At 68.0% G+C, this 53,185-nt stretch carries 59 protein-coding genes, 1 tRNA gene and 7 pseudogenes (2 of these 67 only partly in view); 26 read left to right on the top strand and 41 right to left on the bottom strand.

Annotated elements, in window-relative coordinates; translation table 11 throughout:
• From P1N55_RS06110 to P1N55_RS06005, 22 genes and pseudogenes are all read right to left on the bottom strand, one after another.
• Window positions 1–153: the beginning of a 30S ribosomal protein S5 gene (locus tag P1N55_RS06110; RefSeq protein ID WP_276278059.1), read on the bottom strand. Its footprint begins 486 nt before the window's first position; only the first 153 of its 639 coding nucleotides appear in the window; its start codon is at window positions 151–153; its stop codon lies off the left edge, out of view.
• Window positions 150–713, bottom strand: coding sequence for a 50S ribosomal protein L18 (locus tag P1N55_RS06105; protein WP_276278058.1), 564 nt, complete (start codon window positions 711–713; stop codon window positions 150–152). Before P1N55_RS06105 ends, P1N55_RS06110 begins: the two co-directional genes overlap by 4 nt.
• On the bottom strand, window positions 713–1,162 hold the full coding sequence (locus P1N55_RS06100) for a 50S ribosomal protein L19e (protein WP_276278057.1): 450 nt from the start codon (window positions 1,160–1,162) through the stop codon (window positions 713–715). Before P1N55_RS06100 ends, P1N55_RS06105 begins: the two co-directional genes overlap by 1 nt.
• Window positions 1,162–1,873, bottom strand: a pseudogene (locus P1N55_RS06095) (50S ribosomal protein L32e). Before P1N55_RS06095 ends, P1N55_RS06100 begins: the two are co-directional and overlap by 1 nt.
• Window positions 1,873–2,409: a 50S ribosomal protein L6 gene (locus P1N55_RS06090; RefSeq protein ID WP_276278056.1), complete on the bottom strand. Its 537-nt coding sequence runs from the start codon at window positions 2,407–2,409 to the stop codon at window positions 1,873–1,875. Before P1N55_RS06090 ends, P1N55_RS06095 begins: the two are co-directional and overlap by 1 nt.
• A 2-nt stretch (window positions 2,410–2,411) precedes the next feature.
• Window positions 2,412–2,804: a 30S ribosomal protein S8 gene (locus P1N55_RS06085; RefSeq protein WP_276278055.1), complete on the bottom strand. Its 393-nt coding sequence runs from the start codon at window positions 2,802–2,804 to the stop codon at window positions 2,412–2,414.
• Window positions 2,805–2,806: 2 nt separating this feature from the next.
• On the bottom strand, window positions 2,807–2,983 hold the full coding sequence (locus P1N55_RS06080) for a 30S ribosomal protein S14 (RefSeq protein ID WP_276278054.1): 177 nt from the start codon (window positions 2,981–2,983) through the stop codon (window positions 2,807–2,809).
• The gene (locus P1N55_RS06075; RefSeq protein WP_276278053.1) at window positions 2,980–3,513 is read right to left on the bottom strand and encodes a 50S ribosomal protein L5; all 534 of its coding nucleotides are present in this window, start codon (window positions 3,511–3,513) and stop codon (window positions 2,980–2,982) included. Before P1N55_RS06075 ends, P1N55_RS06080 begins: the two co-directional genes overlap by 4 nt.
• Window positions 3,510–4,229 carry a 30S ribosomal protein S4e gene (locus P1N55_RS06070; RefSeq protein ID WP_276278052.1) on the bottom strand — a complete coding sequence of 240 codons (720 nt, stop codon included), beginning with the start codon at window positions 4,227–4,229 and terminating at the stop codon, window positions 3,510–3,512. The genes P1N55_RS06075 and P1N55_RS06070 overlap by 4 nt, the downstream gene beginning before the upstream one ends.
• Complete coding sequence (rplX, locus tag P1N55_RS06065) at window positions 4,226–4,588, bottom strand: 50S ribosomal protein L24 (protein ID WP_276278051.1); 363 nt, start codon at window positions 4,586–4,588, stop codon at window positions 4,226–4,228. The genes P1N55_RS06070 and rplX overlap by 4 nt, the downstream gene beginning before the upstream one ends.
• Window positions 4,589–4,592: 4 nt before the next feature.
• Window positions 4,593–4,991 carry a 50S ribosomal protein L14 gene (locus P1N55_RS06060; RefSeq protein WP_276278050.1) on the bottom strand — a complete coding sequence of 133 codons (399 nt, stop codon included), beginning with the start codon at window positions 4,989–4,991 and terminating at the stop codon, window positions 4,593–4,595.
• A complete protein-coding gene (locus P1N55_RS06055; protein WP_276278049.1) occupies window positions 4,991–5,329 on the bottom strand; it encodes a 30S ribosomal protein S17 in 339 nt (112 codons plus the stop codon). The genes P1N55_RS06060 and P1N55_RS06055 overlap by 1 nt, the downstream gene beginning before the upstream one ends.
• On the bottom strand, window positions 5,320–5,607 hold the full coding sequence (locus P1N55_RS06050; protein ID WP_276278048.1) for a ribonuclease P protein component 1: 288 nt from the start codon (window positions 5,605–5,607) through the stop codon (window positions 5,320–5,322). Before P1N55_RS06050 ends, P1N55_RS06055 begins: the two co-directional genes overlap by 10 nt.
• On the bottom strand, window positions 5,607–5,822 hold the full coding sequence (gene rpmC / locus P1N55_RS06045) for a 50S ribosomal protein L29 (protein WP_276278047.1): 216 nt from the start codon (window positions 5,820–5,822) through the stop codon (window positions 5,607–5,609). Before rpmC ends, P1N55_RS06050 begins: the two co-directional genes overlap by 1 nt.
• Window positions 5,819–6,736 carry a 30S ribosomal protein S3 gene (locus tag P1N55_RS06040; protein ID WP_276278046.1) on the bottom strand — a complete coding sequence of 306 codons (918 nt, stop codon included), beginning with the start codon at window positions 6,734–6,736 and terminating at the stop codon, window positions 5,819–5,821. The genes rpmC and P1N55_RS06040 overlap by 4 nt, the downstream gene beginning before the upstream one ends.
• Window positions 6,736–7,197: a 50S ribosomal protein L22 gene (locus tag P1N55_RS06035; protein ID WP_276278045.1), complete on the bottom strand. Its 462-nt coding sequence runs from the start codon at window positions 7,195–7,197 to the stop codon at window positions 6,736–6,738. The genes P1N55_RS06040 and P1N55_RS06035 overlap by 1 nt, the downstream gene beginning before the upstream one ends.
• Before the next feature lie 2 nt (window positions 7,198–7,199).
• Window positions 7,200–7,622 (bottom strand): 30S ribosomal protein S19, encoded by a 423-nt coding sequence (locus tag P1N55_RS06030; RefSeq protein WP_276278044.1) that lies wholly within the window; start codon window positions 7,620–7,622, stop codon window positions 7,200–7,202.
• The gene (locus tag P1N55_RS06025; RefSeq protein WP_276278043.1) at window positions 7,619–8,341 is read right to left on the bottom strand and encodes a 50S ribosomal protein L2; all 723 of its coding nucleotides are present in this window, start codon (window positions 8,339–8,341) and stop codon (window positions 7,619–7,621) included. Before P1N55_RS06025 ends, P1N55_RS06030 begins: the two co-directional genes overlap by 4 nt.
• A gap of 2 nt (window positions 8,342–8,343) precedes the next feature.
• On the bottom strand, window positions 8,344–8,601 hold the full coding sequence (locus tag P1N55_RS06020) for a 50S ribosomal protein L23 (protein WP_276278042.1): 258 nt from the start codon (window positions 8,599–8,601) through the stop codon (window positions 8,344–8,346).
• On the bottom strand, window positions 8,598–9,338 hold the full coding sequence (gene rpl4p / locus P1N55_RS06015) for a 50S ribosomal protein L4 (RefSeq protein ID WP_276278041.1): 741 nt from the start codon (window positions 9,336–9,338) through the stop codon (window positions 8,598–8,600). The genes P1N55_RS06020 and rpl4p overlap by 4 nt, the downstream gene beginning before the upstream one ends.
• 3 nt (window positions 9,339–9,341) lie before the next feature.
• Window positions 9,342–10,357, bottom strand: a pseudogene (rpl3p, locus tag P1N55_RS06010) (50S ribosomal protein L3).
• Between the two features lie 4 nt (window positions 10,358–10,361).
• Window positions 10,362–11,207, bottom strand: a complete 846-nt coding sequence (locus tag P1N55_RS06005) for an RNA methyltransferase (RefSeq protein WP_276278040.1) — start codon at window positions 11,205–11,207, stop codon at window positions 10,362–10,364.
• 288 nt (window positions 11,208–11,495) lie between these two features.
• On the opposite strand from P1N55_RS06005, the gene P1N55_RS06000 reads away from it, so the two are divergent.
• Window positions 11,496–11,566: transfer RNA gene (locus P1N55_RS06000), tRNA-Gly, on the top strand.
• Window positions 11,567–11,967: 401 nt separating this feature from the next.
• On the opposite strand, the gene P1N55_RS05995 is transcribed toward P1N55_RS06000, so the two are convergent.
• Window positions 11,968–13,047 (bottom strand): PAS domain-containing sensor histidine kinase, encoded by a 1,080-nt coding sequence (locus tag P1N55_RS05995; RefSeq protein WP_276278039.1) that lies wholly within the window; start codon window positions 13,045–13,047, stop codon window positions 11,968–11,970.
• A gap of 191 nt (window positions 13,048–13,238) precedes the next feature.
• Here P1N55_RS05995 and P1N55_RS05990 point away from each other — a divergent pair, with 191 nt between their 5' ends.
• The 4 genes and pseudogenes from P1N55_RS05990 (at window position 13,239) to P1N55_RS05975 (ending at window position 15,530) form a co-directional block, all read left to right on the top strand.
• Window positions 13,239–13,610 carry a hypothetical protein gene (locus P1N55_RS05990; protein ID WP_276278038.1) on the top strand — a complete coding sequence of 124 codons (372 nt, stop codon included), beginning with the start codon at window positions 13,239–13,241 and terminating at the stop codon, window positions 13,608–13,610.
• A gap of 88 nt (window positions 13,611–13,698) precedes the next feature.
• Entirely contained in the window at window positions 13,699–14,019 is a 321-nt protein-coding gene (locus P1N55_RS05985) for an MTH1187 family thiamine-binding protein (RefSeq protein ID WP_276278037.1), read from the top strand.
• Window positions 14,020–14,113: 94 nt separating this feature from the next.
• Window positions 14,114–15,045: pseudogene (gene mch, locus P1N55_RS05980) on the top strand (methenyltetrahydromethanopterin cyclohydrolase).
• A 2-nt stretch (window positions 15,046–15,047) separates the two neighbouring features.
• Window positions 15,048–15,530, top strand: coding sequence for a hypothetical protein (locus P1N55_RS05975; protein ID WP_276278036.1), 483 nt, complete (start codon window positions 15,048–15,050; stop codon window positions 15,528–15,530).
• Here P1N55_RS05975 and P1N55_RS05970 read toward each other — a convergent pair.
• The 4 genes from P1N55_RS05970 to P1N55_RS05955 form a co-directional block, all read right to left on the bottom strand.
• Window positions 15,524–16,138: an NAD(P)-dependent oxidoreductase gene (locus P1N55_RS05970; protein ID WP_276278035.1), complete on the bottom strand. Its 615-nt coding sequence runs from the start codon at window positions 16,136–16,138 to the stop codon at window positions 15,524–15,526. The genes P1N55_RS05975 and P1N55_RS05970 overlap by 7 nt on opposite strands.
• A 56-nt stretch (window positions 16,139–16,194) precedes the next feature.
• Window positions 16,195–17,829 (bottom strand): GTPBP1 family GTP-binding protein, encoded by a 1,635-nt coding sequence (locus P1N55_RS05965; protein ID WP_276278034.1) that lies wholly within the window; start codon window positions 17,827–17,829, stop codon window positions 16,195–16,197.
• 215 nt (window positions 17,830–18,044) lie between these two features.
• Window positions 18,045–18,734 carry a phosphoglycolate phosphatase gene (locus P1N55_RS05960; RefSeq protein WP_276278033.1) on the bottom strand — a complete coding sequence of 230 codons (690 nt, stop codon included), beginning with the start codon at window positions 18,732–18,734 and terminating at the stop codon, window positions 18,045–18,047.
• A 37-nt stretch (window positions 18,735–18,771) separates the two neighbouring features.
• Window positions 18,772–19,335 carry a J domain-containing protein gene (locus P1N55_RS05955; RefSeq protein ID WP_276278032.1) on the bottom strand — a complete coding sequence of 188 codons (564 nt, stop codon included), beginning with the start codon at window positions 19,333–19,335 and terminating at the stop codon, window positions 18,772–18,774.
• Window positions 19,336–19,421: 86 nt separating this feature from the next.
• Here P1N55_RS05955 and P1N55_RS05950 point away from each other — a divergent pair, with 86 nt between their 5' ends.
• Window positions 19,422–19,628 carry a hypothetical protein gene (locus P1N55_RS05950; RefSeq protein ID WP_276278031.1) on the top strand — a complete coding sequence of 69 codons (207 nt, stop codon included), beginning with the start codon at window positions 19,422–19,424 and terminating at the stop codon, window positions 19,626–19,628.
• Here the strand turns inward: P1N55_RS05950 and pyrF are convergent, their stop codons facing one another.
• Window positions 19,629–20,441 (bottom strand): orotidine-5'-phosphate decarboxylase, encoded by an 813-nt coding sequence (gene pyrF / locus P1N55_RS05945; protein ID WP_276278030.1) that lies wholly within the window; start codon window positions 20,439–20,441, stop codon window positions 19,629–19,631.
• 109 nt (window positions 20,442–20,550) lie between these two features.
• Between pyrF and P1N55_RS05940 the strand changes: the two genes are divergently transcribed.
• On the top strand, window positions 20,551–21,030 hold the full coding sequence (locus P1N55_RS05940; RefSeq protein WP_276278029.1) for a hypothetical protein: 480 nt from the start codon (window positions 20,551–20,553) through the stop codon (window positions 21,028–21,030).
• Here the strand turns inward: P1N55_RS05940 and P1N55_RS05935 are convergent.
• Together P1N55_RS05935 and P1N55_RS05930 are read right to left on the bottom strand one after the other, a co-directional pair.
• Window positions 21,027–21,383: a hypothetical protein gene (locus tag P1N55_RS05935; protein ID WP_276278028.1), complete on the bottom strand. Its 357-nt coding sequence runs from the start codon at window positions 21,381–21,383 to the stop codon at window positions 21,027–21,029. The two genes, P1N55_RS05940 and P1N55_RS05935, sit on opposite strands and share 4 nt — an antisense overlap.
• Window positions 21,383–21,823, bottom strand: coding sequence for a DUF2240 family protein (locus P1N55_RS05930; RefSeq protein WP_276278027.1), 441 nt, complete (start codon window positions 21,821–21,823; stop codon window positions 21,383–21,385). Before P1N55_RS05930 ends, P1N55_RS05935 begins: the two co-directional genes overlap by 1 nt.
• A gap of 100 nt (window positions 21,824–21,923) precedes the next feature.
• Here P1N55_RS05930 and P1N55_RS05925 point away from each other — a divergent pair, with 100 nt between their 5' ends.
• From P1N55_RS05925 to ppk1, 3 genes are all read left to right on the top strand, one after another.
• Window positions 21,924–22,292, top strand: a complete 369-nt coding sequence (locus P1N55_RS05925; RefSeq protein WP_276278026.1) for a 30S ribosomal protein S8e — start codon at window positions 21,924–21,926, stop codon at window positions 22,290–22,292.
• Between the two features lie 178 nt (window positions 22,293–22,470).
• Complete coding sequence (locus P1N55_RS05920) at window positions 22,471–23,175, top strand: metallophosphoesterase family protein (protein ID WP_276278025.1); 705 nt, start codon at window positions 22,471–22,473, stop codon at window positions 23,173–23,175.
• 1 nt (window position 23,176) lies between these two features.
• Window positions 23,177–25,606 carry a polyphosphate kinase 1 gene (gene ppk1 / locus P1N55_RS05915; RefSeq protein ID WP_276278024.1) on the top strand — a complete coding sequence of 810 codons (2,430 nt, stop codon included), beginning with the start codon at window positions 23,177–23,179 and terminating at the stop codon, window positions 25,604–25,606.
• A 24-nt stretch (window positions 25,607–25,630) separates the two neighbouring features.
• Here ppk1 and P1N55_RS05910 read toward each other — a convergent pair whose 3' ends face one another.
• The 3 genes and pseudogenes from P1N55_RS05910 to P1N55_RS05900 form a co-directional block, all read right to left on the bottom strand.
• Window positions 25,631–26,629 (bottom strand): phosphate uptake regulator PhoU, encoded by a 999-nt coding sequence (locus P1N55_RS05910; RefSeq protein WP_276278023.1) that lies wholly within the window; start codon window positions 26,627–26,629, stop codon window positions 25,631–25,633.
• A gap of 369 nt (window positions 26,630–26,998) precedes the next feature.
• A pseudogene (locus P1N55_RS05905) lies at window positions 26,999–27,846 on the bottom strand (TatD family hydrolase).
• 43 nt (window positions 27,847–27,889) lie between these two features.
• Window positions 27,890–28,357 (bottom strand): NYN domain-containing protein, encoded by a 468-nt coding sequence (locus tag P1N55_RS05900; protein WP_276278022.1) that lies wholly within the window; start codon window positions 28,355–28,357, stop codon window positions 27,890–27,892.
• A 364-nt stretch (window positions 28,358–28,721) separates the two neighbouring features.
• Here P1N55_RS05900 and gcvT point away from each other — a divergent pair.
• The 5 genes and pseudogenes from gcvT (at window position 28,722) to P1N55_RS05875 (ending at window position 37,325) form a co-directional block, all read left to right on the top strand.
• Window positions 28,722–29,812, top strand: a pseudogene (gene gcvT / locus P1N55_RS05895) (glycine cleavage system aminomethyltransferase GcvT).
• Window positions 29,809–30,192, top strand: coding sequence for a glycine cleavage system protein GcvH (gcvH, locus tag P1N55_RS05890; RefSeq protein ID WP_276278021.1), 384 nt, complete (start codon window positions 29,809–29,811; stop codon window positions 30,190–30,192). The pseudogene gcvT and the gene gcvH overlap by 4 nt, the downstream one beginning before the upstream one ends.
• 85 nt (window positions 30,193–30,277) lie before the next feature.
• Window positions 30,278–31,618, top strand: coding sequence for an aminomethyl-transferring glycine dehydrogenase subunit GcvPA (gene gcvPA, locus P1N55_RS05885; RefSeq protein WP_276278019.1), 1,341 nt, complete (start codon window positions 30,278–30,280; stop codon window positions 31,616–31,618).
• Complete coding sequence (gcvPB, locus tag P1N55_RS05880; protein WP_276278018.1) at window positions 31,618–33,075, top strand: aminomethyl-transferring glycine dehydrogenase subunit GcvPB; 1,458 nt, start codon at window positions 31,618–31,620, stop codon at window positions 33,073–33,075. The genes gcvPA and gcvPB overlap by 1 nt, the downstream gene beginning before the upstream one ends.
• A 53-nt stretch (window positions 33,076–33,128) precedes the next feature.
• Window positions 33,129–37,325, top strand: a complete 4,197-nt coding sequence (locus P1N55_RS05875; RefSeq protein WP_276278017.1) for a PAS domain S-box protein — start codon at window positions 33,129–33,131, stop codon at window positions 37,323–37,325.
• On the opposite strand, the gene P1N55_RS05870 is transcribed toward P1N55_RS05875, so the two are convergent.
• The 3 genes from P1N55_RS05870 to P1N55_RS05860 form a co-directional block, all read right to left on the bottom strand.
• Entirely contained in the window at window positions 37,322–37,690 is a 369-nt protein-coding gene (locus P1N55_RS05870; protein WP_276278016.1) for a response regulator, read from the bottom strand. The two genes, P1N55_RS05875 and P1N55_RS05870, sit on opposite strands and share 4 nt — an antisense overlap.
• 38 nt (window positions 37,691–37,728) lie before the next feature.
• Window positions 37,729–37,932: a DUF7511 domain-containing protein gene (locus tag P1N55_RS05865; RefSeq protein ID WP_276278015.1), complete on the bottom strand. Its 204-nt coding sequence runs from the start codon at window positions 37,930–37,932 to the stop codon at window positions 37,729–37,731.
• A gap of 68 nt (window positions 37,933–38,000) precedes the next feature.
• Complete coding sequence (locus tag P1N55_RS05860) at window positions 38,001–38,171, bottom strand: DUF7838 family putative zinc beta-ribbon protein (protein WP_276278014.1); 171 nt, start codon at window positions 38,169–38,171, stop codon at window positions 38,001–38,003.
• 91 nt (window positions 38,172–38,262) lie between these two features.
• Between P1N55_RS05860 and msrA the strand changes: the two genes are divergently transcribed.
• The 7 genes and pseudogenes from msrA (at window position 38,263) to P1N55_RS05825 (ending at window position 42,841) form a co-directional block, all read left to right on the top strand.
• Window positions 38,263–38,931: a peptide-methionine (S)-S-oxide reductase MsrA gene (gene msrA / locus P1N55_RS05855; RefSeq protein WP_276278013.1), complete on the top strand. Its 669-nt coding sequence runs from the start codon at window positions 38,263–38,265 to the stop codon at window positions 38,929–38,931.
• A 56-nt stretch (window positions 38,932–38,987) separates the two neighbouring features.
• Window positions 38,988–39,524 (top strand): cob(I)yrinic acid a,c-diamide adenosyltransferase, encoded by a 537-nt coding sequence (locus tag P1N55_RS05850; RefSeq protein ID WP_276278012.1) that lies wholly within the window; start codon window positions 38,988–38,990, stop codon window positions 39,522–39,524.
• Between the two features lie 71 nt (window positions 39,525–39,595).
• Window positions 39,596–39,826, top strand: a complete 231-nt coding sequence (locus tag P1N55_RS05845) for an antitoxin VapB family protein (RefSeq protein ID WP_276278683.1) — start codon at window positions 39,596–39,598, stop codon at window positions 39,824–39,826.
• Complete coding sequence (locus P1N55_RS05840) at window positions 39,823–40,215, top strand: PIN domain-containing protein (RefSeq protein ID WP_276278011.1); 393 nt, start codon at window positions 39,823–39,825, stop codon at window positions 40,213–40,215. Before P1N55_RS05845 ends, P1N55_RS05840 begins: the two co-directional genes overlap by 4 nt.
• A 146-nt stretch (window positions 40,216–40,361) precedes the next feature.
• Window positions 40,362–40,535, top strand: a pseudogene (locus P1N55_RS05835) (HVO_2922 family protein); the annotation flags it as partial.
• Between the two features lie 54 nt (window positions 40,536–40,589).
• Entirely contained in the window at window positions 40,590–41,561 is a 972-nt protein-coding gene (mvaD, locus tag P1N55_RS05830) for a phosphomevalonate decarboxylase MvaD (protein ID WP_276278009.1), read from the top strand.
• An 86-nt stretch (window positions 41,562–41,647) separates the two neighbouring features.
• On the top strand, window positions 41,648–42,841 hold the full coding sequence (locus P1N55_RS05825) for an NAD(P)/FAD-dependent oxidoreductase (RefSeq protein WP_276278008.1): 1,194 nt from the start codon (window positions 41,648–41,650) through the stop codon (window positions 42,839–42,841).
• Between the two features lie 5 nt (window positions 42,842–42,846).
• On the opposite strand, the gene P1N55_RS05820 is transcribed toward P1N55_RS05825, so the two are convergent.
• Together P1N55_RS05820 and P1N55_RS05815 are read right to left on the bottom strand one after the other, a co-directional pair.
• A complete protein-coding gene (locus P1N55_RS05820) occupies window positions 42,847–43,731 on the bottom strand; it encodes a chemotaxis protein CheW (protein WP_276278007.1) in 885 nt (294 codons plus the stop codon).
• Window positions 43,728–44,624: a ParA family protein gene (locus P1N55_RS05815; protein ID WP_276278006.1), complete on the bottom strand. Its 897-nt coding sequence runs from the start codon at window positions 44,622–44,624 to the stop codon at window positions 43,728–43,730. Before P1N55_RS05815 ends, P1N55_RS05820 begins: the two co-directional genes overlap by 4 nt.
• Window positions 44,625–44,796: 172 nt before the next feature.
• Between P1N55_RS05815 and P1N55_RS05810 the strand changes: the two genes are divergently transcribed.
• Both P1N55_RS05810 and P1N55_RS05805 read left to right on the top strand, forming a co-directional pair.
• Window positions 44,797–45,297, top strand: a complete 501-nt coding sequence (locus tag P1N55_RS05810) for a FlaD/FlaE family flagellar protein (RefSeq protein ID WP_276278005.1) — start codon at window positions 44,797–44,799, stop codon at window positions 45,295–45,297.
• 82 nt (window positions 45,298–45,379) lie between these two features.
• Window positions 45,380–46,444 carry a rod shape-determining protein gene (locus P1N55_RS05805; RefSeq protein ID WP_276278004.1) on the top strand — a complete coding sequence of 355 codons (1,065 nt, stop codon included), beginning with the start codon at window positions 45,380–45,382 and terminating at the stop codon, window positions 46,442–46,444.
• Here P1N55_RS05805 and P1N55_RS05800 read toward each other — a convergent pair.
• Window positions 46,441–46,653 carry a hypothetical protein gene (locus tag P1N55_RS05800; RefSeq protein WP_276278003.1) on the bottom strand — a complete coding sequence of 71 codons (213 nt, stop codon included), beginning with the start codon at window positions 46,651–46,653 and terminating at the stop codon, window positions 46,441–46,443. The two genes, P1N55_RS05805 and P1N55_RS05800, sit on opposite strands and share 4 nt — an antisense overlap.
• A gap of 259 nt (window positions 46,654–46,912) precedes the next feature.
• Between P1N55_RS05800 and P1N55_RS05795 the strand changes: the two genes are divergently transcribed.
• Together P1N55_RS05795 and P1N55_RS05790 are read left to right on the top strand one after the other, a co-directional pair.
• Entirely contained in the window at window positions 46,913–48,814 is a 1,902-nt protein-coding gene (locus tag P1N55_RS05795) for a restriction endonuclease (protein ID WP_276278002.1), read from the top strand.
• Between the two features lie 337 nt (window positions 48,815–49,151).
• On the top strand, window positions 49,152–51,317 hold the full coding sequence (locus tag P1N55_RS05790) for a glycoside hydrolase family 32 protein (protein WP_276278001.1): 2,166 nt from the start codon (window positions 49,152–49,154) through the stop codon (window positions 51,315–51,317).
• 7 nt (window positions 51,318–51,324) lie between these two features.
• Here the strand turns inward: P1N55_RS05790 and P1N55_RS05785 are convergent, their stop codons facing one another.
• Together P1N55_RS05785 and P1N55_RS05780 are read right to left on the bottom strand one after the other, a co-directional pair.
• Window positions 51,325–52,248 carry an FtsZ/tubulin family protein gene (locus P1N55_RS05785; protein WP_276278000.1) on the bottom strand — a complete coding sequence of 308 codons (924 nt, stop codon included), beginning with the start codon at window positions 52,246–52,248 and terminating at the stop codon, window positions 51,325–51,327.
• Window positions 52,249–52,370: 122 nt separating this feature from the next.
• A pseudogene (locus P1N55_RS05780) lies at window positions 52,371–53,185 on the bottom strand (glycoside hydrolase family 68 protein) (it continues 506 nt past the right edge of the window).

Raw genomic sequence — 53,185 nt, 5'->3', positions numbered from 1 at the left:
CTCGTCTTCCAGGTCGGGAACGAGCTGGTCGACGACTTCCGATTCTTTCAGGGGAAGCCCCGAGTTGAGAGCGTCCTGCATGGAGTCGATCTCGCCCTCGGCGACCTGCTTGCCGAGGCGTGTGCGGGGTTCCCAGCCGTTGTCAGCGCTCATAGTTCGATGTCACCTTCCAGTAGCGTCTCCCGGACCTCGTCGAAGTGTTCCGGGAGGTCCGTTGCGTCGAAGTCCCCACTGTACAGCGGTTCGTCCAGCTGCTCGGCGTACTCGGCGATGTGGCCACCGCGCGTGCGCTGCCAGTCGGCGAGCACGTCGTCGTTGTGGGGGATGTCCAGGCCGGCGTCGATGGCGCCTTCCTGTATTGCGAAAACTTTGCTTCCGGGTGTCGGGGAGTTGAGGCCGATGTCGAGCACCGCTTCCTCGACGCCCGCGTCCAGCGCGCGAAGCCCCGCGAGCAGGCCGGTGAGGTAGGCCGCGGGCATGTTGCCCGTCGGCGCCTCCCAGCCGTACTCTTCGAGGTCGCCCGACTGTGCGGACGCGAGCGTTCGATCGCCCTCGGGCCCGAGGGTCACCAGCTGCGCCCTGACGTGCTTGTTGCTCTTTCGAGCAACGAGGCGGGGCTTGCCGGATTTCAGCAGGCGCAACCGCTGATGGTAATCGGTTCGGGCCTCGCGGCGTCGCCGCATCGGCACCTTGTATCGTGGTCCTGTCGCCATTATTCGTCACCGTAGTTTGCTTCGATGTAACGTTCGAGGTCCGCCACGCTGTCGAACTCGCCACCGCCAGCCATGTCGTAGAGCTCGCGGTACTCGGATTTCGACAGCGTGCCGTCGTCGCGCAGGTCGCGCAGCGTCGAGCGCTGGGCGCGGATGCGCGACGTCCAGTCCGCCTTCTCGTTGTTCCGGGCGCCGGCCTTGCCCTTGCGGGAGCCGGCTCCCTTCTGGTGGCCGTAGGAACGCTTCTGTGCCCGTTCGCGTGCGCGGCCACGGGAGTTGCCCTTCGCGTCTTTCGCCGTGATGGCGCCCTCGTCGACCAGTTCGCGGATGTCATCGCGGGTGATCGCGTCTGCGATGTCACCCTGGCGCTCGGGGTCGAACCACAGTCGGTTCTTCCCGACGTCGAGGATGTCCGCGGCGAGTCGCTTCTGTGCTTTCAGGTTCGTCATCACTCACTCACCTCCACTTCGACGTAGGTGGGGTTGAGGACGCGGATGCCCTTGGCCTCCGCCTCCTCCTCGATGCGCTCGCGCTTGCGAGCGCCGACCTTCGAGGCGATACGGACGGCCTCGCGGTCCCCGTCGACGCCCTCGAGGTCGGCCACGTTGTGGACGCGGACCTCCTCGAAGCCCGAGGGGTGCTTGCCGCGGACGGCCGTCGGCGAACGGAAGCCCGCCTCGACGGTGTCGCCCTTGCCCTTGATGCCGCGGCGCTGCTTCGACAGCTGGCCGCGGGGGCGGCGCCACGAGGTCGAGACGCGCTTTCTTGTGGTGGTCCTGCCGGTTGAACTTCGGCTTGCCGACCCGGTGGCGCTGGGCCAGGAGCCGGGCTTCCTCGTCGTCCAAGTCCGGCGTCTTGTCGGCGAGCCCGCGGGGCTGGAGTTCCGTCTCCACGTCCTCGGCGGGTTCCTCCGCTTCGGTCTCGTCTTCGACCTCGGCCTCGGCCTCCTCGGCGACCTCGAGGCCGCCGACGTCGGCCTTGATGCGGGCGGCGAGCGCGTTACCGATGCCCTCCGCCTCGGCCAGTTCGGACTGCTCTGCGCGGCGGACGTCGTCGACCGTCTCGAAGCCGGCCTCGCGCAGCGCGTCGGCCTTCGCGTCACCGACGCCGCTGATCTCGGTGAGGTCCTCGAACTCGTCGTTGGATTCGTCGTCTGCCATCAGGCGTCACCTCGGTTGGGTTTCTGGGTGATGTACACCCCGTCCTGGAACACCCGGACGTCCTTGTCGTTGACGCGGGTGAGCTGTTCGATGTCCGCGGCGGTCTGGCCGACGGCCTCGATGTCCGAGCCCGTCAGGGTGAGTTCCTCGCCGTCGATCTGGACCTCGGTGTCGCCGTGGATCGTCGTGCGACGGGCGGCCTTCTCGCCGAGGAAGTTCTCGATGACGACTTCGTCACCCTCGACGTTGACCTGCATGGGGAAGTGAGAGTAGAAGACTTCCATCTCGTACTCCCAGCCCTCGGTCACGCCGTGGAACATGTTCTCGATGTGGCTCTCGAAGGTACCCATCGTCGACATCGTCTTGGCGTCGTCCTCTTCCGAGGAGATGACGACCGCGCCGTCTTCGACGGAGACGTCGATGTCGGGGTACCAGAGCCGACGTGTGACTGTGCCGTTGGGACCGTCGACGGTGACGTCGAGGTGGTCCATCTCGGCGGACACGTCCTCCGGAATCTGCAGTTCTACTCGTGGCATTGTTAGTACACGTACGCGATGACCTGGCCACCGACGCCCTCTTCGCGGGCCTCGTAGTGGCTCATGATGCCGTGGCTGGTCGTGACGACGAGCGTCCCGTAGTCACGGGCGGGGAGGTAGCGCTTCTCCCACTTCTCGAACTCGTCGGCGCCCGCCGAATAGCGGGGCTTGACCGGGCCACACTCGTTGATGGCACCTTTCAGTTCGACCTCGAACTCGCCGGCTTTGCCGTCGTCGACGAAGGTGAACCCGTCGATGTACCCGCGGTCGTAGAAGACCTCGAGGACGGCGCCGATTTCGTTCGAGGCGGGCGATACCGTCTGCTCCAGATGCCCGACGCTCTCGGCGTTGTTGATGGCCGACAGCGCGTTGGCGAATGGGTCGTTTCCTGTCATTGTTAGCTGTACTTCTTGAAGCCCATTCCCCGCGAGATCTCGCGGAAGCACTGGCGACACAGCCAGATGTCGTACTTGCCGACGAGTCCCTGCTGGCGCCCGCAGCGCTGGCAGGACTCGAGCTGGCCGGTCCGCTCTGCCTCTGTGTCGGGCTCGTCCTGGGTTTCACTTTCGCTCATTCGCTCACCTCCACGTCGAAGGTCGACTCGACGAACGCGACGGCGTCCGACGGGTTGAGTCGATGGTTCGAGGGAATCGATCGCGAGGCCTTGTCACGCTTGGCGACGCGGTAGCCGGGGCGGACGAGGTTGACCGTCACGTCCAGCCCGTAGATTCCGATGTTCGGGTCGTACTCCTGGCTCGGGAACTCCGTGTGTTCCTCGACGCCGAAGCTGAAGTTGCCGGTGTCGTCGAACTGCGACGACGTGAGGTCGGCAAGCGGCAGCGCGGTCTCGAGGAACTCGGCGGCGACGTCGTCACGCAGCGTGACCTTCGCGCCGATGGGGTCGCCCTCGCGGATGTCGAACTCGCCGACGGTCCGCTTTGCCTTCGTCCGGACGGGGGTCTGACCCGTGATCTCGCCGAGGATGTCCTCGGCGTTGGCCAGGTCGCGGCCACCGTGGCCGATGCCCATGTGGACGACGACCTTCTCGATGCGCGGTTCGCGCATCTCGTGGAAGTCGGCGCCTGATTCGGTCTCCGAGCTCATTCGTCGTCACCCTCCTTGTCGTCGCCCGTGAAGTTCTCGTCGATGACGACGACGTACTCCTCGATGGTCTCGAAGCCGTCGCCGTCCTCCTGGGCGACCAGGACGTTGTTCTGTGCGGAGCCGGGCGTGACCTGGATCTCGTCGACGGTGCCGATCTCGCCGGCGTGGGAGCCCTCGACGGCCGTCACCAGCGCACCCTCCTCGTACTCGAAGTGGGCGACGACGTCGCCGGACTCGTTGTCGACGACGATGGAGTCGCCGCCGGAGTAGGCGTCGCCGTCCTCGACGACGAGCGTCTCGCCGTCGTGGAGGCCCAGCTGGATGTCGCCACCGGCGACCTGCGTCTTGGTGACGATCTTGCCCAGCTTGGACTCGGCGGCGTCGGCCTCGATGGCCGTCAGCGCCAGTCGACCGCCCTCGCCGGGGAAGACCCGGTAGTACTCCTCGCGCTCGGTAAAGGCCAGGATGTCGAACATCCCGACGGGGCGCTCCTCGTCGGAGACGGCCGTGCCGTTGATGAGCACGTTGTCGTTGTTGAGCGCGTAGCGCGCTTCCTTGCGGTTGTCGACGTAGCCGAGCACGTCCCGCAGGACGATGAGCAGGGGGACCCCCGACTCGCCGTGCGGGCCGGCGCCGGCCTTGACCGTGAACGTGGCTGTCTTGCGCTCTACGGGCCAGCTGTTTGGCACCGAGAGGCGTTTCTGGTGGTTACTCATGCGGAATCATCCTCCGATTCGAGACGCACGACTCGCTTCGAGTCCTCGGTGTCCAGGTCGGTGACCCGCACGTTAGAGGAATCGAGCGGCCGGGGGACCTCTTCGCCGTCCGTCTTCTCGAGGGTCACGCCCTCGACGTGGATGACGGCCTTCTTGAGGTCGACCTCGAGGACTTCGCCCTCTTCGCCGGCGTCGTCGCCGCGAAGCACTTCCACCGTGTCACCGGCGTTGACGCGGACGTTGCGCTGGCCGTACTCCTCGCGGAGTTCGTCCGAGAGCGTCGCCCGCACCTGCTTGTGCTTCTCGTGCAGCGAGGCGCGTCGTTGATTCGTTCGCTGTTTGTGTGGTTGCTCTGTCATGGTTCTATACGATCATCGTCGCGGCGGACGCGACACTTCCGAACCGCTCTGCGACTTCCCGAGCGATGGGCCCCTTGAGTTCGGTCCCGCGGGGGTCCTCGTTCTCGTCGACGATGACGGCCGCGTTGTCTTCGAACTTGACGCGGGTGCCGTCGGGTCGGCGGATGGGCTTTCGCTGGCGGACGACGACGGCCTCGAGCACCTGGCGACGCATCTCGGGCGTCCCCTTGGTGACCGACACCGTGATCTTATCGCCCAGGCCAGCCTTCGGGTGACGGTTCTTCGTCCCCGAGTAACCGTGGACGGAGATGACCTTGAGCTCGCGTGCACCCGTGTTGTCGGCACACGTGATGAGCGAGCCCTTCTCTAGGCCCTGCGTGACGTCGGCGCCGAGCGCCTCCATCAGGCATCACCGTCCTGTTCGTCCGCGACCACGCCGACGACGACGTGGCTCTTTGTCTTCGAGAGCGGTCGACACTCTGCTACTGTGACCGTGTCGCCGACTTCGAGCTCGAGACATTCGGGTGCGTGGGCCGGAATCCGGCTCCGCCGCTTCATGTAGCGGTCGTATTTGGGCACCTTCACGTCGTACTCGCGCTCGACGACGACGGTCTTCTGCATGTCGGTGGAGACGACCTCGCCGTTCAGCGTCTGGCCGCGCACGGAGAGTGCTCCGTGGAACGGACAGTGCTGGTCGGCACAGGTCTCCTCCGGTTCCTGTACGTTCAGTCCTAGCGCCATTGTGAATCTCCTGTGTTCTCTGTGCGTCGAGCGGGACGGGCGACGATGCGCTCGCCCTGGACCCGGACTGTCTCACCGGTCTCCAGTTCGAACGCGAACGTCGCATTGTCCTTCGGCACGTGCCACACCCGGTCTGCCCCCTCGATGGCCAGCGTCTGGGTCGTCTCGCCGACGACCCGGCCGCCGATGCCGACGACGTCCGGGCTGGACGCCGCGACGACCTCGACGTCGAGGCCGACGAGTTCGTGCCGCGGGAGCGTCTCGGGTGTCAGTGGCATTATTCGTCCTCCTGCAGGTCGCCTTCTTCCCGCTGGATCGTCTTGATGCGGGCGACGGCTCGTCGCAGCTCGCTGATGCGGCCCGGGTTGTCCGGGGCGCCACCCGCCGCCTGCACGGCGCGGGCGTTCAGCAGTTCGGTCTTGAGGTCCTCGAGCTCCGCCTCGCGTTCGGCGGGGGTCATGTCGCGGACCTCCTGGACGTGGAGGACGGTCATTCGTCGTCACCCTCCTCGTCGTCTGCCTCGTCCATCTCGTCCATCAGTTCCTCCGCCTCCGCGGCGGTGTCCTCGTCGAGTTCCTCGTCGACGGCGGCCTCGAGCTCGTCGACGTCGACGTCCTCGACGTCCTCGTCGGTGGGGACCTCGACGTCTTCCTCGATGACCTCTTCGTCGACGGCCGCGGCGGCCTCGTCGGGTTCGACGCCGTCGTCGGGTTCGCCGCCGACCTCGGTCGTCTCGGCGTCCTCGGGTTCGCCCTCGAGGAGCTCCTCGACGCTCTCGCCGTCGGTGTCGGCGACGTAGTCCTCGACCTCGACGTCGTCGTAGATCTCGAAGTCGTCGGGCAGCTCGGCGTTGGGCGGGATGATCTTGACCCGGACACCGATGGTGCCCAGCTTCATCACCGCGACGCCGACGCCGCTGTCGACGATCTCCTCGGCGGGTTCGCCGTTGTGCTTGATGTAGCCGCGGTTGAACTTCTCGACGCGCGAGCGGGCGCCCGTGACCTTCCCGGAGAGGACGATCTCGGCACCCAGCGCGCCGGCCTCCATGATGCGGTCGATGGTGGTGTGGCCCGCCTTGCGGAAGTACCAGCCACGCTCGAGGGCGTTTGCCAGTCGGTCCGCGACGATGCGGGCGTTGAGGTCCGGTTCGTCCACTTCCTGGACGTCGATCTGCGGGTCGTCGAGGTCGAACCGCTCCTCGAGTTCCGTCGTGATCTTCCGGATGTTCTTCCCGCCCTTGCCGATGACCATCCCTGGCTTCTCGGCTTTGAGGACGATCTGGGTCCCCATCGGCGTCTTGGCGACGTCCATGCCGCCGTAGCCGGCGCGACCGAGTTCGTCCGCGAAGAACTCGTCGATCTGGGTCCGCTGGAGGCCGTCCTCGATGAACTGGAGTTCGTCGGCCATTATTCCTCGACCTCCTCTAGGATGAGTTCGACGTCGACCAGCGGCGTGTTCCAGGCGGAGGCCCGGCCCATCGCGCGCGGTTTGCGACCCTGCTGTTCGCCGACCTTGTGGGCGGCGACGTGCATGATCTCCATGGATTCACCGTCGAATCCCTGGTGGTCGGCGTTGCCGACGGCGTTCTCGAGCAGGTCGATGAAGGCCTCGCTGGCCTTCTGTGGGTAGCGTCCGGCGTCCCACCCGTCGACCTTGCTCTTGTGGCCGACGCCCGAGTTGTGCTGCTTGAACGCGACCGGCTGGTCGCCCTCGATGACTGCTTCGAGGAACTCGACGGCCTCGCCGGCCGTCTTGCCCTTGATCTCCCGGGCGATGGCCTTGCTGTGCTTGTGGCTCATCTGCCGTTCCCGAAGCATCGCTTTCGCGGTGGTCTCCGGGTCGGCGTCGACTGAGTAGCTGATTCCCATAGTTATTTGAGCGGTACGAACTTCGAGGAGCGGGTCGCCCCGATACCGGCCTGCCCGTGTTCGACCGAGGTACGGGTGAGCTGGAACTCACCGAGGTAGTGCCCGAGCATCTCCGGCTCGACCTTGACGCGCTCGAAGTCCTGGCCGTTGTGGACGGCGAAGGTCAGCCCGACCATCACCGGGAGCACCGGCATGTCGCGCAGGTGCGTCCGGATAGGATTGTTGGCTGTCGCCTCCTCTTCGGCGTCGCGTGCCTTCTCCAGGAGCTTGTGTTTCTCCTCGGTCAGGCCGCGTGTGATACTTCGCCGCTGGCGTGCGGGGAGCAGTTCCGCGACTTCGTCGAGCTCCATGTCCTGCAGCTCGTCGAGCGTGTGGCCGCGGAAGGAGAACTCTCCTTCGTGGCCGATTTGATACTCTGAACTCATTCGTTACCACCTCGGCCGGTCCGCTTCGAGGCGATGTCCCCGACCTTGCGACCCGGCGGTGTGTTGCGCGAGACGGACTTGGGCTTGCCGGGGTGCTGTCGGCCGCCACCACCGAAGGGGTGGTCGACGGCGTTCATCGCGACACCACGGACGTTCGGCCACTTCGTCCCGCGGGCTTTCATCTTGTGGTACTTGTTCCCGGCCTTGACCATCGGCTTGTCAGTCCGACCGCCACCGGCGACGACGCCGATGGTGGCGCGGCACTGCGGGTCGAGCCGCTTCATCTCCCCGGAGGGGAGCTTCACGACCGCGACGTTGCGGTCGTGGGTGAGCAGCGTGGCGTTGACGCCCGACGCGCGGGCGAACTTGCCGCCGTCACCGGGGCTGCCTTCGACGTTACAGACCGGGACCCCCTCGGGGATCTCCGCGAGCGGGAGCGTGTTCCCGGGGGCGATCTCGGCGCTGACGCCGACCTGCAGTTCGTCGCCCACGCCGACGCCTTCCGGCGCCAGCACGAGTCGACGATCGCCGTCCTCGAACTCGACGGCGGCGACCGGCGCCGAGCGGGCGGGGTCGTGTTCGATGTCGACCACCGTACCGGCGACGACGTCGCCGTCCTCGACCTTGCGGTGCGCCAGGTCTGCCTTGTAGCGGTGCGACGGCGCCCGGAACGTGGGCGACCCGCGGCCGCGTCGTTGTCCTTGGATTCGTCGTCCCATCGTTAGAACACCCCGATTCTGGAGGCGACTTCCTGCGCGTCGTCGTCCTCGGAGAGGCGGACGACGGCTTTCTTGAGGCCGTCCATCGTGTTCTGCGTGTTCACGTCGTCGACGGTGACCTCGTACTGTTGCTCGACGGCGTCGGCGACCTCGGCCTTCGTGGCCCCGTCGGCGACGACGAACTGGAGCTTGTTCTGGAAGTCCATGTCGTTCATGGCCTTCTCCGTGACGTACGGGTACTTGATGACGTCGACGCTCATCGGTCGGCCACCTCCACGGCGGCGGACTTCGTGAACACGGTGAGGCGACCGGGCTGGCCGCCGGGCGCGAGGTCCTCCGCGTTGACCTCGCGAGCGGTGGCGACGTCGGCACCGGCGAGGTTGCGGGCGGCCCGCGACGGTTCCTCGCTGGTGACAAAGAGGATCGAGGAGGGCCGGCGGTACTTGCGCCCGCGGGCCTTCCCCTGTCCGGCCTTGATCTTGGTCTCGTCGGCGCGCTCGATGTCGGCGTGGATGCCCAGCGCCTCCAGGACGTCGACGACCTCCTGCGTCTTCACGAGGTCCTCGAAGTCGTCGGTGACGACGACGGGCACCTCGTCGCGGTCGAACTCGTGACCGCGTTCGGCGACGAGTTCGGCGTCGGTCGTCGCGGCCAGCGCCGATCGGACGGCCAGCTGGCGTTCCTTGTCGTTGATGTCCTTCGAGCGGTCCGTCTCGGCTTTCGGTGGGTGGGCGCGTCGGCCCTTCACCGTCTGCGGGACGCGGCGGCCACGGCCGTTCTGCTTTGGCACGTGGGCCTGCCCGCGACCGCTACCGAACGACTCGGCCGGCGTGCGGAGGCCGGCGTACTCGTCGGCGCCGTAGTCCTGTTTGCGGTTTGCCTGGGCGGCGCGAACTGCCTTGGCGACGAGGTCGGCCCGAACCGGCGTCTCGAAGACGTCCGGAAGGGTGATCTCGCCGTCGGCCTCGCCGTCCAGGTCGTATAGTGTTGCCTGCATGGGTTATCCCTGGTTCGACTCCGTAGAGACGTAGCGCACCTCGGGGTCGAGGCGCGGCTGGTCGTTCGGACGCACCGCGGGCCGGAAGCGCACGAGACGCTTGTCCGGACCGGGAACCGAGCCCTTCACGAGCGTGAACGGGCCGTCGACCTCGCCGTAGTTGACGAAGCCGCCGTCGACGGTGGCGTCGTCGCCCTCGCCGATGTCGACGAGGCGCTTGTTCAGCTCGGTGCGCTGGTGGTAGCCCGTCTGCCCCTGCTGGGGAACAGTCGAGCGCACACGCGATGGGTTCCACGGGCCGAGGTTGCCGATGCGTCGGCGCCAGCCCTGGCGGGCGTGCTTGCCCTTTCGCTTTTGGACGCCCCATCGCTTGACGGGGCCCTGGGTGCCTTTCCCCTTCGTGACGCCGGCCACGTCGGCGTACTCGCCGGCGCGGAAGACGTCGTTCATGGCGTGCTCGCCGCCCTCGGCGACGAGGTCCAGCGCGTAGTCGAGGCGGTCATCCAGGGAGCCGCCGCCGACGCGAGTCTCCATCACGTCGGGCTTTTTCTTCGGGACGCTCGGGACGGCGTCGGGGACGGTGTGCGTGATGAGACGCACGTCTCCCAGGTTGCCGGCCGCGAGTGCGTCGCGGATCTGTTCCTCTGCAGCGTCCGGGTCGTGGTCCTCCGGCAGGTTCAGGGTCCGGTCGAGGTCCGCGTGGAACTCGTCGGTCCAGACCTCCGTCAGCGGACGCTTGCCGTATGGCGTGTCTTCGTAGGCACGCAGGGCGACGGCGCGCATCGGCGGCGTCTCGACGACCGTCACCGGGACGGTCTCCTCCATCCCCTCGCGGGGGGAGTTGGGTTCGTCGTTGACGAGCACGACGTGTGTCATGCCCGCCTTGTAGCCGGCGAACCCCTGGACGCCCGGCTGGCCGTCGTCAGAGGGCCACTGTTGAAGCGAGGCGTCTCGCTCGTCGAGCGCTTGCGCGGGCCAAAGCCCAGCGAGCCTTTGCGTGGTCTGCTTGGTTGTGGCATTCGTTTACTCCGTGAGGGTTAGACAGGCGAGGGAGGCGAACATCGCTTCTTCAGTTCGCACGACCTCGCTGCCCTGGTTCGGAACCGTATTCAGCCAGAGGTCGAACCCTGCGGGCTCGTCTCCTGTCCGGTCGCTTGCGACGGAGTCCGGGTCCACGTCGAGTATCGCCGGCAACCCGCGCTCGGGTGCGCCGAAGGCGACTGTCATACCGCCCTCGGAGTCACGCCGACTGACCACCTGGGCCAGTCGGCGCGTCGACACCGGCTCACCGTACCGCGATGACGCGATAGTGAGTCCGGCGTCGGCACGCGAGAGCGCCGTATCGAGGTCCGCGGCGTCCACGTCGTACCCGGCTACGGGTGCGTCGACGAGTTTCGCCCGGACCGGCCGTCGCGAAGAGACCCTGACGGTCACGCGCTCCCCCTCGCCCGCGTCCATTCCGTCTGGAACGGGGAGGGAGATCGGGTGTTGCAGTCCGCAATTGACCCGAACGCGCCCATCAGCTCCGACCTCGGTCACGATTCCCTGTCTTAACGACCCCGAACCCTCGGATCCGGAGCCGGTCTGTGAACGCACGCGGAGCGGCGGCAGGACGCCGACGTACTCCAGTTCGTCCCGCTTATCCCACATCTCCTTTCGGAGGTGCGGGGGCGTCGCGGCGTACCGCAGCACGGTTTCGACGAACCCGTCTTCGAACTTCCCCTCGCCCGCTGGGTCGGGGAACACTGTCAGCCGATCTGCCCGGAAGACCGTGGCCGCACGGGCCACGTATCCGAGCTTGCGAGTTGCCTCGCGTCTGTCCTCGGCTTCCCGTGTGAGGGAAGACGGCACGAGTACGCTGGTCGTCATGCCGTGACGCTTCCACGTCGCGCCACTAGACTGTGCCGATATGTCCCCCCTCCTCGCTTAAAAAGACCCCGCTTCACGCGCGCGGTGCGACGCGTTCACATGGGTCGTCAGGGTCCGCTGGGCGTGAATCGCTCACACGGGGTTTGCCGCTTTCGAAACGTTGGGGACTGTATACGAACCACACGGTTGCAACCCGTTTACACCCGGTGTGAATGCCCTCGTGTCCCACGATTTGCCCTGGAAAACGGAAGGCTTACTGTCACCCTCGCCAGGTTTGATTGCAACAGGGCGCTGGTAGTGTAGTGGTATCACGTGACCTTGCCATGGTCACAACCTGGGTTCAAATCCCAGCCAGCGCACTTCTACGACGAACCATCCTGACGAGCGTCGCGTAGCGCGTGCTCGTCATTCGTGAGTCGCAAACTCGCACTGGGATTTGAGCCCTGCAAGGAACGCGCAGCGAACTCGTGAGCGAGCATTTCTTGCTCCGGTTCAAACCCCAGCCAGCGCACTTCTCTTCAGTTAACTTCCGAGCGACGCGTTTCATCGCGTCGCGTCCCGACTGCCGTGTCGTCGCTCTGGATTTGAATCACGGAAATCCGAGCGGAGCGAGGATTTGTCTCGGGTTCAATTCCCGCCCAGCGCACTTCTGGCGACGCTTATCGACGAGCGAAGCGGGTGGTGTATCGAGGCGGATCGGTCCCGGATTCGAACCTTCTCAGTCGCAACGCTCCCTGGCAGGCCCGAGCGTGGTCGATGCCTACGATTCTGGGCGGCTCGCCGGGTCCTCGAGCCGTCGCGGGAGGCACATCGTCACGGCCGAACCTCGTGGTTCCCGGTCTGACACGCTGATATCGCCGTTCGACCGTTGGACGATCCAGTACACCATCCACATCCCGAGTCCGATGCCGTGGGCGAGTCCACGGGGTGGTCGTCCCTCGACCAGAATCTTCCGTTCGGTCTCGGGAATCCCAGGCCCGTCGTCGCGAACCTCCAGTTCGACCGTCGAGTCCTGAATCCTCACGTCCACCTCGATGGATGGGGACCCTCGGTCGTGGTGAACGACAGCGTTCTGGACGAGTTCGACTACCGCATCGGAGAGACGCGGCGACGCTTCGACGGCGACTGGCCGGGGCGACGTCACCGAGATGGCTGCGTCACGGGCCATCGAGGACACCTCGCTCAATGCTTCCTCCAGGAGGAGGTCGATGCGGATTGGCTTTACAGGGGACTCCTCGAGTATGATCTCCGTTCTCTGGTGGGCTTTCTGGCTCGTTTCCAAGAGGTCCTCCGAGGAGTCGACGATCTGGGTTGCACCGTTCGCGACCGGCGGTTCCGCGGTCGCCGCTACGTACTCGGCCTGCCCCACGATCACATTCACGATGTTGCGAACGTTGTGTCGAAAGACCCGGTCGACGACCCGGAGGTGCTTCGACCGCGCCATCCGGTCGGTGATGTCTCTCGACACGCCGATTATCTGGACCACCCTATCGTCCTCGATGACGGGGGTCAGTTTCGTGTGCCATCTGACCTGGCCGTGTTCGTGCACGAGGGTCTCCTCGTAGACAATCGTGTCACGCCGTTCCACGCACTCCAGGTAGTTGGCCGTGACCTCCGCGCCCATCTCCTCACCCAGGTACTCCTCGGGGTGGAGGCCGCCATATTCTGCGACCGTCATGCCGGTAATCGCTTCGTGGGCAGCGTTGTTCCACTGGAACCTGAACGAGACCTCCCCCTGGTCCCGTTCGACCGAGAAGATGAACACCGCGTCGTCGACCCTCGAAAGCACCGACTCGAGGTCGTCGCCGGCTATCGGTGCCGCGGCATCTTCGGGGCCCACCCCACTGGACGGCGTCTCTTCCTCTCCGTCCCCGCCCGAACTATCCCATCTGATTTGTAGTATCGATCTCGTAGGTGCATAATTATACGGGTCGGTCCGGGCACCGAAGTCCGAGTGGGATTCACTCGGCGAACGCCCTCCTTGCACCCAGCGGGCAGTATAAACCGTCGCTGGACCTATCGGTCCGGTAGATGGTCCTCGCAATCGGTCACTTCGCTCTCGGCGCGACGCTCACCACGGTGCTCGTCGTCCTCTTCGGGGCTCGCGTCCCGTTCCCGCGGACGGTCGTTCTCCTGGGCGGCAGCCTGGCGATGATCCCCGACCTCCAGCAGATTGCCCCGGTCGCCGGCCCGACGCTTTCGGCCTTTCACGACTCGTGGGTCGCCGATTTGTTCTGGTTCCACCGGACGCTCGACGTCCTCGACCCGGGTGACTCGGCACTCGTCGCCGGCGCGCTGGTCGCCGTGTTCGTCGTGGTGACCGCCGTCTCGGAGTACTGGGACTACCGCCCGCCGGCCGCCGTCAGGGACGTCACCGATGGCGTCCCGGGTACCGACGACTGAGAGTCGCGGTAACGTGCGCGCGAGACGAAACGTGAACCGCCACTACGGACGACCACCACTTTTGCCAGTCTGGCCGGTACGTCCCACTATGACCTGCATCGGGTTCCTCTCGGTCGCACCGGTCGTCGAAGAGAGCATGGCGCCGTACGTCGCCGACGCCGTCGCGGCGCTGGAGGCCTTCGACGTCGCGTACGAGACGACGCCGATGGGAACGATTATCGAGGCCGACGACAGCGAGGAACTGTTCGCGGCCGCCCACGCCGCCCACGAGGCGGTCGGTGCGCGGGCCGACCGGGTCGAGACGTTCCTGAAGATCGACGACAAGCGCGGCGTCGACCAGCGGGCCAGCGAGAAAGTCGACGCCGTCGAGGCGGAACTGGGCCGCGAGGCCCGGCGCTCGGGCGAGTGAGGCGGCTGGCGCCCCCGTCGACCCGGGACCGGCCGTCATCCTGGCGACTCCCCAGAAGCGAAGTTGTTTATCCGTCGCTCCCGACCCCGGCGACATGGACAGTCTCAACCGCATGGCCACGGAACTCGTCGACGAGGCCATCGACTTCGCGGACGAACTCACCATCGACGTCCACGCGCTGGAGGGCGACGCGGCCGTCCTCGACTTCGGGGTCGAGGTGCCGGGGCCGTCGAGGCCGGCATGCTGCTCGCGGAGATTCAGACCGCTGGACTGGCGACGATCCAGACGACGATGGACGGCGTCGCGGGCGCCCCGCTGCCCCACGTCGAACTGTCGACCGACCACCCCGCGCTCGCCCTGCTGTGCTCACAGAAGGGCGGGTGGGAGCTCAGCACCGACGATTTCGAGGGCCTGGGGAGCGGCCCCGCCCGCGCGCTCGTCGCCGAGGAGGACGTCTACCAGCGCGTCGGCTACCGCGAGGCGGCCGACTTCGCCGTCCTCGCCGTCGAGACGGACCGGTTGCCCGACGCCGACGTCGCCGCACAGGTCGCCGAGCGGACCGGCGTCCCGGAGACGAGCGTCTTCCTCCCGGCGTTCTCGACGGCGAGTCTCACCGGGAGCGTCGTCGCGGCCGCGCGGGCCGCCGAACTCGCCGTCTTCCGTCTCTCCGAGCTCGGTTTCGACCCCGTCTCCGTGCTGTCGGCCAACGCCCGTGCGCCGGTCGCGCCGGTGGCCGGCGACGAGGCGACGGCGATGGCGCGGACCACCGACGCTCTGGCCTACGGCGCCGAGGTCCACCTGACCGTCGACGAACCGTTCGACCGGTTCGACGAGGTGGCTTCCATCGCGGCCGTGGAGTACGCCGAACCGCTCGAGGCCGTCTTCGAGGACGCCGACTGGGCCTTCGAGGACCTCCCCGTCGAGCTGTTCGCGCCCGCGCAGGTGACCGTCGACGTCGTCGGCGGCGACACCCACGTCGTCGGCGACACCAGCGAGGACGTGCTGGCCGAGAGTTTCGACCTGTAACCGTGCGCTACAAGGTGGCCCCGCCGGCCCGGTCGCTCGCGGTCCTGGCCGACGCCCGCGCGGCGATCCCGCTAGTGCCCGAACCCGAGGCGGACTGCTGTCGGGCGATACAGCAGGCCACCGACTGTGGCACTCGGGACGAGGCCCGGACGCTGCTCACCTTCCTCCAGGCGCTGGACCTCGTCGCCGAGTCCGAGCGTGGCTACTACCGCACCCAGCGATCGCTCGACCGCGAGCAGGCGGGGGCGGCGTTCCGACAGCAGGTCTTCCTGGTCGCGGAACTCCTCGGGGCGCTCGAAGACGGTCCGCTGGACGTCGAGGGCACGTTCGCGGCGGTTCGCGACGAGATTCCGCCCTGGGAGCGCAACCGGCACGCAGACTGGACGGCCGTCTGGCGCGAGCGGGTGGCGAACCTGCTGGAGTGGGGGGTCATCTTCGATCTCCTGACCGCCGACGGCGAGGGGTACGCGCTGGCCGCTCAGTAGGCGATCCCGACCCGTTCGCGGACGTGCTCGTCGGCCAGCAGTTCCTCGTAGACGAAGGCGGCGATGTCGCCGACGCGTATCGACTGGCCGCCGTCCGGGAGGTAGTTCGTCGCCGTCCGGTAGTGGTTCGTCATCGCGCCGTCGGGCATCAGCGGCGGGCAGACCAGCGTCCAGTCGAGCGCGGACTCGCGGACCGTCTTGAACGCCCGGTAGTGGGCCTCCGCCAGCGGGCGCATCTCGTCGGGGAACTCCTGTGTCTCGAGTCTGAGGCGCGCCGGCGTTGCCTGGAGGATGCCGTCGGCGCCGACGGCGACCAGTCGGTCGACGGCCGCTCGCTCCATCGCCTGGACGACGTTCGCCAGCCCCTCGTCGACGACCGACACGTCGTCGTCCTCACCGGGGCCCAGCGCGCTGCAGACGGTGTCGTGACCCGGCACGGCCTCCATCACCGCCTCGATGTCGAGGACGTCGCCGACGACGGTCGAGACGTCCGCGGGCACCGACCGGCGGTCCCTGACGAACGCGGTCACGTCGTGCCCCCGAGACCGGGCCCGATCGAGGACCTCGCTCCCGACCCGGCCGGTTGCACCGAAGAGGAGAATATGCATTATGACTACTCCCGTCAAGGCACGCGACGATAAAATAGCGGATACCTAACGAGGCGTCACTCCGCCGGCGAGACGTCGGTGACGGTGCCGACGCCCTTCGAACGGCCCTCCCGGAAGACGAACTTCTGTCCCGCCTCGACGAGGTACGACCGGAACTTGAAGCGGACGCGCGTCCGCCCGGCGTCGCCGGGAAGCAACTGTCCGTCGTCGGGACTGAAGACGGCCGCCTCGCTCACCGTCTCGAGGTGGACGACCGGTTCGTACCCCTCGCCGATGCGGGTCGGGTGATTCAACACCATGACCTCGGCCTCGAACTCCCGGACGGGAACCGGATCGGCGTCGCGTGGCAGCAGCGCCATCCCGCGCTCGATGTCGGCCTCGCGGACGCCCTTGAGCGCGATACCGACGATGCGTCCGGCCCTGGCCTCGTCGACGCGGTGGTAGTGCATCTCTATCGAGCGCACTTCGACCGGCCGGAAGGCGCCGTCCTGCATCGGGCCCAGTAGCAGTTCGTCGCCGGCCTCGACCTCGCCGGACTTGATGGTGCCCGAGGCGACTGCTCCCACGCCCTGGACGTTGTAGGTCCGGTCGACGTACATCCGGAACTCGCCGTCCTCGCCGGCGGTCTTCGGGAGCGACTCGAACATCGCGTCCAGGTCGCGAAAGCCCTCCTGGGTCACCGCGCTGGTCTTGAGTACCGGGACGACCGTCTCGGAGATCTCCTCGATGGCCGTCTCGACCCCGTGGCGCTCGACGCGCAGTGGCGTCTTGCCCACCTCGCGAAGCGCGCTCTCGACTTCGCGTTCGACGGCCTCGACCCGGTCCTCGGAGACGAGGTCGACCTTCGTGAGCGCGACGATGGTCGGCAGGTCCGTCGCCAGCAGGATGCCCAGGTGCTCGCGGGTCGTCGCGGTCACCCCGTCGTCGACGGCGACGGTCAGCAGGCCGTAGTCCAGCTTCTGCCCGACCAGTCCCCGGATGGTGGTCCGGAGCCACGGCTCGTGACCGACGGTGTCGACGAACGAAACCAGGCGATCCGACTCCTCCACGACGCGTGCGCGGTCGGTTTTCCGATGGGGGTTGTCCATCCTGACCGGGCCGTCCGCGTCGAAGCCGTAGACCCCGTAGGAGAGGTCCGCCGAGAGGCCGCGTTCGACCTCGTGGGGCTGGACGTCGAGGAAACTGCGCGTGTCTCCCTGGCCGTCGTCTGCCTCGCCGGTCACCAGCGACCCCACGAGCGTGGACTTGCCGTGATCGACGTGGCCCGCCGTCCCGACGACGATGTGGTCGTCGTCGGTCAGGACCGACCCCTCGGTGATGGTGGCCACGCCGACGATGCCCTTCGGGTCGTCCTCGCCGTCCGCGGCGTCAGCGACGCCGTCGACGCCCCAGGTCTGGACGTCCTCGATGTGGGCACCGGCCTCGTCGGCCAGCAGGCTGAGGACGTCCATCGACTCGGAGAAGGCGGCCGGCGAGATGCCGGCGATGCCCCCGTCGTCGGTGACGCCGACCACGTACGTCGCTTCCCCGTCCCCGGAGAGGACGCGGTGACGCAGCTGGGCCGCGAGGGACTCCAGTCGCCCCTCCGACAGGTGGAGGTTCTCGGTGAGCCGTTCTTTGAACTCGACGCTGCCGCCCTCCTGTTCGCCGCGCTGCAGGGCGCGGTTGAGGACGGCCCGGTCGGGGCTCATGTCCTCCCGTAGCGGAGGCCGAGATAAAAGCCTTCCCCGGTTTCCGGCCCGCTACCGTCTATTGAGGCGACTGGGTGACTCACTCTCTCACCCCGCAGTCCGTGCGACTATTTATCCGTGATGCCGGGGCCAACCCCCCACGTGGACTCCCCTGCCACGCGGGACCCAGCGGGTGTGCGACGCCATCCCGTGTGGGCGGCCCGCGGCGTCGCCTGTCAGCCCCGGTACGGCCCGACGGCCTCCAGGAACCCGTCGGCGTAGGACGCCTCGGTCACGCGGTCGGCCCGTGACCGCGCCGTCTCGTCGGCGTTCGCGACGGCCACCGACTCGCCGGCAACGTCGAACAGTTCGGCGTCGTTCTCGGAGTCGCCCACCGCGATAAACTCGGCCGGCGTCCGGTCCAGCTCCGCACAGACCGTCTCCAGCCCACGGCCCTTGTCGACGGTCGGGTCGACGACGTGGTAGGCGAACCCGGTATCGAGCACGCGCAGGCCACGCTCGGTCGCGATCCGCTCGAGCGGCGCCAGCGGCTGGTCGATGTTCACGACCACCTCCGTCTCGCGCCAGCGGTTCGCGAGGTCCACGCGACCGAAGCCGAGGTCGTGACCCGCCTCGCGGTAGGCTTCGGTGACCGCGAGTGCGGCTTCCCTGTCCCCGTCCAGGCTGAGCGTGTCCGTCGCCTCGACGAACACCACGCCGCCGTTCTCGGCGACGATGGTCCGCTCGATGCCCAGGAACTCACAGAGCGCGACCGGAAAGGGCATGGCCTTCCCCGTCGCGACGACGACGCGGTCCGGCCACGACCGCAGGACCGGGAACACGCGCGGGTCGATGGCGCGGTGGCTGTCTGTCAGCGTTCCGTCGATGTCGACGACGAGCGGTGGGACGTCGCTGTGGGCGGCCATACGCCACCTTGCGAGTCCGGTGGTTTCCCCGTTGCGGTCAGTCGTCGGTCAGCGTCTCGTAGGCCGCCTTCACCCGCTTGAACTCCCGCTCGCTGCCGGCCTCGGTGTCCGGGTGGACCTCCTTGACCTTCTCTCGGTAGGCCTGTTTGACCGCGCGCTGGTCGGCGCTGGGGTCAAGCCCCAGTCGCTGGTAGGCCTCCGCGGTCGACGGCCCCTGAGACTGCTGGACGCGCTGGCGTCGCTGGCGCTGCTGGCGGGTTCGGGCCCCCCGCCGTCGTCGCTGCTGTCGGGCGGCGTCGACCCGTTCTCTGGCCGTCGCCCCCTGGCCGTCGCGCGGCGGCCGCCACGCTTCGCGTGGCCCAGCGCCGAACCCCCCGCGAGCCCCGCCCCGGTTGCCGGCGGCCGCTCGGCGTTCGACCCGTTCGTAGACGCTCGCGGCCATCTTCCCGCTGAGGTGGTAGTACATGAAGTACGTCGAGGCCGCGAACATCGCCGCGAGAAAGAGGACGGCCGGGTTCGCGAACAGCCCGACGGCTGTCAGTGCGACCGTCAGCACTGCGAACACCGCCGCAACGCCCGTAATGAGCCGCTCGTACTGCACGAACCAGCCTTCGGCCCACAGAACCGTAAGCGTCTCGCCTGTCAGCCGGCCAAGCGTTCAAGACGCTCGGCATGCTACCTGCCAGCATGAGCGTCTCCGGACTCTGTGCGGTCTGTAACGCACCGGACGTAGAACACACCTGCGACCGGTGTGGGAGCCTGGTCTGTGACGAGCACTGGGACGGCGAGACGGGCCTGTGTGTCGAGTGCGCCGCGGAGGTCGGCCGGTCGCGGGGTCGCGGAGACCCGGAGTCGACGGACCGACCCGATGGCGTCGACACCTACCGGTTCTGACTACCGGAACTGGTTGAGTCGTCGCTTGAGCTGTTTTGCCGACTGTCCGGCGGCGTCGAAGAAGTCTCCCCGCGAGTCTTCGCCGGCGAAGATGATGCCTCGCGAGGAGTTGACCAGGCCGACGCCGTCGGCCAAGCCGTGTTCGACGGCGGCCTCGGCGTCGCCGCCCTGGGCGCCGACCCCGGGGACGAGAAACGGGATGTCCGGCACTAGGTCGCGGATGGACTCGAGTTCGTCCGGGTTGGTCGCGCCGACGACCAGGCCGACGTTGCCGTTCTCGTTCCAGAGGTCCGCCAGATGGACCACCCGCTCGTAGAGCGGTTCGCCGGTCGCGAGTTCGAGGTCCTGGAGGTCCGCGCCACCCGGGTTGGAGGTCCGCCCGAGGACGAACACGCCCTTCTCGGCCCGCTGGAGGAAGGGTTCGAGCGAGTCACGCCCGAGGAACGGATTGACGGTGATGGCGTCGGCCGCCGGCCCGTCCTCGCCGTCGAGAATCCGGGCGTACTGGCGGGCGGTGTTGCCGATGTCGCCACGCTTCGCGTCGAGCAGCACGGGGACGTCCTTCCCGTGTGCGTACGCGATGGTCTCCTGCAGGGCCCGCCAGCCGTCGGCGTCCTCGTAGAACGCGGCGTTCGGTTTGTAACAGGCGGCGTGTTCGTGGGTCGCATCGATGATACGGCGGTTGAACTGCCAGCGCGGGAGGTCGGCGTCACGGACGGCGTCGGGCAACCGGTCCGGGTCGGGGTCGAGACCCACAGAGACGACGCTGTCGGCGGCAGAGATACGGTCTGCGAGTCGGTCGAAGAAGTGCATGGATAGCGCGGCGAGTGGCAGCGACACAAGCGTTTCCCTCTCCGCCCGACGGTATCAACTGTGATAACTGGGGCGGCGGCTATTAACCATTCCCTCGGAAAGAGTTGCTATGGACCGTTCACTGAACGTCGGACACGTGGCCGAGACGCTCCCGAATCTCGGCCGGTTGCTGGACGACCCCCGACTCCGTCCCCTGGGACTCGCGGGGGGGATGACACTGCTCGGCATCGGCGCGCTGCTCTCGCTCGTGCCACCGGCGCTCCCGCTCGCGTTCTGGGCCAACGCCGTCGCGGCGACGCTGGTCTTCCTCGGCGTGCCGCTGTTCTGCGTGGGACTCGCGGCACCGGAACCGGAGAACCCGTACTTCCAGTTCGGCGTGGACCTCTCGCAACACCAGCGTCAGGCCGTCGCGACCGGCGGCCTGGCCATCACGTTCGCGCCCGTCGTCGTCATCGTCGGCATCCCCTTTGGCGTGTCGATGCCAGTTCTGGTGACCGCGGCGACGCTCGCGTTCGTGGGCGCGGCGCTCGTGCTCACGGGATTCATCGCCTGGACGGCAGAGACCATCGCGGAACCGAACTCGGCCTAGTTCTCCAGCGTCGCCGCCAGTTCGTCGACGAGTCGCTTGACCGCGGCCCCGCTCTGTGCGACCAGTACCGTTCCCGCCGCCGTCGACTCGACGGTGACGTCGTCTCGCTCAACCGTGAGCGACGGCGACCCGTGGATGGTCAGTCGCGCCGTCGCGGGCGTCACGTGGACGGTCCCGACGCGCTGGTGGCGGTACTCGACGGCGTACGCGAACGCCCCGTCGGCGGTCGGTTCGACGTCCGGGTCCGCGTCGACGACGCTGACGTCGGCCAGCGGGCCCCGTTCCAGTCCCGTCAGCTCCGAGGCGAGCAACTGACCGATGCGCGTGCCGTCGGTGACGCGGTCCTCGACCATCACAGCCCCTCCCGGACCTCCGTGGCGACGTCGGTGACGTCGACGCCCTCGGTGCGGGCGTAGACGACCGCAGCGGCCTCCAGAGTCAGTCCGAGCTCGGACTGGAGGGCGTTTATCTCCGCGACGGCCGTCTGTTTCTCGACACCGGTCTCCAGCACCGAGTCGAGGACGCGCTCGAAGGTCGACCGCGACTGGAGGATCTCCTCGCCCGGCGCGAACCCGTCCGGAACGTCGACGCTGCCGGCGTCGAAGACGGCCACGAGGGCGTCGCCGTCGCGCTCGACCAGCCCCTCGCTGGCGGCGATGTCGACCAGCGTCTTGGCCTGGTCGGGCGAGAACCAGCTCCGATCCAGCGAGAGCGCGACGACGAACTCGCTTTCGGCCATCCGTTCCGTGCCGCGCTGGCGGAACGGCGCGGCCACGGCCGTCTTGAGACTCATCGTTGTGGGGGGCGCGTGGGCCGGGCCTAACGGTTACGGTTGTGGCCGCCGGCGGGTCGGCATCGAACGGTTCAAGTAGCCGCTGGAACATCCCTCGGGTATGAAAGACCAGGGACGCTCCCCTCGCAAGCGGACTGGCGGTCGGCGGCGACCGAACCACAAGAAGAAGAAACACGAACTGGGCAAGGAGTCCACCGAGACCCAGGTCGGCGACCAGAAGCTGAAGGTCGTCGACTCCCGCGGCAACACCAGCAAGGTGCGTGCCGTCACCACGAACGTCGCGAGCGTCGCCGACGGCGCGGAGACGGTCGAGGCGACCATCGAGAACGTCGTCGAGAACCCCTCGAACCCCAACTACGCCCGCCGGAACATCATCACGAAGGGCGCGCTCATCGAGACGTCCGAGGGCACCGCCCGCGTAACCTCGCGACCGGGCCAGGACGGCCAGGTCAACGCCGTCCTCGAGTAGACACGGCGCAGTCGGTCTTCTTTAGTCGACGACCGCGCCAGCGGCGGTGCCCCGTCGCCTCGGCACCCAGGGAAATATACTCCTACTGTTGGATATATAGCGAACATATAAACTGCCTAAGTCTGCCCAGTCGTAGATGCCGTTACAGACCCCGATTGCGGGGCGGTGACCCACACACATGGACGCTGGACCTACGCTCAATCCGACGGTCGATGCATCACACCGACGAATCGACGCGACGCAGTGGGACAACATCTACGTGGTCGGGGACGTCCACGGGTGCCGTGACAGCCTCGAGCGACTCCTCGGGAAACTCGACCCCCGCGATGACGAACTTGTCGTCTTCGTCGGTGACCTCGTCCGCAAGGGCCCCGACAGCAAGGGCGTCGTCGACCTCGTCCGCGAGCGACCGAACCTCCTCAGCGTCCGCGGGAACAACGAGCAAAAGCTCGTCGACGGGCGCAAGTCCATCGACGCGCTGACCGACGCGGACCTCGCGTACATCGAGTCGATGCCGGCGGTCGTCTCGTGGGACGGTGCCATGGTCGCCCACGGCGGCGTCGACCACCGGAAACCAGTCGTCGAACACTCGCTGACGGAACTGCTGAACATGCGCTCGCTCGTCCCGGACGGGAGCTACGACCGGCCGTACTGGTTCGAGGAGCGCCGCGAGGGACCCCGCGTCTTCTTCGGTCACACCGTCCTCGCCGAACCCCACGTCACCGACTACGCGGTCGGCCTGGACACCGGCTGTGTCTACGGCGGGCAGCTGACCGCCTACGACACCGCAGCGGGGAAACTGATATCCGTCGATCCGCCGAAGACCTACCAGGAACGGTCGTCGGATAGCATCGTCCAGCCCCGAGCCGTCCCGCTGCCATAGCATGGACACCGAGGAGTCGCAGCTGCCCGAGCCCTACGACCCGGGAGCCGTGTCGCTCGACGACCCGTCGCTGTATCTGAACCGCGAACTGAGCGAACTCGCCTACCAGCGCCGCGTTCTCCACGAGGCACTGGACGACCGGAACCCGCTGCTCGAACGGGTCCGGTTCCTGGCCATCGTCACGCGGAACCTAGACGAGTTCGTGATGAAACGCATCGGCGGACTGAAACAGCAGATAGAGGCCGGCGTGACCGAGGAGACGGCCGACGGCCGCACGCCGGTCGAGCAGTTCGAGGACGTCCACGACACGCTAGCGCCGATGCTCGAACGACAGACGGCGTGTTACGAGGAGACGATCCGACCCGCACTTGCCGACGAAGGCATCCAGGTCCTCGACTACGACGACCTGAACGCTGGCGAGCAATCGCGGATGCGGGACTACTTCCAGGAGTCGGTGCTGCCGACGCTGACGCCGCTCTCGTTCGACCCTGCACACCCCTTCCCGTTCATCTCGAACCGCTCGCTGTCGCTGGCCGTGCTGACCCGCCGACCCGACGCCGAAGACCCGACGTTCACGCGGGTGAAGATTCCGCCGAACCAGTCCCGGCTGGTGCAGATCGGCGACGACCTCCGGTACGTACTCTTAGAGGAGGTCATCCGGGCGAACCTGGACCTGCTCTTGCCAAACGTCGATATCATCGACACGGCGCTGTTTCGCCTCACGCGCAACGCGGAGGTCCGGCGCAACGAGGAGGTCGCCGAGGACCTCATCGACATGATCGAGGAGGTGCTGGAACAGCGCCGCTTCGCGACGGTCGTGCGGATGGAGATCGAAGCGGATGCCCACCAGCGCATCCGCGACACCCTCCAGCGTCAGCTCGAGCTCGAGGACCGGGAGATATACCCGCTCACCGGACCGCTCGACTACCGCGAGTTCATGTCGCTGACCGACCTGGAGCGCCCGGACCTGAAACTCGAACCGTGGACACCACAGCCCCACCCGCGGCTCAAGGAGCCGAGCAACGATCCCTTCGGTGACGACGACGGGGACCCCCGGACCACCGTCTTCGACGACATCGACGACGGCGACATCCTCTTGCACCACCCGTACCACGACTTCGGGCAGACCGTCCAGCGGTTCCTCTCGGCGGCGGCCGAAGACCCCGACGTACTCGCGGTCAAGGCCGCGATCTACCGGACCGCAAGCGACTCACAGGTCATCCAGTCGCTCATCGACGCCGCCGAGAACGGGAAACAGGTCGCGGTGATGGTCGAGCTGAAGGCACGCTTCGACGAGCAGAACAACCTCGAGTGGGTCAGGCGACTGGAGGAGAACGGCATCCACGTCGCCTACGGCACCATCGGCCTGAAGACCCACACCAAGACGGCACTCGTCGTCCGCGAGGAAGACGACGGTGTCAACCTGTATTCCCACGTAGGTACCGGAAACTACCACTCGGAGACCGCGAAGGGCTACGTCGACCTCGGGCTGTTGACCGAGGACCGCGACATCGGCCAGGACCTGGTGACGCTCTTTAATTCCTTTACCGGGCCGGGGATGGACGAGCAGTTCCGCAAACTGCTCATCGCGCCGGTGACCATGCGCCGGGAGTTCACCCGCTTCATCCGCCGCGAAGCGCACCATGCCCTCGAAGGAAGGCGAGCCAGAATCGTCGTGAAGATAAACGGACTCGAGGACCCCGATATCGTCGGGGAACTGTATCGGGCGTCGATGGCCGGCGTGGACGTCGACCTCATCGTGCGGGACATCTGTCGGTTGCGCCCCGATCTCGAGGGCATCAGCGAAAACGTCGAGGTCCATTCGCTGGTCGGGCGGTTCCTCGAACACTCCCGTATCTATTACTTCGAGAACGGCGGCGACCCCGAGTACTACATCGGCAGCGCCGACTGGATGACGCGTAACCTGGACAACCGCGTCGAGGCCGTGACCCCGGTCGAGGACCGCGACATCCGCCGGCAGTTGAAGTTCAACCTCGAGCTCATTCTGGCGGACAACCGCAAGCGGTGGCGGATGCACAGTGACGGCCGCTACGAGCAACAGACGCCCGACGCGGACGAACCCGTCGTCAACACGCAGGCGATTCTGATGCGGGAGGCGATGAAGGCCGACCGGAACGAGGACGTGGTCACGGGCGTCCCGAGCGACTACCCGGTCGACGGCGACCTGCTCGTTGCACCGGTCGAGGACGAGGCGGGCCCGGACGTGGTCCCAGACGACGAACTGGGGCCAGACGAACCGGCGGCCAACAGCGACCGGACGGACGAGGCCCTCCTCGACCGGTTCGCCGAGCACTGGTACGTCCCCGACAGCGACACCTACGACTACGCGGTGAGGACACCGGACGGCGACCGAAAGTACCTGAAGACGATCGACGGCGCGGCGGCGGCCCTGGAGCGCTACTACGACTGACCGCCGGAAAAGAGCAGGCTCCGGTCAGGGACGCGGTGCGGCCTTCTGGAGGGCGCTCTCGGCGATGTTACCGCCGTAGTCGGCGGTGCGCGACAGCGAGTCGACCACGAGGCCCAGCACCTGGGCGCTCTGTGGGTCGAACTCCCTGATCTCGCCGTCGACCTCGCGGGCGGTGTCGTCGACGTCGCGTATCTTCCCGCGGGCCCGGTTGGCCAGTTCGACGGCCTCGTCGGAGTCCTCGGCCAGGAGCGCGTCCATCGCCATCTCGGGGACGGCCGTAGCCTCCTCCTGGAGCCGCTCGAGCAGGTCTGCGGTGTCACCGGATATCTCCCCGACGTCCAGCGCGAGGTTCGCGATCTTTGTCGCGTGGTCGGCGATGCGCTCGAGCTGGCGTGCGCTGGACTGGTAGTCGAACACCGTCTCGCGCGGGAAGCCGATCTCGTTGGCGGCGGTCGGGTTCCGGAGGACCGTCCGGAACACGCGCGAGACCATGTACCAGAGGCGGTCGACGTCCTCGTCGCGGTGGATGACGTCCTCCGCCAGGTCGTCGTCGTCCTCGACCAGGGCCTCGACGGCGTCGTCGAGCATCGTCAGCGAGACCAGTCGCATCCGGGTGATGGCGTTGTGGACCGACAGCTCCGAGGAGTCCAGCAGGTCCTGGAGGACGATGTGGTCGGCCGTCTCCTCGATGACCTCCAGGCCGACCAGTCCCTGGGTGGCGTCACGGACCGTCCGACGCTGTTCGGCCGTGATTCGGGGGGCCTCGAGCCTGATGACGTCGAAGCCGCTGACGTACATCGTCATCACGGCCCGCGTCAGTTCGTGGGCCTCGTCCATCCCGCCGACGTCGAGGGTCCCCTCGACGCGGTCGTTCTCGCGGCGCGGCGACAGCAACAGGAGGTCCTCCTCGTCGTGGAACTCGACGACGCTCCCCGCACTGACCCCGTTTTCGGTCGCCCACTCCTTGGGGAGCGAGACGGTGTACGTCGACCCGCCCGTGACCTGCACCTTGCGTGTCTCCATGTAGGTCACTATCGGTTCCCTCGGACTATAAATCTGGCTAAAACTATATATGAAACGAACTGTCGTCGGGCCGGACGATCTGTCTTCCCGTCCGTGTCAGGCCGCGTTGGAATGGGGGATACGTCCACATTTGTGCCTCACTGTTCTGCCGGAATACACGAGATAGCATCTCTGTGTGCCCTTTAAACATTTACGTCGCTCAGTCACGAGTGCCGGCATTTGCATACCGATACCCATGCAAATACCTCTCACTCCACCGCCAGCGTAACTATATAGATGTGCACGACTCGGGTGGACTGACTTCCGACGTCCCCAGTGCGGTTCCCGTCGCCGCACGGTCAGCGCTCTTGGAGGCGGCGTCCGTGGGCCTCAGGCGCGCTCCAGGCTGCCTTCGGTGTCGATACCATAGACCTCCCGGGGTGTCTCGACGTGGGCTGTCCGGACCGCGGCCTCGTGGCCTTCCTCCAGGAGCCATCGGACCCGACGGGGAACCGTCTTCGGCCCGAGCACCGCCCCCGGCCGGTCGGGGTCGTCGATGTAGTCCGTCTCCATCAGGAACGGGTCCCCCTCCGCGACGGCGATCTCAGCTCGTCCTTGTCTGCGAGCACCGACTTCGTCGGGCCCCGCAACCGGCCGCCCGAGTAGTGCTTGACGACCTGGCGCCGGTCGAGTCCGGCCGCTTCGCCCCACTCGGCGACGGGCTCGAAGTCCTCGCCGCCTTCGGTGTGCAACTGGACGGCACAACCGTGGTCGGCAGCGAGTTCGAACCCGTAGTGCATCACCTCATTCGAGGCCGCCCAGACGGCCGCGTCGACGTCGTAGTGGGGCCGACCGGTCTTCAGTGCCAGCGCCCTCCCGTCGGCGACGAACTCGGCGGCGACGTCCAGCCCCGCCTGCATGATGTCGCGGGCCTCCTCGGGGTCGTACCCCTTCTCGACGAGTTTCGAAATCAGCGCCGGGTGGACGCCCAGCACCGGCCAGGCCCGGCCCGGGAGCATCTGGGACGCCTCGCGGGTGACCGAGACGGTGAGGTCGAACCCCTCACGGAACGCGCTCTCGTCCGTCGCCGTCTCGACGAGCATCCACGAGGGCTTGTTCAACACGAGCAGGTGGGTCCCGCCGTGGTCGGCGAACTCCGCGGCGGCCTCGACGCCCCGGCCGTTGACCGGGTCCAGGTGCAGGTGGTTGTCCAGCACCGGCGTGTCGTCGATGTCCATGTCCGACCCAGTGGCTGCGACGGCAAAAGCCGTTCCCGTTCGGCTACTCGACGTCGCCCCGCAGCGAGAGCGCGTCGTGGGCGGCGTTCTGTAGCGCGTCCGAGCGCCCGTGCTCGCCGGGGGCCAGGGCGACGGTGGTGACGCCCTCCCGGGCGGCCACCTCCAATACCGGCTTGAAGTCCGTGTCCCGCGAGGCGACGACGAGGACGTCGATGCGGCCGGCGACGACCGCTTCCGTCGCGTCCACCGCCAGGCGTACGTCGACGTCGCCGCTCGTCGTCACCACCTCGAAGCCCCGGGCCTCGGCCGCCTGGATGAGGCCCGGCGAGGCGTTCTCGTCGACGTACAGCCGCGTCGCCGCCAGGGATCCATAGGACTCGCCGATCTGGCGGATGTCGTCTAAGTCGACGTCGAACTCGCTGCGGAAGACGTTGGGCCCGTCGACGAACACGCCCGTCCGAACGCGCTCGTCACCCCCACGCTCGCCCAGAAACCGGCGAAACAGGTTCATGAACTTCTCTCGCCGGTGGTCCGGTTTATCTCTGGCGCTTCGCCGCGGGGCCGTGTGTGGGCCACTCCACGTTTCGGGATAAACCAGTATCCGCGATACGAAACCGGTCCGTCCACGGTGCTGTCTGGTCGGTCTGGTCGCGCGTTCCGATCGCACGTCGGACAGGGCGAGCCCGACGAGTGGCAACGCCGGAGCGCGACACCGGGCCCCTCGTTTGCCCCGCGCCGGGGAAGCCGTCGAACTCCGTTCGGCCCCGCCCCTCGGTGTCGCGGACGCTATTTGCTATCGCGATATATGATTTATCAGTCCCCACCGTTCGTGTCGGGAAGCAAACGGTAAGGCGGTTCGCCCCCTCGCAGCCGACATGACACTCCGAACGCCCCGCTCGCGGAACGTCACGAGGAGGCCGGTGCCCGGTTCACCGACTTCGGTGGCTGGGAGATGCCCGTAGAGTTCGACTCGATACGCGAGGAGCACGCGGCGGTCCGCGAGACGGTCGGCAAGTTCGACGTCTCGCACATGGGACAGGTCACGGTGTCGGGACCGGACGCGGCCCAGCTGACACAGCGGTTGACGACCAACGACGTCACCGCGCTGGACCCCGGCGAGGCACAGTACTCGGCTGTCACCGACGCGGACGGCGTCATCCTCGACGACACTGTCGTCTACCGCCTGCCCGAGGGCGAATCCGAGGACTACGTCTTCGTGCCCAACGCGGGCCACGACGTACAGATGACCGACCGCTGGAAGTCACACCGGGAGGCCTGGGAGCTGGACGCGACGGTGACCGACCGCACCGAGGCGTACGCGATGCTAGCGGTCCAGGGTCCCGATTCCCGGGCGACCCTGGCGGGCGAGACGGACGTCGCGCTCGCAGATCTCTCGCGGTTCGAGATCGCCAGCGGCACCGTCGCCGGCGTCGACACACTGGTCGCGCGGACGGGATACACCGGCGAGCAGGGGTTCGAAATCCTCTGTCCGTGGGACGCGGCCGAAGAGGTGTGGACGGCCCTGGACTGCCAGCCCTGCGGGCTCGGGGCGCGTGACACGCTCAGACTCGAGATGGGCTTTCTCCTCTCCGGCCAGGACTTCCACCCCGAGGAGAACCCGCGCACGCCCTACGCGGCTGGCATCGGGTGGACCGTCAAACTCGACACCGAGTTCGTCGGTCGCGACGCACTGGAGGGCGTCTACGAGGAGGGCGTCGACGAGAAACTCGTCGGCCTCGAACTCGTCGAGCGCGGGGTGCCGCGCCACGGCTACGAGGTGACGACACCCGACGGCGACCATCTCGGGACGGTCACCAGCGGCACGATGAGTCCGACACTCGGCATCCCGATCGCGCTCGCGTACCTGCCGACGGCCTATGCGGAGCCGGACCGGTCCATCCGGGTCGTCGTCCGCGGCGAACCGAAGAAGGCACGTACCAGGGCCACGCCATTCCTCGACAGATGAGCTTCGACGTTCCCGAGGACTGCCAGTACAGGGAGTCACACGAATGGGTCCGCGCCACCGACGGCACCGCCCGCGTCGGCATCACCGACTTCGCACAGGACGAGCTGGGCGACGTCGTCTTCGTCGAACTGCCGGCGGTAGGCGACGAACTGGCCACCGGCGACGACTTCGGTGTCGTCGAGTCGATCAAGGCCGTCTCGGACATCTACACGCCCGTCGCGGGGACGGTCACTGCCGTCAACGAGCGACTGCGCGACGAGCCCGAACTCGTCAACGAGGACCCCTTCGGCGAGGGCTGGCTGCTCGAAATCGAGCTGGCCGACGAGGCCGAGCTCGAGGACCTCCTCTCGCCGGCGGCCTATCGCGACCAGATCGAGTAATCACGGCCCGGATGGCTACGCTAATGTAGCTGACACCGGTAGGCCCTCCTATCATGTCTGTCCGTGCGGCAGGGTGGTCGCCGCGATGACCGACAGCGGCCCACCCACGACCGGCAGTCCATACGTACCGCACTCACCCGCCGAGACGCGAGCGATGCTCGATGCCGTCGGCGTCGACGACGTCGAGGCGCTGTTCGACGTCCCCGACTCGGTCGCCTTCGACGGCGACCTCGACATCGACGCCCGAAGCGAACGGGCGGTCCGGACCGAAGTCGCCGCCCTGCTCGGGCGCAACGCCGACCTCACCGAGTTCCTCGGCCGGGGGCACTACGGCCACTACGTCCCGTCGCTGGTCGACGACCTCTCGCGGCGCTCGGAGTTCCTGACCTCCTACACCCAGTACCAGCCGGAGGTCGACCAGGGGTTCCTCCAGGCGCTGTTCGAGTACCAGTCGCTCCTGGTCGAACTGACCGGCCTCGACGTCGCCAACTGCTCGATGTACGACGACGCGACGGCGCTGGGGGAGGCAGCGACGCTCTCCCAGCGCGTCCGCTCGGTCTCGGGCGACCGGATACTGGTCCCCGAACACCTCCGTGACGGCAAGCGCGCCGTCCTCGAGAACTACGTCGACGGCCCCGGCTGTCCCGTCGAGTCCTACCCGATGGACGACGGCTGCGTCGACGTCGACGGGCTCGCGGCGACGATGGACGAGGACGTCGCGATGGTCTACGCCGAGACGCCGACCGTCCGCGGCGTCGTCGAGGAGCGGGCCGGTGCCGTCGGTGACCTCGCCGACGAGCACGACGCCCTGTTCTGTCTCGGCAGCGACCCCGTGGCGATGGCGCTGCTTGAGCGCCCCGCCGACGTGGGCGCGGACGTCGTCGTCGGCGACGCCGCCACGCTCGGGACGGGCACGGCCTACGGCTTCGGCTTAGGCCTGTTTGTCACGCGCGAGGAGTACCTCCGGCAGGTGCCCGGCCGACTCGTCGGCGCCAGCGAGGACGCCGCGGGCCAGCGGGCCTACACGCTGACCCTGCAGACCCGCGAACAGCACATCCGCAAGGAGCGGGCCACCTCGAACATCTGTACGAACCAGGCGTGGGTCGCCCTGCGGGCGGCGATGCACGCGGCCTGGCTCGGACCCGACGGCCTGGTCGACCTGGCCGCGGACTGCGTGACCCGGCCCCGCGACCTCGCGGCGAGACTCGACGAGGTGGTCGGTCTCCAGGCGCCGGTCCACGACCGGCACCACTTCCGTGAGTTCGTCGCCCACACCGACCAGCCCGCGCGGGTGGTCGTCGAGGATCTGGCGAGGGAGGGCTACGGCGTCCACGCCGTCGGCGAACACCGGATCCAGGTCTGTGCGACCGCCCAGCCGCGCCGGAGCGAGGCGGCCTTCATCGAGACCATCTCGGAGGTGGCCTGATGGAGTACGACCAGGCCCGCTGGACGGACGCGGACCGGTACGAGCCGCTGCTGGCCGAGAAGTCGACCCGCGAGGTCGCCGTCGAGGACGGCCCGCTGCCCGACGACCTGACGCGGGACTCGCTGGCGTTGCCCGACCTCTCGGAACCGGAACTCGCGCGCCACTACACGCGTCTCGCTCAGATGAACTACGGGGTCGAGAGCGGTCCCATCCCGCTCGGATCCTGTACGATGAAGTACAACCCGTCGTTCACCGAGGACGTCGCGGCCCACCCGAAGGCGGCGGTCCACCCGGACCGGCCGGCCCGGACCGTCCAGGGGACGCTCGAACTGTGTCACCGCCTGCAGGACTACCTCGCGCGCATCGGCGGGATGGACGCCGTCACGCTCCAGCCGCCCGCGGGTGCGGCCGGCGAGTTCACCGGCATACAGGTCGCCAAGGCCTACCACGACCACAACGGCGAGGACCGCTCGTCGGTGGTCATCCCCGACTCGGCCCACGGGACGAACTTCGCGACGGCGGCGATGGCCGGGTACGACGTGGTCGAACTCCCCAGCGACGACGACGGCCGGGTGGACGTCGACGCGCTCGAGGCCGCCGTCGACGACGACACCGCCGCGCTGATGCTCACGAACCCGAACACGCTGGGGCTGTTCGAGCGTGACATCGAAGCCATCGCCGACGTGGTCCACGACGCCGGCGGCCTGCTCTACTACGACGGGGCGAACCTCAACGCTCTCCTGGGCCGGGCACGCCCCGGCGACATGGGCTTCGACGTGATGCACTACAACGTCCACAAGACGTTCGCGACGCCCCACGGGGGCGGCGGGCCGGGGGCGGGCCCCGTCGGCGTCACCGAGGACCTCGCCCCGTTCTTGCCCCGACCACACGTCCGCAAGGAGACCGGTGCCGAGGGCGAGGCGGGCGCCGGCAACACCGGCTTCGAGTACTACGACCCCGCCCACTCCATCGGCAAGGTCCACGGCTACTACGGCAACTGGCCGGTGCTGGTGAAGGCGTTTGCCTACATCGCTCGCCTGGGCGACGCGGGGCTCAGAGACACCAGCGCCACGGCGGTGTTGAACGCCAACTACCTCGCCGAGCGGATTCCCTACGACGTCCCGTTCGGTCCGTTCCACCACGAGTTCGTCGCCAGCGCGGGCGACCAGGACGCCGCCGACGTCGCCAAGGGGATGCTCGACCACGGTGTCCACCCGCCGACGACGAAGTGGCCCGAGATCGTCGACGAGGCCCTGATGGCGGAACCGACCGAATCCGAGAGCAAGCGGTCGCTCGATCACCTCGCGGCGGCGTTCGAGGCCGTCGCGGGCGAGGCCGACGGCACCCTCGCCGACGCGCCGACCCGGTCGGCCGCCCGTCGCATCGACCAGGTGGGAGCCGCCAGGGACCCACAGCTGTGCTGGCAGGGCCTCGACCTGTCCGATTTCGACAACTGATAGCCGCACCGTTCCATATATACTCGCCTAGCGTGCAGGGCTAGCAGGAACGAATGACCGGGTCGCCACTCCTGCTGTACGTGCGTGCCGACGGCGATGGGTCTCTCCAGACGGGTGGGGCGACGGTGCGGACGGCGACGACGCGCGACGAGGCGCTCGCCGTGCTCTCCGAGACAGACCCCGACGCAGTCGTCTGCGACCAGACCCTCGACGGGCCCGACACTGGCCTCGACGTCCTCGAATCGATACGCGAACGCGACGCCGACCTGCCGGTCGTCCTCTGTACCGACGCCCCGGACGGCGAGGTCGCCGCACGGGCGACCCAGCTGGGCGTCACCGAGTACGTCCCGCGCAGCGAGGTGTCGCTCGAGGCGCGCCTGGCGGATCTGGTCGACGGCGAGGGACCGGCCCGCCAGTCGAACGTGGCGGTCGACCTCCCGCCGTCGTTCGACGCGCTCGCGGGAAGCATCTCCGACGCCATCGTGACCATCGACGCCGAGAGCCGCATCGTCTACGTCAACGACCACCTCGCGGCCCTGACGGGCCACGACCCCGGCGACCTGGTGGGAGCCGACTTCACCTCGCTGATGCCGGCGGACTTCCGCCAGCAGCACCTCGACGGGGTCACCCGCTACCTCCGGACCGGCGAGCAGTCGGTCGACTGGTCGGGCCTGGAGTTCCCGTTGCTCACCGCCGACGGGGAGCGACTGACCGTCTCTATCTCCTTTGGCGACTTCGAGATCGGCGGCGAGTGGTACTGTACCGGCATCGTCCGGGACATCTCCGAGCGGAAACGGCGCGAACGGGAACTCGAGGAGACCAACCGGCGACTCGATCTCGCGCTGGAAGGCACGGAGACCGGCGTCTACGAGTGGCGGGTCGAGACCGGCGAGGTCGTCTGGGACGAGGCGACGGCCGACCTGTTCGACACGACGCTCGAGGACTTCGAGGGCACCGTCGAGGCCTTCCACGAGTACCTCCACCCGGCGGACCGCTCGTCGCTCGAGGCGGCCTTCGAGCAGGCGCTGGCGGACGAGGCCCCGTTCGAGGCCGAGTTCCGGGCGCTCGTCGACGGCGAGACGCGGTGGATACACACAAGCGGCGTCGTCGAGACCACTGAGGCGGCCGGGCCGCGGCTGGTCGCCATCGCGACGGACATCACCGACCAGAAAGAACGCGAGCTGGAGCTCGAGCAGAACAACGAGTCGCTCCAGCGGTTGACGGAACTGGCCGCGGCCGACGCGCGCTCCGAGGAGGCGACCGTCGAACGGGTCCTCGAACTGGGGGCAGACCGCCTCGGCCTCTCGCTTGGCTACCTGAGTCGCATCGAGGGGACCGACTACGAGGTGGTGACGGTCGTCGGCGACCACGACGTCGTCCAGTCGGGCGTCGAGACGGACCTGGCGAACACGTACTGCCGCCGCATCGTCGACGACCGGGATCTCTACGGCGTCCGGGACGCCGCCGCGGAGGGCTGGGAAGACGACATGGCCTACCAGGTGTCCGGGATCGCCTGTTACCTGGGCGGCAAGGTGGTCGTCGACGGGGAGCTGTACGGGACGCTCTGCTTTGCCGACGAGGAGCCCCGCGACGAGCCCTTTACCGACGCCGAGAAGACGTACATCGAACTGCTGGCTCAGTGGGTGAGCCGCGAACTCGAGCGGCGCAAGCGCGAGGCCGACCTCGAACGCTACGAGGACGTCATCGAGGCCGTCGACGACGGCGTCTACGCCCTCGACGAGACGGGCCACTTCGAACTGGTCAACGACGCGATGACCGACCTCACCGGCTACGAGGCGTCCGCGCTGCTGGGCTCGCACACGAGCGCCATCAAGTCCGACGAGGTGGTCGACCGCGCCGAGTCCATCGTCCGGGAGATGATCTTCGGGGACCGCGAAGACGAGGAGACGTTCGACCTGGAGATACAGTGCGCGGACGGCACCTCCTTCCCCGCCGAGGACCACATGACACTGCTGTGGGACGACGACGGCGAGTGGTTCGAGGGCACCGCGGGCATCATCCGCGACATCACCGAACGGAAGGAGCGCGAACTGGAACTGCGCGAGGCCCACCGGCGCATCGAGCAGATCCTCGAGCGCATCGGCGACGCCTTCTTCGCCGTCGACGATACCTGGGAGATAACCTACTGGAACGCCCGGGCCGAGGACGTCCTGGGTCGGGAGGCCGACGAGGTGCTCGGCGAGAACCTCTGGTCGATGTTCCCCGACGCCGTCGGGTCGCAGTTCCACGACGCGTACCACCACGCGATGGACACCCAGGAGATGGTCTCCTTCGAGGAGTACTACCCGCCCGTCGACCGGTGGTTCCGGGTGAGTGCCTACCCCTCCGAGGGCGGGCTCTCGGTGTACTTCCACGACATCACCGACCACAAGGAACACGACCGGAAGCTGTCCGGTCTGCTCGATACCTCGCGGTCGCTGATGGACGCGCGCTCGTCCGAGGCCGTCGCGGAGACGGTCATCGAGGCAGCGAGCGAGCAACTGGGCTTCGATCTGGCGCTCGTCCGCCTGCACGACCCCGAGGCGGGGACGCTCGTCCCGACGGCGGCGACGACCGACCTCCCGCCGCGGTCCGTCTACGAGGACGACGAGGCGTTCCCCGGTGAGGCGTTCCAGCGCGGCGAGACGATCCGCGTCGACGACTTCGCGGCCCTCGACGATGACTACGACAACGAGCACGCCAGCGCCGCGATGTACATCCCCCTCGACGACCACGGCGTCGTCAGCATCGCCTCGCCCGAACCGGGGGCGTTCGACGACGCGGACGTCTCGGTCGCCGAGATCCTCGCCTCGAACGCGGCCGCCGCGCTCGACCGCGTCGAGCGAGAACAGCACCTGCTGGAGTACGAGACGGTCGTGGAGAACGTCCGTGACATGGTCTACGTCCTCGACGACGAGGGCCGGTTCCAGCTCGTGACCGACCCGCTCGCGACGTGGCTCGGGTTCGAGCGCGAGGCGCTGATAGACGAGCACCCCGAGGCCGTCCTCGACACCGAGTCGCTGACGGTCTTCGAGGACCAGGTCGCGGCGCTGCGGGCCTCGGAGACCGACGAGACGTTCCAGGTGGAGACGACTCTCGAGACCGCCGAGGGAACCGAGCGACCGGCGGAGGTGGAGATCTCCGTCCTCGACGACGACGTCTTCCGCGGGACCGTCGGTGTGGTGCGGGACCTGACCGACCTCCGGGAGGCCCAGGCGGAGCTCGAGGACGAGCGGGACCGCTTCTCGTACCTCTTTGATAACCTCCCGGACGCGGTCGTCGAGACGGAGATCGGCAACGGCGAGCCCGTCGTCAAGTCGGTCAACGCCGCGTTCACCGAGGTGTTTGGCTTCGAGGCCGACGACGTCGTCGAGGAGCCGCTGAACGACTTCGTGCTCCCGCTGACCGAGGAGGCTCGGGCCGAGGCGGCCCGCCTCGACGCGAAGGCGGCCAGGGGCGAGACGGTCAAGACCGAGGTCCGCCGACAGACCGAGGATGGCATCCGGGACTTCCTCTACCGGGGGGTGCCCTACAGCCGCGACGGCGAGCAGGTCTGGAGCTTCGGCATCTACTCCGACATCACCGAACAGCGTGACCGCGAGCGGCGCCTGCAGGTGCTCAACCGGGTCCTGCGGCACAACCTCCGCAACGACCTGACCGTCGTGCTGGGCCTGGCCGACGAGCTGCAGTCGCGGATCGACGACGAGCGCCACCTGGAACTGCTCGAGCGCCTCCAGCGGAAGGCAAGCGAGGTGGCCGAACTCAGCGACCGGGCCCGCCAGATAGAGCAGTCGGCCCGCCGCGAGGAGGCCGGCCGGAAACCGGTCGACGTGCCGACGGTCGTCGAAGACCTGATCGACACCAGCCGTCGCGAGTTCGACGGCGACATCGTCACCGACGTCCCGGAGACGGCCGCGGCGGCCGCCGACGGCCGTTTCCGCCGGATTCTCGACGAGCTGGTCGAGAACGCGAAGACCCACGCCGGCGAGTCACCGACGGTGGAGGTCGACGTCGACGTCTCGCCCGAGACGGTGTCGGTCACTGTCGCCGACGACGGGCCGGGGCTCCCCGAGCACGAGCTCGCCGTGGTGACCGGTCGCGAACCCATCACCCAGCTGAGCCACGGGAGCGGGCTGGGACTGTGGCTCGTCGTCTGGGTGACCGAGTCCTACGGCGGGACGGTCGACTTCGAGGAGTCTGCCGCGGGCGGTGCGGCGATCACGCTGACGCTCCCCCGGACTGACACCTAGACCGCGTCCCTGATGTGGGCGGCGAGGGTGCTGTACTGCTCCGTCCCGGTCCCCTTCTGGACGAACTTCGTAACGCCGGCCGCCGTGGCGTCCGGTTCCACGTCTTCGGGTTCGCGGGCGCTGAAGAGGAAAAACGGCGTCGAGCCGTCCTCGTCGCGGACGGCCCGGCACAGCTCTAAGCCGTCCATCCCGGGCATCGTGTAGTCGCTGACGATGGCGTCGTACGCGCCGCTCCGCGCCTCTTCGAGGGCCGTCGCCGGGTCACGCTGGGTGGTGACCGACAGGCCGTCCTCCCGCTCGAGGAACGTGGCCACGATGTCGAGGACGTCCGGGTCCTCGTCGACCAGCAACACCTCGATACTCATTAGAATGCGGTCGGGCTCACAACTGTAAAAACGCTCTGCTATTCCATCTCCGAGAGAGGGACGAACGCCGACCGGTCTGCCGAGAGCCACGTCGACATGCGGGCGTCGCCCGAGAGGCCGGGCGGAAAGACCGTACAGCGGTCCGCGCGGTCGCTGTATTCGACGACGCGCATCGAGAGGCCGAGGTCGGACCGTCGGGCAGACGTGTACGCCTCGGGGACACTCCGGGGGTCGACACTCATGCTCGTTCGGGAGACGTCGCCGCTAGTGTAAAACGGTTGCTATGTACACTCCGTACCGATACCGAGCCCTATGCAACCTGGCTGGTATCGACCTCGTTGTCGATGCGGACGAACCCGTAGTCGCACTCGGGACAGTGCCACTTGATTTTCGTGCCGAGGTGCATCGTCGTACTGGCGACCTTCCAGAAGTCGCGGTACTCCTCGCAGATGGGGCAGTAGTGCTCGAGTTCCAGGCTCATGTGGCGAGGTTGCGGGGCCGACTAGTTGAAACTCCCGGTTCCCGCCCCCCCGGGGCGAAGGAGGCAAGCCCTGGCGGCACCTGGAGCTGCTATGGAACGGACGGACGCAGGTACCGGGACTCGCTCGCCACCGTCGCTCGACGCCGCGGCGCCCCCGCCGGACGCGACCGAGACCGCGACGTTCGGCATGGGCTGTTTCTGGGGCCCCGACGCCCGGTTCGGGGCGATGCCGGACGTGGTCCGCACGCGGGTGGGCTACGCCGGCGGGACCGACCCGGACCCGACGTACTACGCACTGGGCGACCACACCGAGGTCGTCCAGATCGAGTACGACCCGGCCGAACTGACCTACGCGGACCTGCTCTCGGTGGTCTGGGCCAACCACGACCCGTTCTCGGCGGCTCACAAGCGCCAGTACCGCGGGGTCGTGCTGGTCCACGACGACGACCAGCGGGAGGTCGCCGAACGCACCCGGGACGACCTGGCCGCGCGGACGGGCAAGTCAGTCGCGACGGCCGTCGAGACGTACTCCGGGTTCACGCTGGCCGAGGACTACCACCAGAAGTACGAGCTCCGGTCGACCCCCGTCGTCGGGGACGAGCTCGAGACCATCCTCGGTGACGAGTTCGTCGACTCGACGGTGGCGGCGCGGCTGAACGGCTTCGTCGCCGGCCACGGCGACGCCGACCGGCGCGAGGCGCTGCTGGCCGCGCTGGACCTGCCACCGACCGTGCTCTCGGAGGTCCACCGGCGGCTCTGACCGCTGTCGTCGGCACCGGGCGCGGCTATAAGGCCGTGGCACCCCCAGTCACGAGCATGACGATCTACACCGGCCGTGGCGACAAGGGACAGACCGACCTGCGGACCATGGACCGGGTGTCGAAGGACTCCCGGCGCATCGAGGCCTACGGGACCGTCGACGAGGTGAACGCGCTGGTCGGCGTCGTCCGGCCCACAGGGTACGACGACATCGACGGCCACCTCCGGGACGTCCAGAACCACCTCCACATCGTCCAGGCGGACTTCGCGAACCCCTCGCCGGAGGAGGGTGACCCGCAACTCGCCGAGCGCCACGTCGAGGAGATCGAGGCCATCATCGACGAGGCCGACGCGGAACTGGATCCCCTGGAGTCGTTCATCCTCCCCTCGGGGTCCGAACCGGGCGCGAAACTCCACCACGCGCGGGCCGTCTGTCGCCGGGCCGAACGCCGTGCCGTCTCGCTGGCCGCCGAGGAGGCCGGCGTCAACGAGACGGCCATCGTCTACCTCAACCGCCTCTCCGACGCCCTGTTCACGCTCGCGCGCCTGGTCAACAAGCGCGAGGGGGTCCGCGAGGAGAGTCCGACGTACTGAGTCCCCCGTGCCGGTGGCTTCCTCACGGCCGGCGGTGAACGTTTATAACTGTACACAGACTACTGTGTACCCTGGGGACGAAGACGATTTCGCTCGACGAGGAGGCTTACGAGCGACTGCGAGCGCACAAGCGCGAGGGGGAAAGCTTCAGTACCGTCGTCAAGCGACTCGCCGGCGAACGCTCCTGGCGTGAGGTCGCCGGCATCTGGGCGGGCGAGACTGACGACCTCGCGGACGCCGTCGACGCGGGGCGAGAGCGGAGTCGCGAGCGTCGGGAGCGGGTACGGGACGAGCTGGAATGATCGAGGACACGAGTTTTCTCATCGACATCATCAACGGCGACGAGGACGCCGCAGCGACCCTCGAACTCCTCGAGCGCGAGAACCGACCCGAGAAAATCGCCGCGATAACCTCGATCGAACTCTACGAAGGCATCGAGTGCTCACAGAAGCCGGACGACGAGAAACAGGCGGTGTTGCGCGTCCTCGATTCGAAATACGTGATTCCTGCCGACCACAGCATCATGAAACACGCCGGCGAACTGAGTGGCCGGCTCGTGAGCGAGGGGCGGCGCATCGACCGAGAGGACTGCATCATCGCTGCCACCGCGATTCAGGAGAACGAACCCGTGCTCACGCGGAACCGGTCTCACTTCGACCGGATTCCGAGCCTCGACGTCGAGACCTACTGAGCGGCCGAGTCCCCGCGACGTGACGCCATTCACAGACACGGCCGGCACCAAAACGAACAGGATGCCAGAGACGGACGGCAGTGACACCGTATCGTCGCTCACTACTTTTTTGTGCGCACGGTCCGAGTCGGATAGATGTCATGACGGCGACCTTCGAACTATACGAGGACTCGGCCGACGACTGGCGCTGGCGACTGCGCCACGCGAACGGGAACATCATCGCCGATAGCGGCGAGGGGTACGCGAGCAAGGCCAAGGCAAAGCAGGGCATCGAGAGCGTCAAGTCGAACGCGCCGGAGGCAAGCGTCGAGGAGGTCTGAGCCGATCCGTCCGCGGTTCGCAATAGCAAAGTGGGCGGCCCGGAAGGGTCAGGTATGAAAGCGACCGCGAAGGCCCACCCCATCCAGGGACTCGTGAAGTACCACGGGATGCGCGACGAGGAGCTGCGCCTCCCGTACCACGACAGCATCTCGGTCTGTACGGCACCGAGTCACTCGAAGACCACCGCCGAGTTCGACTCGGACCGCGAGGACGACGTCTACGTCATCGACGGCGAGGAGGTCGCGGGCCGCGGCGCCGAGCGCATCGACGCCGTCGTCGACCACGTCCGCGACCTGGCGGACATCGACTACGGCGTCCGCTTCGAGTCGACCAACAACTTCCCGACGAACATCGGCTTCGGGTCGTCTTCCTCGGGCTTTGCCGCGGCCGCGATGGCGCTCGTCGAGGCCGCCGGACTCGACATGACGCGACCCGAGATCTCGACGGTCGCCCGCCGCGGGTCGTCCTCGGCCGCTCGCGCCGTGACCGGGGCGTTCTCGCACCTCCGGACCGGGATGAACGACCGTGACTGCCGGAGCGAACGCATCGAGACCGATCTGGAGGACGACCTGCGTATCGTCGCCGGGATGGTCCCGTCGTACAAGGAGACCGAGGCGGCCCACGAGGAGGCCGCCGACAGCCACATGTTCGAGGCGCGGATGGCTCACATCCACGGCCAGATCTCGGACATGCGTGACGCGCTGTACGACGCCGACTTCGACCGCGCGTTCGAACTCGCCGAGCACGACTCGCTGTCGCTCGCCGCGACGACGATGACCGGCCCCGCGGGCTGGGTCTACTGGCAACCGCGCACCATCGAGATATTCAACGCCGTCCGCGAACTGCGCGAGGAGGGGCTCCCCGTCTACTTCTCGGTCGACACCGGCGCGAGCGTCTACGTCAACACCACCGACCGGTACGTCGACCGGGTCGAGGAGACGGTGGCGGACTGCGGCGTCGACACCCGCGTCTGGGAGGTCGGCGGCCCCGCTCGCGTCCTCGATTCGGACGCGGCCCTGTTCTGAGGACTGGCCCCGGGTCGACCGGGAGCCCCCCATTCCGACGCCCGCGGTGCCACACGATTATACGCGCCCGGACCTAACAGACTGGCATGCGCGTCGCCGTCCTCGGTGCCGGATACGCCGGCCTGACACTCGCTCGCAGACTCGAACGCACGCTCCCGGCGACGGCCGACCTCGTCGTCGTCGACGAGGCCCGCGACCACCTCGTCCAGCACGAACTCCACCGGGTGGTCCGGCGGCCGTCGCTGGCCGACGAGATAACCGTCGACCTCCACGAGGTGCTGGACTGCACGGTCCGCCGGGCGACGGTGTCGGGGGTCGACGCCGACGCGGGGGTCGCGACCCTCGGGGCCGGCGACGGCGAGGAGCGCCTCGATTTCGACGTCGGGGCGGTCTGTCTCGGGGCCGAGACGGCCTTCTTCGACGTCCCGGGCCTTCGCTCCCACGCGACGCCGCTGAAGCGACTCGATCACGCGACCCGTATTCGCGAGGACTTCCTCGCGCTCGGGGACGGCGACCGCGTGGTCGTCGGCGGCGCGGGCCTCTCGGGCGTCCAGGTGGCCGGCGAACTCGCCGCGCTGGCCCGCGAGGAGTCGATGGACGTCGAGGTACTCCTGCTCGAACAGGAGGGCCACGTCGCGCCGACCTTCGCGGAGTCGTTCCAGCGGGCGGTCCGGGACGCGCTGGTCGGCCAGGGCGTCACCGTCAGGACCGGTGCTCGGGTCACCGGCACAGACGCCGACGTGGTCCGCCTGGACGACGACGAGGTGGCCCACGACCAGCTGGTCTGGACCGGCGGCATCACGGGGGCCGAGGCGATGGCCGGCGACCGACCCGTCGTCAGGGCCGACCTGCGACTGGGCGAGCGGACCTTCGCCGTCGGTGACGCGGCGCGGATCGTCGACGCCGACGGGGAGGCGGTCCCGGCGAGCGCCGCGGCGGCGATTCGCGAGGCTCGCGTCGCCGGCCGCAACGTCGTCGCTCTCGTCGAACACCTGACCGACGGGGACGGCGGCTTCGAACCCAGGCTCGACCGGTATCGATTCGACGTCCCCGGCTGGCTCGTCTCGGTGGGCGACGACGCCGTCGCGAAGGTGGGCCCGACGGTGGTCACCGGACGGCCGGCGCTGGCGCTGAAGACCACCGTCGGCGCGGGCTACCTCGGGACCGTCGGCGCCATCGAGAACGCGACTGACCTGGTCCGCGAGGAGCTGGGCGTCCCCGACGAGTCGGTCGAGGCGGCGGCCGACGACATCGTCGACGTCTCGGAGACGGAGAAGTAGGCCGGTCAGTCGCCGTCGGCAGTGGCCGACTCGAGTGCGTCGTCGGGTTCGACCCAGATGACGAACTGCTCTCGTTCCTCCCGGTCGACGACGCCGTTGATGTAGTCGGCGTCGACCGGCGGGCTGTTGACCTCGTCCTCGACGATCGGCGAGACCTGGCGGACCTCGTCGACGATCCAGCCGACGGCGCCCTGCTCTTCGAACACGTCGGGATCGAAGACGACGATGAGGTTCTGGTCGCCGTCGTCGTCGATGTCCATCATCGCCTTCGGGTCCAGGATCGTCGTTATCTGTCCCCGGAGGTCGACCACGCCCTCGACGTAGGCCTCGGTGTTCGGGACCCGCGTCACGTCCTCGCGCTTGACGATCTCCTCGACGTACTCGATGTCCAGGCAGTAATATTCCTCGCCCAGCGCGAACTCGAGGACGCGGACGAGCTCTTCTGACTTGTTCGACCCCTCGTCCATGGCCGCGGCGCTCGCCGCGCCGGTCGTCTCCTCGGCCTCGCTCTCTGCCATGGCCGCCTCGACGACTTGCTGGTCGGGGAGTTCGACGCCCGTCGGGCCCTGCGCCGTCTCGGCGGCCGCCTGCGTGGCCGCCTGCAGCTCCTCGGTGGCTTGCGCGGCGGCGTCTGTCCCGCCGGTCACCTCCGCGGCCGTCTGGGCGGCCCGCTTGGCCGCCGCCATCGCCGTCTCGTTGTCGGGCGCTTCGTCGGGGTCGGCCGTCCCCGACTCTCCCGACCCCTCGCTGCTCGCGGTGGTCTCCTGCGCGTCGTCCGCCGGCCCATCCGCCGTTGGCCCATCAGTCGCGTCCGTGTCTGTCTCGGCCCGGTTCCCCTCGCGCATCTCGCGGATACGCTCTGCTCTGTCCATGCGGTCGTCGTCACTCATGCTATCACCTCGGTGAATCCGAACTGCTCGTCGAACCTGTCGGCGATCTCCTCGAAGACGCTGGCCATGTCACACTGTTCCTCGACGCCGAAGACTGAGTTCCCGGCAGTGTAGGCCCGCTGGAGCGCGACGCGCTTGCGGACCTGCCACACCGGACTGTCCGGGAAGGCCGCGTCGAACCACTCGAGCATCATCTCGTCCTCCGAGGTAGTCTCGATGCGGTTCGCGACCACGCCCACCGTCTCGACGCTGATCCCTGTCTGGCGCTCCAGCGCGGCCATCTGGTCCATCAGCAGTTCGATGGCCCGCTCGGAGGTGGCCTCCGCCAGCGCCGGGACCAGGATGTGCCGCGCGGCGAACACGCCGGTGTCGGTCAGCTTCCCGTAGAAGGGAGGCGAGTCGATGATGACGTAGTCGTACTCGGACTCGACCGTCCCGAGCGCCCGGTCGAGCACGTCCAGGGCGTGCCCGGCCTCGACCGTCGCCGGCGTCACGTTGAACGCGAAGGAGGCCAGCGCGGCCGGGTCGACGTCGCGGTCCTGTGTCCCGGCGCGGGCGATCAGATCCGCTATCGTCAGCTCGTGTTCGGCCTGGAGCATGTCGATGCTCGAGGGGACGACGTCCATCTCCTCGTGTTCGACCACCAGGTCCGAGAGGAGTGCGGGGTCACGCGTCAGCGCGTCGAACAGCGTCGGCGGGTCGGCGTCGTAGGCCTCGACGAGTCCGAGCCCCTCCGTGGCGTTGCCCTGGGGGTCCAGGTCGACGAAGAGGACGTCGCGACCCCGGTCGTTCAGCGCTCCGGCTACGTTTATGGCGACCGTCGTCTTCCCGGTCCCGCCCTTGGCGTTTGTCACGCAGATGCGGGCCGGACCGGCGTCGTCGTGCCGACTCATCGTCCAACTGTCCGAGTCTCGGCCCTCGCTCACTATAAAAATACGCCCGATTATCATCCGCGTAACTCGGTGCGGCCGTGCGAATCTCGGTGATTCTTCGGTGTCCGGCCGTCTGACGGCCGTCAGACGGTGTGCAAGGTTTATGACGGAGGAGACGGAACACAGCTGTCACATGACCATAAACCCGCGCGACTACGACTTAGACGAGTTGCGCAAGATGGCCCGACAGCGCGACGACCGGGACAACGGACTGGCCGACGACGACGACGACGTCCCGGACCCGTCGAACCTGGACATCGGGCTCGACGGGGCCGAGGAGGAGATGCTCGCTGGGAGTTCGTTCCGGTCGGGCCTCTACCGCGAACTGCTCCCCTTCCTCGGCGGCGAGACGGCGGAGAAACCGTACCTCGGGGCGCTCCCGGAGAACTACGCCGCCGAGTTCGTGGTCTTCGAGTGGCTCGAGTTCCTCCTGATGCACTCGGGCTACCAGGGCGCCGACGAGGCGCTTTCCTACTACGAGTCCATCGACTGGATAACCGAGGACGTCCAGGCGACCCTCTCGGACTACTTGCTGGGCATCGACGAGTCGGCGACGAACGACGGCAACACCCTGAGCGTCGACGACCACCTGCTGAGCCTCGTCTACGTCGCCAAGCTGTCGACGATGGACTGAGTCGGGCCGCGACCGCGGGTTTATCACGGCTGATTCTTGACGTGAGGTTATATACCGCACCAGCGTCAACACGCCATCGTACATGAGTGACGACGACGCTGACGGGGCGGACGATGCCAACGGGGTGGTGCCGATCGGGGTCAAACTCGGCAGCACGCGGACGGTCATCGCGCTCCCGGACGACCACGGTACCGACACGCGCATCATCAAGACGCTGACCTGCATGGCGACCTACGAGGACGCCCTCACCGGCGAGGAGAAGGTGCTCTACGGCGAGGAGGCCGCCCGCGAGTACCCCGACCGGGTGCAGTACATGCTCCGCTCGGGCCTGCCGGAGGACGCGGACCGGGCGGCGATGACCGAGACGTTCTTCGAGGCGCTCATCGAGGAGAACGACCTCCCGGCCGACAGCGGCGTCGTCTACGCGATCCCGACCATCGACAACCCGACCGGGCTCGAGAACCTCCGGTCGGTCATCGAGGGGTCCTCTATCGGCCTGGAACTCGTCGAGAGCTACCCCGAGTCGCTCTGTGGGTCGATTCCGGCCTTCGGCGAGGATCTCGAGGCCATCGACCAGATATTCGTCGCGGTCAACATGGGGTCGACGAACCTCGAGGCCTCCGCGTACCGACGGGGCGAACAGCTCTCCCCGTTCACGACCGGTGCCGTGACGGGCAACGAGGTCGACCGGATGATCGCCAACTACGTCGAGGAGGAGACCCAGGGCCGGGTCAACATCGACACCCAGACCGCCCGCGAGTACAAGGAGGACCACGCCGACTTCGTCGACTTCGAACCGTTCACGGACATCATCCAGCAGCCCGGCGGCGGGTCACACGAGTTCACTATCGAGCGGTCGGTGATGGACGCCGTCGACGAGTACTTGGACGACGTGGTCGACGAACTCGCAAACACGTTCCTGCCGGAGCTGGCGAACGACTACATGAAGGTGTACAAGCTGGCGCTCGACCGTCCGGTGGTCCTGACCGGCGGGATGGCCTGTATCCCGGGCATCGTCGACGAGTTCGAGGAACGTCTCAGCGAAGAGCTCAACCGCGACGTCGAGGCGACGGCGGCCGAACAGCCGGACGTCGCCCCGACCATCGGCGCACAGCGCATCGCCGCCCGCCTGGTCGAGAACAGCTAGACGCCGCTCCAGCACTCCATCCAGCGATCGATTCGCGGTCGGAGCCCGCACTTCTCGAGCCCGTAGGTCCCCGAGAGCACCTGGAACACTTCGGTGTCGATCCGGGCGAAGGCGTCGTCGCGAGCGGCCGCCCGGCTCGTTCGGTCGTCCCCTCCGGTGGCGTCGGTGGACCGCCCGAACTCCGGCGGATCCAGTCGGATACGGGGCATACGCCCTGGTACTGGGACCTGATAGGTAAAGGTCAGTCAGACGCGCGTCCGTCCTCCGACAGACGTCGTCAGCTCCCTCGAAGGAACCGTGCCACGGAAGGGATTCCAGCCGTTCCTGATATGCAAGTAATTGGTGGCCCGTTAATATTAACGACGAAATTTCAGAACCAATAAGTGAGAATCATAGTGCCCGACATAGTAGTCTTTCACAATGGGTCAAATTATCAATTTAGATAATTTAGGTGGGTCGTATCCCGACGTGCTCACCAGCACCGGACGGGGTGGGTTCCTGTCCAAAGGGTATCTCGCCGAGAAACCTGCTGTCTCGGCGATAGAGGCCGACGAGACGCCACAGTACGTCGTCACGAACTCGAAGAACGGAGTCTCCGTCGAGTCCGGGGACACGACGGACCACGTCAGACCGGGGAGCGGGTACCGGACTGTCGCCGTCCTGACAGACCGGCGGGTCGTCGTCCTGGTGGGCGGCGCCGACTCCGACGGCGGGGACCGGCAGTTCGCCGTCCCCTTCGCGGAGATCGAGACGGTAGACAGCGACTCGAGTCTCAGACACGGGCGACTCACCTTCCACCGCAGCGGGGGGACGCGGTGGAACATCCACTGCGAGAGCGACGGCCTGGGGGCGGTCACGCGGTACCTGGACGACGCCGCACAGAAGTGGATCCACGTCGAGAACACGCTCGACGACGTCAAACGTGAACTGGTGCAGGCAAACGAGCTGCGCAACGACGGGTCTAACGACGCCGCGCTGACCGCGGCCAAGCGGGCGAGCACGCTGCTGGAGCAAGCCAGCGCGACGGCGAGCGAGTTCAACACCGGGCGCGAGGGCGACTCGATGGCGAGTCGGGTCGAGGTGGTCCGCGAGCGGTGTCTGCGGACGCTCGCGTCCATCCGACTGGGCCGGGCCCGGAGCACGACCGACGAGGGCGAGGAACTGTGGCGCGCCGACGAGTACGAGGCGGCCTACGACGCCTACGAACGGGCCCGTGACGAGTACGAGGCCATCCTCTCGCTCGACCGGCACCTGGCCGATATCGACGAGATACTCGCCGAACGCAACCGCCTGGACACGCTCATCGAACAGCTCGAACAGTCCCCGCTCCGGAAGGCCGTCGCCGCCGACAACGAGGCCGCGGCCGCCGACGACTCCGGGCAGGCCGCCGAGTACTGGGCGGAGGCGCTCGAGTACTACCGGACCGCCCTCCAGGTCGACTGGGGGGCAGACGAGCGCCGCTTCGCCGGCGACCCGGAGAAGATACGCGAGCGACTCCGCGTCGTCGCGGAGAACCTCACTGCCGCCCGCCGGGCCGTCGCCAGCGACGCGATGGGGGCCGGCGACTGGTTTGCCGACGCCGAGCAGTACGAGGCGGCCATCGAGGAGTACGAGGACGCCCGGCACAAGTACGAGGCGGCCCTCGAGACCGCCCGCGACTGCTATCCGGACGCGGTCACGCACTTAGAGACCGAACTCGAGGCGCTCGACCAGCGCATCGAGCGAGTCGAGGCGGCGATGGCCGGCGAGGCGGTGCCCGACCGCATCGAGACCGACCTCGAACCGGAGTACGACGTCGAGGCGACCATCGGAGCACCGGCGGACGACCCCGAGGCGGACGCGGTGTCCGAGGGCGAGATGACGGCGGACGACCCCGAATCCAAGAGCGACATCGAGGCCGCCGTCGACGCCGTCGAGTCGGGCGAGGCTCCGGCCCAGTCGACCGAGTCGGCGGAGGACAACTCGATGGCCGCCCAGCTCCGTGCGCTCGACCCCGAGGCGTTCACCGAGACCGTCGCCGAGGTCCTCGACGCGTCGGGGTGGGCGGTCAGCGAGGCCGACCCGACTGCGTACGACCTGCTGGCCGAACGGGAGGATCCGGCCAGCGAGGCGATGGCCGTCGTCGTCGACCACCGCACCGAGGGAGGGCTCGTCGGCGCCGACCCCATCGAGGCGTGTGCGGAGTGCCGGCGGGCGCGGCCTGAGGTGAGCGCGGTGATGTTCGCGACCTCGGGGCACATCGGCGGCGACGTCTCCCGGCGGGCCAGCGAGGTGGACGTGCGACTGATGGACGACGAGTGTCTCTCTGCTATCATCGAGGCCCGCGAACTGACGGTCCCGGCGGCCCCGAAACCCGTCGTCGAGGAGTGACGCCGGCCAGCGATTCTCCCGCCGATTCCAGGTAGGGGCTGTATATTTAAGTGGGTGCCGAATCTATAACGAACTGTAATGACAAACTGCCCGCACTGTGGCACCAGAATGACGTACAACGACGAGACGACGAAACTGACAGAACTCGTCTGCCCGGCCTGCCACGAGACCATCATCGACTGGAAGGCGGCCGCCCGTCACGCGCGCGTCTCGTAGCCCTAGAACGCTGCTCTGTTTCTCGACCGCCGGCCCGTTCGACCGAACCTACACGTTCGGTCACAAACGGTCGAGATCGATTGCCGAATCCTTTTATAATCGAGCGTGACGAGTATCGTCAATGGCAGACACCCCACGTGTCGGCTGTCTCTACGCCGGGTCCTGTTCCGACGAGCAGGAGCGAGCGTACGAGTGGTGCCGTTCGGCGATGGGCGACGTCGACCGGCGCTCGCTCGCCGACGTCGACCCGGCGGCCTACGACGTCCTCTGGTGGCACCGGGACGACCCGCTCGACGAGGCACAGATGCCGGCAGCCGGTACCGACCGCATCGCGTCCTCCGTCCGCGACGGCGGCGCGCTGTTGCTGACGCTGGGCGCGATGGCCGCCGTGGAGCCGCTGGGGTTCGACCCCGTCGCCCCCGACGCCGTCGGCTGGGCGGAGACGCCCGAACCCGCCGGCCACCTCTGGAAGACCCTGTTTCGCGACCACCCCGTGAGGGACGCGTTCGACACCCTTCGGGTCCACACGCGCGGGCCGGGCGTGACGACGCCCTACGCCCGCTACGAGCGGATGGCACCGGCCGAGGGGACGGTACTCGCGAGCACGGTCCGGGGGGACACGGACGTCGTCTCGCAACTGTCGACGGTCGCCTGGAACCCGGGCGAGGGCGACGTGCTGGGAATCGGCTCGTCGGTCTCCTTCAGCCAGCCGACCGACGACGTCTGCCGGGGAAACCGGGAGCGACTCGTCGCCGACGCGCTCGCCTTTCTGGCCGGCGACGAGACGGTCCCGCTCACGGACCGGCCGCGCGACACGGCGGGGATGACGGCGCTGCGAGGCCGCCTCGCGGCCGACCCACACCGGCCCTCGTATCACCTCACCGCGCCGGCCAACTGGCTCAACGACCCCAACGGACTCATCCACTGGGACGGCACGTACCACCTGTTCTACCAGTACAACCCGGCCGGGCCGTTTCACGGCACCATCCACTGGGGCCACGCCGTCAGCGAGGACCTGGTCCACTGGGTGGACCGGCCGGTCGCGCTCTCGCCTTCGCCCGACGGCCCGGACCGCGACGGCTGCTGGTCGGGGTGTGCCGTCGACGACGACGGGACGCCGACCATCCTCTACACCGGCGGCCGCGACACGCTCCAGCTGCCCTGTATCGCCACGGCGGCCGACGACGACCTCTCCGCGTGGGTCACGGACCCGGACAACCCCATCATCGAGGAGGTCCCCCTCGAACCGCAGGTCCTCTCGACGGAGGACTGGGACGGGGAGTTCCGCGACCACTGCGTCTGGCGCGCCGACGGCGTCTGGAACCAGCTCATCGGCGCGGGCATGCAGGACGGCGGCGGCGCCGTCTTGCTGTATCAGTCCGAGGACCTCCGGGACTGGGAGTACCAGGGTCCGATTCTCACCGGTGACGAGCACCTCGACGGGACGGTCTGGGAGTGTCCGGAACTGCTCGACTTCGGCGCAAAGCAGCTGCTCCACGTCTCGAACTACGAGGACGTCGTCTACTTCGTGGGGGAGTACGAGGACGGCGAGTTCGACGTCGAACGGCGCGACAGACTCGACCACGGCGACTACTACGCGTCCCAGTCGATGTGGACCGACGACGGCCGCACCCTCACCTGGGGCTGGTTGCCCGAGGCCCGCGACGTGAGCGCCCAGTGGGACGCCGGGTGGTCGGGCGCGATGTCGGTCCCCCGCGAGCTGTCACTGGCCGACGACGGCGGTCTCTGTCAGCGCCCCGCGCCGGAACTGACCGAGCTGCGCGGCGAGAACGTCCACCACGACGCGATCCGGCTCGAGGCCGGCGAGCGAGTCGACCTCGACGCCGAGAGCCGCTCGTTCGAACTGCGCGCGACGGTCCGTCTGGAGGACGCCGAGGCCGTCGAACTCGCCGTGCTGGAGACGCCCGACCGCGAGGAGTACACGCCGATTCGCTACACGCGCGACAGTCACATCACGGTCGACCGGGCGTCGGCCAGCCACGACCCGCAGGCCACGAGCGACACCAAGACGATGCGGGTCACGCCCTACGACGCGCCGCTCTCCCTGCGCGTGTTCGTCGACGGGTCGGTCGTCGAGGTGTTCGCAAACGAGCGCCACTGCCTGACGACCAGGGTCTACCCGACCCGCGAGGACGCGCTGGGCGTCTCGCTGACCGCCGACAGCGGCAGCGCGACCGTCGCGTCGCTGGACCTCTGGGAGATGGGCTCGATGTGGGCGCACGACGAAGCCAGAACGGCCGCCCGGACGACGCCGCCCGAGGACTGAAGCGCGGTCAGGACCGAGTGCCCACGCCGGGGGTATCGGCGAAGCCACAGTCCTCGCAGGCGCGGGTCTCGCGGTCGCCCAGCGAGTAGACGGCGATGTGCCCGCCACAGCGGGGGCAGTTGTTCGGGCCGGGGTCGGGGTGGCTCGCCCGCTCGACGATGGCGTCGAACGTCGGCGAGTCGTTCCCGGCGGCGACGACCTGCGCGTGGACGTCCGACAGCGAGTCGTCGACGGCGGTGCCCCAGATGAGGTGCGCGTCGTCGGGCACCGAGGCCTGGATGCCGTCGACGGCCTCGACGGCCGAGCTCACCGTCAGCTCGCTCCCGGCGACCAGGTTCACGAGGACGGCGGTGTAGTCGCCGATGTCGACGGCCGGGGCGCTCAGGGCCTCCTCGACGGCGTTGACCGCCGTCGCGGCCATATCGTCGGCCTCGGGCGTGACGCCGGTGGTGATGGCGGCCACCCGGCCGCTGCCCAGCACGGTCCCGATGTCGGCCAGGTCGAGGTTGATGACGCCCGGTCGCGAGATGATGTCGGCACAGGTGCTCACGACCTGGCGGACGCCGGACTCGTGGTGAGCCGGTTCGACGACGACCATCGCGTCGACGGCCCCGCGGAGCCACTGGGCGGTCCGCGCCGTCGTCGCGTCGAGACTGTCGTCCGACGCCGGGGCCGCGACCACCGAGAGCGTGAGGCCGTCCCGCCTGGCCAGCCGGTCCCGCGTCGTCGGCGCGATGGTCGCCGTGAGGTCGGTGACGAACATCGTCACCGCCGCGCTGGCGGCCTCGTCGCCGGTGGTCGCGGGCGCCGGCATCGCGTCGCGGACGGTGACATCCGGCACGGACTCGAGCGGCCCGGTCAGCGAGCGCACGTCACCGTGGCCGACGACGACGAGGGGGTGGGTCGTCGTCGCTGGCCAGTCTTCACTCATGGATATCCGTCGTACCCGCAAGGTTATTCCGGAATGATAAAGGTGTGTTGCGCAACGAAGCGAACAGTCACCACAGATAGCACGTCGGCCCGACACGAGCGAGGTGACTGCTGGCGTCCCGGTCAGTCCTCGCGGGTCCCAGTGACGTAGCCGCCGCGGTCACGCCCCCGCCCGCGCCGAATCAGCTCGCTGTCGGTCGGCGGGAGCGCCTCGCCGTCCTTCGGGATCTCCCAGTGGCCGAGCGTGCCGCGGATGCGTGTCCGGGTCCCGTCGACGGCGACGCGAATCGTGGGCGCGAGCGTCCCGCCGAAGCGACGCATCTGCTCGGACTCGGGCAGGTGTGCGATCTCGTCGAGGGTCCCGCCGTCGAAGTCGAAGTAGTTGAAAGGACTGGACCAGCACCTCGTCGTCGTGTGGGAACGCCATCCAGGAGTACGACTGGAACGGGGCGTTCTCCGGGTTCGTGACCACCAGGCCGGAGTCGTTGAGCGGGACGTAGTCGCCGTGCAGTTCCTCGGCGACGAACCCGTAGAGGGCGTCGAACCCCTCCAGGCCCGGCGCGAAGGTGTGGAGGTGACTGGAGACAAAGAGGTAGTACAGGCCGTCCCTGTAGACGACGTGCGGGCGTTCGAGCTCCTGGTTGACACAGACGGCGTCCAGCAGCGGGTCGGCCAGCTCCCACTCCAGTGGGTCGCCCGACGGCGAGCGGGCGACGCCGATCGACCCGTTGAACTCCTGCTGGGCCGGGTCGCCGCCACAGGCGTCGCTGCCCTCCGGGACCGGGGTGTTGGCCTCGAACAGCAGGCACGTCTCGCCGGTCGCGGGGTCCTCGAAGAACCACGGGTCGCGGAACGTGTATATCATCCCGCGGGACTGGTCCTCGCGCTCGTAGCGCTCGCCGTCCGGGCACAGGAGCTCGTGGTGGGTCCAGGGTCCT

Source organism: Haloarcula regularis (assembly GCF_029338315.1).
Taxonomy (GTDB): Archaea; Halobacteriota; Halobacteria; order Halobacteriales; family Haloarculaceae; genus Haloarcula; species Haloarcula regularis.
Note: the sequence above shows the minus strand (reverse complement) of the source record. Positions and strands in the feature narration are given on the sequence as shown.

What these genes read in the sequence shown, in the direction of transcription:
- P1N55_RS05815 (WP_276278006.1), bottom strand. Translation starts at nt 44,624, where the DNA reads ATGAGTCGGCACGACGACGCCGGTCCGGCCCGCATCTGCGTGACAAAC.
- P1N55_RS05970 (WP_276278035.1), bottom strand. Translation starts at nt 16,138, where the DNA reads ATGCATATTCTCCTCTTCGGTGCAACCGGCCGGGTCGGGAGCGAGGTC.
- P1N55_RS05920 (WP_276278025.1), top strand. Translation starts at nt 22,471, where the DNA reads ATGGACGCTGGACCTACGCTCAATCCGACGGTCGATGCATCACACCGA.
- P1N55_RS05865 (WP_276278015.1), bottom strand. Translation starts at nt 37,932, where the DNA reads ATGAGTGTCGACCCCCGGAGTGTCCCCGAGGCGTACACGTCTGCCCGA.
- msrA (WP_276278013.1), top strand. Translation starts at nt 38,263, where the DNA reads ATGGAACGGACGGACGCAGGTACCGGGACTCGCTCGCCACCGTCGCTC.
- P1N55_RS05935 (WP_276278028.1), bottom strand. Translation starts at nt 21,383, where the DNA reads ATGGTCGAGGACCGCGTCACCGACGGCACGCGCATCGGTCAGTTGCTC.
- P1N55_RS05790 (WP_276278001.1), top strand. Translation starts at nt 49,152, where the DNA reads ATGGCAGACACCCCACGTGTCGGCTGTCTCTACGCCGGGTCCTGTTCC.
- P1N55_RS06070 (WP_276278052.1), bottom strand. Translation starts at nt 4,229, where the DNA reads ATGAGTAACCACCAGAAACGCCTCTCGGTGCCAAACAGCTGGCCCGTA.
- P1N55_RS06105 (WP_276278058.1), bottom strand. Translation starts at nt 713, where the DNA reads ATGGCGACAGGACCACGATACAAGGTGCCGATGCGGCGACGCCGCGAG.
- P1N55_RS05950 (WP_276278031.1), top strand. Translation starts at nt 19,422, where the DNA reads ATGAGCGTCTCCGGACTCTGTGCGGTCTGTAACGCACCGGACGTAGAA.
- rpl4p (WP_276278041.1), bottom strand. Translation starts at nt 9,338, where the DNA reads ATGCAGGCAACACTATACGACCTGGACGGCGAGGCCGACGGCGAGATC.
- P1N55_RS05840 (WP_276278011.1), top strand. Translation starts at nt 39,823, where the DNA reads ATGATCGAGGACACGAGTTTTCTCATCGACATCATCAACGGCGACGAG.
- P1N55_RS06100 (WP_276278057.1), bottom strand. Translation starts at nt 1,162, where the DNA reads ATGACGAACCTGAAAGCACAGAAGCGACTCGCCGCGGACATCCTCGAC.
- gcvPB (WP_276278018.1), top strand. Translation starts at nt 31,618, where the DNA reads ATGGAGTACGACCAGGCCCGCTGGACGGACGCGGACCGGTACGAGCCG.
- P1N55_RS05960 (WP_276278033.1), bottom strand. Translation starts at nt 18,734, where the DNA reads ATGGCCGCCCACAGCGACGTCCCACCGCTCGTCGTCGACATCGACGGA.
- P1N55_RS06035 (WP_276278045.1), bottom strand. Translation starts at nt 7,197, where the DNA reads ATGGGAATCAGCTACTCAGTCGACGCCGACCCGGAGACCACCGCGAAA.
- P1N55_RS06055 (WP_276278049.1), bottom strand. Translation starts at nt 5,329, where the DNA reads ATGGCGCTAGGACTGAACGTACAGGAACCGGAGGAGACCTGTGCCGAC.
- P1N55_RS05810 (WP_276278005.1), top strand. Translation starts at nt 44,797, where the DNA reads ATGACCATAAACCCGCGCGACTACGACTTAGACGAGTTGCGCAAGATG.
- P1N55_RS06030 (WP_276278044.1), bottom strand. Translation starts at nt 7,622, where the DNA reads ATGAGTTCAGAGTATCAAATCGGCCACGAAGGAGAGTTCTCCTTCCGC.
- pyrF (WP_276278030.1), bottom strand. Translation starts at nt 20,441, where the DNA reads ATGCACTTCTTCGACCGACTCGCAGACCGTATCTCTGCCGCCGACAGC.
- P1N55_RS05850 (WP_276278012.1), top strand. Translation starts at nt 38,988, where the DNA reads ATGACGATCTACACCGGCCGTGGCGACAAGGGACAGACCGACCTGCGG.
- P1N55_RS05985 (WP_276278037.1), top strand. Translation starts at nt 13,699, where the DNA reads ATGACCTGCATCGGGTTCCTCTCGGTCGCACCGGTCGTCGAAGAGAGC.
- P1N55_RS06080 (WP_276278054.1), bottom strand. Translation starts at nt 2,983, where the DNA reads ATGAGCGAAAGTGAAACCCAGGACGAGCCCGACACAGAGGCAGAGCGG.
- P1N55_RS05860 (WP_276278014.1), bottom strand. Translation starts at nt 38,171, where the DNA reads ATGAGCCTGGAACTCGAGCACTACTGCCCCATCTGCGAGGAGTACCGC.
- P1N55_RS05930 (WP_276278027.1), bottom strand. Translation starts at nt 21,823, where the DNA reads ATGAGTCTCAAGACGGCCGTGGCCGCGCCGTTCCGCCAGCGCGGCACG.
- P1N55_RS06020 (WP_276278042.1), bottom strand. Translation starts at nt 8,601, where the DNA reads ATGAGCGTCGACGTCATCAAGTACCCGTACGTCACGGAGAAGGCCATG.
- P1N55_RS06085 (WP_276278055.1), bottom strand. Translation starts at nt 2,804, where the DNA reads ATGACAGGAAACGACCCATTCGCCAACGCGCTGTCGGCCATCAACAAC.
- ppk1 (WP_276278024.1), top strand. Translation starts at nt 23,177, where the DNA reads ATGGACACCGAGGAGTCGCAGCTGCCCGAGCCCTACGACCCGGGAGCC.
- gcvH (WP_276278021.1), top strand. Translation starts at nt 29,809, where the DNA reads ATGAGCTTCGACGTTCCCGAGGACTGCCAGTACAGGGAGTCACACGAA.
- P1N55_RS06025 (WP_276278043.1), bottom strand. Translation starts at nt 8,341, where the DNA reads ATGGGACGACGAATCCAAGGACAACGACGCGGCCGCGGGTCGCCCACG.
- P1N55_RS05990 (WP_276278038.1), top strand. Translation starts at nt 13,239, where the DNA reads ATGGTCCTCGCAATCGGTCACTTCGCTCTCGGCGCGACGCTCACCACG.
- P1N55_RS06040 (WP_276278046.1), bottom strand. Translation starts at nt 6,736, where the DNA reads ATGGCCGACGAACTCCAGTTCATCGAGGACGGCCTCCAGCGGACCCAG.
- P1N55_RS05785 (WP_276278000.1), bottom strand. Translation starts at nt 52,248, where the DNA reads ATGAGTGAAGACTGGCCAGCGACGACGACCCACCCCCTCGTCGTCGTC.
- P1N55_RS05825 (WP_276278008.1), top strand. Translation starts at nt 41,648, where the DNA reads ATGCGCGTCGCCGTCCTCGGTGCCGGATACGCCGGCCTGACACTCGCT.
- P1N55_RS05820 (WP_276278007.1), bottom strand. Translation starts at nt 43,731, where the DNA reads ATGAGTGACGACGACCGCATGGACAGAGCAGAGCGTATCCGCGAGATG.
- P1N55_RS06005 (WP_276278040.1), bottom strand. Translation starts at nt 11,207, where the DNA reads ATGACGACCAGCGTACTCGTGCCGTCTTCCCTCACACGGGAAGCCGAG.
- P1N55_RS05805 (WP_276278004.1), top strand. Translation starts at nt 45,380, where the DNA reads ATGAGTGACGACGACGCTGACGGGGCGGACGATGCCAACGGGGTGGTG.
- rpmC (WP_276278047.1), bottom strand. Translation starts at nt 5,822, where the DNA reads ATGACCGTCCTCCACGTCCAGGAGGTCCGCGACATGACCCCCGCCGAA.
- P1N55_RS05925 (WP_276278026.1), top strand. Translation starts at nt 21,924, where the DNA reads ATGAAAGACCAGGGACGCTCCCCTCGCAAGCGGACTGGCGGTCGGCGG.
- P1N55_RS05870 (WP_276278016.1), bottom strand. Translation starts at nt 37,690, where the DNA reads ATGAGTATCGAGGTGTTGCTGGTCGACGAGGACCCGGACGTCCTCGAC.
- P1N55_RS06050 (WP_276278048.1), bottom strand. Translation starts at nt 5,607, where the DNA reads ATGCCACTGACACCCGAGACGCTCCCGCGGCACGAACTCGTCGGCCTC.
- P1N55_RS05910 (WP_276278023.1), bottom strand. Translation starts at nt 26,629, where the DNA reads ATGGAGACACGCAAGGTGCAGGTCACGGGCGGGTCGACGTACACCGTC.
- P1N55_RS05900 (WP_276278022.1), bottom strand. Translation starts at nt 28,357, where the DNA reads ATGAACCTGTTTCGCCGGTTTCTGGGCGAGCGTGGGGGTGACGAGCGC.
- P1N55_RS05940 (WP_276278029.1), top strand. Translation starts at nt 20,551, where the DNA reads ATGGACCGTTCACTGAACGTCGGACACGTGGCCGAGACGCTCCCGAAT.
- P1N55_RS05965 (WP_276278034.1), bottom strand. Translation starts at nt 17,829, where the DNA reads ATGAGCCCCGACCGGGCCGTCCTCAACCGCGCCCTGCAGCGCGGCGAA.
- P1N55_RS06060 (WP_276278050.1), bottom strand. Translation starts at nt 4,991, where the DNA reads ATGGAGGCGCTCGGCGCCGACGTCACGCAGGGCCTAGAGAAGGGCTCG.
- mvaD (WP_276278009.1), top strand. Translation starts at nt 40,590, where the DNA reads ATGAAAGCGACCGCGAAGGCCCACCCCATCCAGGGACTCGTGAAGTAC.
- P1N55_RS05800 (WP_276278003.1), bottom strand. Translation starts at nt 46,653, where the DNA reads ATGCCCCGTATCCGACTGGATCCGCCGGAGTTCGGGCGGTCCACCGAC.
- P1N55_RS06075 (WP_276278053.1), bottom strand. Translation starts at nt 3,513, where the DNA reads ATGAGCTCGGAGACCGAATCAGGCGCCGACTTCCACGAGATGCGCGAA.
- gcvPA (WP_276278019.1), top strand. Translation starts at nt 30,278, where the DNA reads ATGACCGACAGCGGCCCACCCACGACCGGCAGTCCATACGTACCGCAC.
- P1N55_RS06090 (WP_276278056.1), bottom strand. Translation starts at nt 2,409, where the DNA reads ATGCCACGAGTAGAACTGCAGATTCCGGAGGACGTGTCCGCCGAGATG.
- rplX (WP_276278051.1), bottom strand. Translation starts at nt 4,588, where the DNA reads ATGACAGAGCAACCACACAAACAGCGAACGAATCAACGACGCGCCTCG.
- P1N55_RS05875 (WP_276278017.1), top strand. Translation starts at nt 33,129, where the DNA reads ATGACCGGGTCGCCACTCCTGCTGTACGTGCGTGCCGACGGCGATGGG.